A 57671-nucleotide genomic window follows, 5' to 3' on the forward strand; every position below is an offset into this window, starting at 1 on the left:
TGCCAGCGCGACTGGAAATGGCAGCAGAAAATAGATCTGATTCGTCAACTTGCGACGCTACTAAAAGCAGGATTGCCCCTTTCAGAAGGATTAATACTGCTTGCTGAAGGGCATCCGCATAAAGGCTGGCAAGCCTTGCTTGTAGCGCTTCAGCAACGTGTGTTATCGGGTGAACCTTTTTCGCAGGCATTACGTGACTGGCCGCAGATTTTCCCGCCACTTTTTCCTGCATTGATGGAGGTGGGAGAATTAACCGGCCAGCTGGATATATGTTGCGCGCAATTGGCACACCAGCAGGCTCGGCAGCAACATCTCTGGAGTAAAGTGATCAAGGCGCTACGTTATCCGCTGTTTATTTTAATGGTGGCTATCGCGGTTTCGTGTGGGATGCTGCTTTTCGTGCTGCCTGAATTTGTCTCCGTTTACGCATCCTTTGATGCTCCCCTTCCCGCATTTACCGCAGCAGTCATGCAACTTTCCACCGGCTTGCAGTCATGGGGCTTACCGCTGACATTCCTGTTCATGTTCATTTTGCTGGGTTGGCGAGAGTTACGGCGTCGTTCAAGCGTCTGGCAGCGTTACGAACAGCGTATGCTTTTACGCATTCCAATATTGGCAGGATTGTGGCGTGGCAGCCAACTGACTCAGGTGTACACGATTTTGCAGCTAACCCAACAAGCCGGGCTGACATTGCTGCAAGGGTTGGAGGCTGTGCAGGTTACGCTCTCCTCATTGCTCTGGCGCGAAGCCATTGAGAGGCTGCAACAGCATATTTCGCAAGGAAAGCCACTGCATCAGGCACTCGATAATCATCCCTTGTTTACCGCACTGTGTGGCCAATTGGTGCGTGTTGGCGAAGAGGCTGGTGCATTAGATGTCATGCTGGCGCGTCTGGCTGAATGGCATGAAGATCAAACATTGAGCCGCGCAGATAGCCTCGCAGCCTCACTGGAACCAATGATGATGGTCATTATTGGGGGAATTGTCGGCACGCTGGTCATTGCCATGTACTTACCGGTTTTTGGTCTGGGCGATGCTATGCATTAGGGCGCGCTGGAGAACGCGCGCCCCATTACATCAACGATTAAATACGCGGTTTTCTTGCTCAGCAACACGAATGAAGGTGGTGCGTTTAGTCAGCTCTTTCAACCGTTCGGCACCGACATAGGTGCAGGCTGAACGTAAACCTCCCAGAATATCGCGTGCGGTTTCTTCAACTGGCCCGCGCAGCGGTAGTTTCACGGTTTTACCTTCAGCGGCACGGTAACCCGCTACACCGCCATCATGACGTTTCATAGCAGATTCAGAACTCATGCCATAAAACAGCATGAATTTTTCACCGTTCTCTTCTATAACGCTGCCTTCACATTCATCATGCGCAGCAAGCATGCCGCCTAACATGACGAAGTCTGCTCCGCCGCCAAACGCTTTAGCAACGTCGCCCGGCACAGCGCAACCCCCGTCACTAACAATTTGTCCACTCAAGCCGTGCGCGGCGTCAGCACATTCAATCACTGCAGAAAGCTGCGGGTAGCCCACGCCAGTTTTCATACGAGTGGTACAAACAGAACCGGGGCCAATACCGACTTTAACGATATCAGCACCAGAAAGTATCAATTCTTCAACCATTTCACCTGTTACCACGTTCCCGGCACAGATCGTTTTGCCCGGAAAGGTTTCACGCGCACGTTTCAAGAATTCGACAAAGTGTTCCGAATAACCGTTCGCGACATCAATACAGATGAATTGCAGATCATCTGAAAGTGCCATGATCGCAACAAGCTTGTTGAGGTCGGCATCAGAGGTGCCGGTTGAAACCATGATGTGATTCAAAGTTGAGACTGGCACACGTTGAACGAAGGCACGCCAATCATCAACGCTATAGTGTTTATGAACGGCGGTAAGAATATTGAAACTGGCCAGTGCCTCTGCCATCAGGAAAGTCCCTACGGTATCCATATTGGCTGCGATAATCGGTACACCGCTCCAGCTCAAGCCTGAATGCTTGAAGGTGAAGTTGCGTTCCAGTTCAACCTGAGAACGACTCTTCAACGTAGAACGTTTGGGACGAATCAATACATCTTTAAAGCCCAGTTTCAAATCTTCTTCGATACGCATAAATAATGTCCTGGTTAGTGGCAACGAACCGCAGTTCGCGAAGCAAGCACGGCTCCAGTGAAATGATGATACGCGCTAATCATCCTGCTGCAAGACTGCGAATTTCACTTTATTTAAGCTACAATCCGATAAATTTAGCTGAAAAACATGAAAGTGATCTGCCGCGCATTTTTGCGTTTTAGAGAAAGAACTTAACGATGATTCAGCGTCTACCAGCGTGATTGAGAGAACCTTATGCCTTATACCGTAGCGCTGACCGGTGGTATCGGTAGCGGAAAAAGCACCATTGCTAATGGCTTTGCGGCGCTGGGCGTAACAATTATTGATGCCGATGTGATCGCCCGTGAGGTGGTTGAGCCAGGCTCACCTGCTTTGCAGGCCATTGTTGAACGCCATGGCAAATCGCTGCTAACTGAGCAAGGCACTCTTTTTCGCGCACATTTACGCGAAATCATTTTTCAGTCACCAGAAGAGAAGCATTGGCTTAACAGTCTCTTACACCCATTGATCAATGCCCGAACGCAGCAGCTTAAGGCTCAAGCCCGCTCGCCTTACGTTTTATGGGTGGTGCCGCTACTGGTAGAAAATCAGTTGCAGCATCAAGCTAACCGCATTTTAGTCGTTGATGTTGATGAAGCGACGCAGCTCCAACGCACCCAACTGCGCGATAATATTTCCTTAGAGCAGGCAAAAAATATTCTTGCAGCACAGGCCACGCGCCAACAGCGCCTCGCCTGTGCTGACGACATCATTGATAATAGCGGCGCACCGGAAGATGCGCTGCCGCAAGTTGCCGAACTCCATCAACGCTATCTGGCGTTAGCGGCAACGCAACAGGATTAACATCATGAGTACAGTCGTTCTTTTTGAACACCCACTGAATGAAAAAATGCGCACCTGGCTACGCGTTGAATTCCTTATTAATCAACTACTAGAAAGCGTGCCGCTCAGCAATACCACCAGCGCGCTAAATTTCTTTCGCCTGATTGGCGAACTGCTGGATATATTTGAACGCGGGGATATGCGTACAGAACTGTTGAAAGAGCTGGAGCGGCAGCAACTGAAATTACGTGCATGGGCTGATGTACCGGGCGTCGATATGACGCTGGTAGACTCGTTACGCGATACGCTGAAAATGCAATCAACTCAGCTTATGCATGCGCCACGCATGGGGCAACAGCTGCGTGAAAATCGTCTGATTGGACTGGTTCGCCAGCGCCTGAGTATTCCTGGCGGTTGTTGCAGCTTCGACCTGCCCAGCTTACATATCTGGTTGCATCAGCCGCAGGAAATACGCAATTCCCAGGTTGATGACTGGCTTGAAACGCTGGTGCCATTGCGTAGCAGCCTGGCGATGATCCTTGATTTGATTCGCCAGTCAGGTGCATTTCGCCATCAAACCAGCCTAAATGGTTTTTATCAGGATAATGCCGAAGGCGCAGATTTACTGCGTCTACAGCTGCTGCTGGAAGATTCGCTTTATCCGCAAGTTTCCGGCCATAAAAGCCGTTATGCCATCCGTTTTATGCCATTTGATGCCGAACGAGGTGAAGTGCCCGCTCGACTCGATTTTCAACTGGCCTGTTGTTAGAGGTGAACATGCAAGAAGAAATTATGACCGTGGGATGCCCACAATGTGGCAAAGATGTTATTTGGGACGAGCTGAGCCCGTGGCGGCCCTTTTGCAGTAAACGCTGCCAGCTCATTGATCTAGGGGAATGGGCCGCAGAAGAGAAACGCATTCCCAGTAACGGCGATTTGAACGACAGTGATAACTGGAGCGAAGAAGAGCATTAACGTTAAGTGGGGCATAATGCCCCACTTTTAGAATTCACCCGCAATCAGGCGTGCGATCAACTGATGATTGGCCGCTGGAAACTCATCAGCCACCAGCGCATGCTGTTCCACCCAGCGTTGCGGTTGCCCTTCTCGTCCCCACGGCTCACCTTTCCAGCCTTCCACTAAGAAAAAATGTAGCGTGACGCGAAGATCTTCATAGGTATGATCCGCTTCACCAATAGCTTGAGCTTCAGTCACTTCAATACCGGTTTCTTCTAGTAACTCACGGATCAATCCTTGTTCAGCACTCTCCCCAGCCTCAATTTTGCCACCGGGGAATTCCCACTTGTTGGCCATATATGAGGTCGCTGCACGCTGGGCCAGGAAAATTTGTTTGTCGGCGTTGCGAATAATACCTACCGCGACCTGCAGGTGTTTCATGAATGATATCCCAGAGTTTTAGCTGAATGAGCCGTGATTTTAAAACATGGCTTAAAGGAAGTTAAACGCTTTAGGCACTGTAATGAAATCAAACAAGACAGGTCGCAATGACGTTGCTCCAGATGTTTAGCAATACTCGCACTTACCTATTGTTTCACTAGACTGCGCAACGGTTAATCCCATGCTTACATACATTGCCCATAACACCGCCAGAGAGATACATTCCGCCCGGCAGGTGATTTTTCATGACATTCTGACCCTCGACAGTGTCCATAATCAGCTGACATGGCATCCCGGCAACATTGTCATCCCGTTAAACGATGCCCAAAAACGTTTCTTTAACTGCCTGCTTATGAAAGTCACTTCTAAACAACAAATCATCTCAATTGTCTGGAATGAGCGCGCTTACGGTATTAGCGATAATAATTATCACCAGTTATTGTTTCAAAGCCGCGCCCTGCTAAAACGCCACAAATTACCGGATGGCCTGCTGGTCACTATCCCTTATCATGGCGTCAGGCTTAATGAAGACCTGCTGTTATCCAGCGCCAAGGCATACGGTTAGTTGTAGAAATAGGGATAAAAAAAAGGAGCCATCGGCTCCTTTTTCTTTCAGTGCTTATTAGGCCAGACGCCCATGACACTGTTTGTATTTTTTGCCCGAGCCGCATGGACAGGGATCGTTACGTCCAACTTTGCGTTCACCGCTCTCTTGCGCCAGCTCTTCTTTCGCTAAGATTTCATCGTCAACATGGCTAAGCTGCTGCTGCTGTGCCAAACGTTCAGCTTCCTCACGACGCTGCTGCTCCATCGCTTCAACTTCTTCCGGCATGCGAACTTGCACCTTGCTCAGCGTGCTAATCACTTCATATTTCAGTGACTCCAGCATTGCTGCGAACATAGCAAAGGATTCGCGTTTATATTCTTGCTTAGGATCTTTCTGCGCGTAACCACGTAGATGAATACCTTGACGCAGATAATCCATGGCTGCCAGATGCTCTTTCCACAGTGAATCCAGCGTCTGTAACATTACTCCTTTTTCGAAGCTACGCATTGTCTCAGCGCCAACCACTTCTTCTTTCGCAGCGTAGTTTTCCATCGCATGCGTCATGATACGTTCGCGCAGCGTTTCTTCATGCAGATCGGGTTCTTTATCTAACCATTCAGCGATAGGAAGTTCCAGATCGAAATCAGTGCGTAAACGCTCTTCCAGACCAGGGACATCCCACATTTCTTCCAGCGACTGCGGTGGAATGTAGGTGTCGATGGTGGTTTTATACACATCCTGACGAATGCTGTTGATGGTTTCACTCACATCAGAAACATCAAGCAGTTCATTACGTTGGCTGTAAATTGCGCGGCGCTGATCGTTAGCAACATCATCATATTCCAACAGTTGCTTACGAATATCGAAGTTGCGGCTTTCTACTTTGCGCTGTGCATTAGCAATCGCTTTTGTTACCCATGGATGTTCAATCGCTTCGCCAGGCTTCATGCCTAATTTACGCATCATGTTTGACACGCGATCCGAGGCAAAAATACGCATCAGCGCATCTTCCATCGACAGATAGAAGCGTGATGAACCCGCATCACCCTGACGACCCGCACGCCCACGCAGCTGGTTGTCGATACGGCGAGATTCGTGACGCTCTGTACCTACGATGTGTAAACCGCCGGAGGTCAGCACTGCATCGTGGCGAATCTGCCATGCGGCTTTAATCTCTTCGATCTGCGCTTCTGTTGGATCCTGAAGCTCAGCGACTTCAGCATGCCAGCTACCACCCAGCATAATGTCTGTACCACGACCCGCCATGTTAGTGGCGATCGTTACCGCGCCTGGCTGGCCCGCTTGCGCCACGATTTCTGCTTCGCGGGCGTGGAATTTGGCGTTCAACACGTTGTGTTTAATGCCTGCGCGCGTCAGTTCATTAGAAACAACTTCTGATTTTTCAATGGAGATGGTACCCACCAATACAGGCTGTCCGTTTGCGGTACGCTCACGGATATCCTCAATGATTGCATCAATCTTCTCTTTCTCAGTCATGTAGACCAGATCAGCCAGATCTTTACGCACCATTGGGCGGTTGGTTGGTACGACAATGGTATCCAGTTTGTAAATTGAGCTAAATTCGAATGCTTCGGTATCTGCTGTACCGGTCATACCAGCCAGTTTTTCATAGATACGGAAGTAGTTCTGGAAAGTGATTGAGGCCAGCGTCTGGTTCTCGTTCTGAATATCAACACCTTCTTTCGCTTCGATAGCCTGATGCAGGCCGTCGGACCAGCGGCGTCCCTGCATGGTACGCCCGGTGTGCTCATCGACGATAACTACTTCGCCATCTTTCACAATGTAATCTACATCGCGGGTAAACAGCGCGTGGGCACGAAGCGCAGCGGTAACGTGGTGCATCAGCATGATATTGGTTGGCGAATACAGAGACTCGCCCTCATCCATGATGCCTTGGCTAACCAAAAGCTCTTCCACTTTGACCAAACCACGTTCAGACATGTGCGCCTGTCGCGCCTTTTCATCCACCCAGAAATCACCTTCGCCCTGGAAGTTTTCAGTGTCCTCTTTATCCTGACGAACCAGGTGCGGAATGATTTTATTAACTTTGGTGTAGAGCTCAGAGCTGTCTTCGGCAGGACCAGAAATAATTAAAGGCGTACGCGCTTCATCGATCAAGATGGAGTCCACTTCATCTACCAGCGCATAATTCAGTTTACGCTGTACGCGCTCTTCCGGGCTGAACGCCATGTTATCGCGCAGATAATCGAAGCCATATTCGTTGTTGGTGCCGTAAGTAATGTCAGCCGCATAAGCTTCGCGTTTAGCATGAGCCGGCAAGCCTGACATGTTAATACCGACGGACAAGCCGAGGAATTCGAACAGCGGACGGTTATTTTCGGCATCACGCTGCGCCAGATAGTCATTCACCGTGACCACGTGAACGCCTTTACCGGTTAACGCATTCAGATAAGCCGGCAAGGTTGCCGTCAACGTTTTACCTTCACCGGTACGCATTTCCGCGATACAGCGGTCATTCAACACCATGCCGCCAATCAGCTGGACATCAAAGTGACGCATACCGAATACGCGCTTACTCGCTTCACGTACTGTGGCAAAGGCTTCAGGAATTAAGCTTTCCAGCGTTTCGCCTTTTGCCAGACGCTCACGGAATAATACAGTTTTAGCTTTCAATTCATCATCAGAGAGCTTTTCAAAATCTGGCTCCATCTTGTTGATGACATCAACAGCCTTACGCATACGGCGTAAAGTACGATCATTGCTGCTACCAAAAACCTTGGTCAACATTTTGATTAACATAATAAATATTTTCTCAATTCAGCCGTGTAATCACGGGCTGCGAAATCTAAAAGTGTGAAACAACCAAAAAGATTAGCAGAACAATGAGGAGGGTCCGGCGCGAATGCCGTTTACTTTAGCGTGCCACTCAACATACGTATGAGACTGGGCAGCAGAGTGCGGTTTAGAACGGTTTATCTGCGGCGCGGTATGCAGCGCAGTTTGTGAAGTCAGTAACGCGTGAAGCGAATCCAGTAACGCCAGCTTTTGCGCTGCCAGCGGTAGCGCACCCTGCTCTTCAGCCTGCGTCTGCGGCGTCAACGTAAAAGAGAGATGGCGTATCACGGTGCGGATAGCATGTTGATGCCAATAATCCACAGTGAAGTTTGGGCGTCTCGCCGCTTCTTGTAGGCGAATAAGATGATCGAATCGGGCAGCATTGCCGATAAACAAACTGCTGGCAGGTGATTCTGATGATGCGTTGAGTTCTGAACTTTGTGCACACGCCGGCAAGCCAAGACTGGCCGCCACCATCCCCAACAGGAGATGAGGCCAGAAATAGCGTCTGCCTAATTGTCGCCAGCGTAAAAGAAGTTCGATCACAACCTTTCCATTGCACAAGAGTCGATTTGCGCATCAATTTTCTGATCACCAACCGCGTAATGCAGTGGCGTTAAGCCGATAAAAGCGCCTGAGATAGTATCACTAATGTGGGATGTCCACACCTGGGATTAAAGTCGCTCTGGGAGAAAACACGCTTGATTGTTCAGCAATTCAGCAACTAAGAGATTTACTTGCGAGCGGCATCGCATTCAGGAGAGAACAGCGAGACAATAAAAAACGGCTGACGCCGCTGACCGGAGAGGGTGTCAGCATTGCCAGCCGTTTTAGATGTTCTGAGGTAATTAAGCCAGAACCAAATTGGGTGCTTTGAATGCCAGCGGCAGTTCAGCTTCGTCTTCGAAAGTTGCCCATTCCCAGGCTTCTTGCTTAGCTAAAACGGCTTGCAGCAACTTGTTATTCAATGCGTGGCCTGATTTGAACGCGGTAAACGCGCCAATGATGTTGTGGCCGCACATAAACAAATCACCAATTGCATCAAGCATTTTGTGACGAACGAATTCATCTTCAAAGCGCAGACCGTCTTCATTCAAGACGCGGAAATCATCCAGACCTATCGCACAATCTAAACTACCGCCCAGGCACAGGCCTTTAGACTGCAGATATTCGATCTCACGCATAAAGCCAAATGTACGCGCGCGACTGATTTGGCGAACAAACGCTTCAGCAGAAAAGTTCATCTGATAACGCTGAGAGCTGGAGTCGATTGCCGGATGTTTAAAGTCGATGGTGAAGTCCAGCGAGAAGCCATTAAACGGCTTAATCTCGGCCCATTTGTCACCATCTTCAACACGCACGGTTTGCTTAACGCGCACGAATTTTTTCGCGCTGTTCAGCTGTTCGATACCTGCATCCATCAGCAAATAGATGAACGGTGCTGCGCTGCCGTCCATGATCGGGATTTCAGGCGCATCGACTTCAACAATAATGTTATCGATACCCAATCCCGCCAAGGCGGCGTTTAAATGTTCAACCGTCGAAATACGTACGCCTTCATCATTCACCAGGCATGTACTCAGCATGGTGTCGCGCACGTATTTTGCATCAGCCGGGAAATCAACCGGTGGATTCAAGTCAGTGCGACGATAGATGACCCCGGTATTAGCCGACGCAGGGCGCAATGTCAGTGTGACTTTCTTGCCGGTATGCAAACCGACACCAGTCGCCTGAACAATACGTTTTAATGTCCTTTGTTTGATCATCGTATTATCTCGCAATATTACCTTTCCAACCGCCAGTATACTTTACCAGCGGGCGGACACTTTAGCACAAAGAGCGGAGATTCCCAATTATAGGGATATTCTTAATCAGCCTGCTTACGTAAAAACGCAGGAATATCAAGGTAGTCAGGCTCTTTATTAGATTGCGCAGTCTGGTCATTAACCACTTTCGCAGCCGGTTTTTGCTCCTGCGGCAGCGGCGACATGCCGTGCTGCTGATAGCGATGATCCATAACCGGTTGGCTGGCAGGCTTATTCGTTACCAGCGTGATTTCAGGACGTTTGTCCATGCCGATACCGGTTGCTACCACGGTGACGCGCAGTTCGTCATTCATTTCTGGATCTAATGACGTACCAATCACGACGGTTGCGTTGTCAGAGGCGAAGGCGCGGATGGTGTTACCCACGGTTTCGAACTCATCCAGACGCAGGTCAAAGCCAGCGGTAATGTTAACCAGGACGCCACGAGCGCCAGAAAGGTCGATATCTTCCAGCAGAGGACTGGAAATCGCCATTTCAGCGGCTTCTTCAGCACGATCTTCGCCACACGCTACACCTGAGCCCATCATGGCATAACCCATTTCAGACATGACGGTGCGTACGTCAGCAAAGTCGACGTTCATCAGACCCGGACGTGTAATCAGTTCTGCAATACCCTGAACCGCGCCTTTCAACACATCGTTTGCTGCGCCAAAAGCATCCAGCAATGAAATGCCGCGACCTAATACTTTCAACAACTTGTCGTTAGGAATAGTAATCAGTGAGTCGACATGTTTTGAAAGCTCAGCAATACCCTGCTCGGCAAATGCCATGCGCTTTTTGCCTTCAAAATTGAAGGGTTTAGTCACCACAGCAACCGTCAGGATACCTAAATCTTTGGCCACTTCAGCCACAACTGGCGCAGCACCGGTACCGGTGCCGCCGCCCATACCGGCAGCGATAAACACCATGTCTGCCCCTTCCAGCGCAGCACGCAATGCTTCGCGATCTTCCTCTGCGGAGTTGCGGCCCACTTCCGGGTTCGCGCCCGCGCCCAGACCTTTGGTAATGTTATTACCGATCTGGATGGTCTGGCCGACTGCTGTTTTACGCAACGCTTGCGCGTCGGTGTTAACAGCGAAGAATTCTACACCTTCGATACGCTCGCGTACCATGTGTTCTACGGCGTTGCCGCCGCCACCGCCGACGCCGATGACTTTAATCACCGCGTCGTTGGTTAATTCCATAGGTTCAAACATGATTTCTCTCCGTTATGTGCCTGTCGCCTGGAGATCACTAAAAAAACCAGCATGATCTCCTTTATCAAAAATTAAAACTCTTTTTTCAACCAACTATTGATGCGCTTGAACCAATTTCCCACCGATGCACGTTTTTCTGTCTCTGCATCGCCATTCATGTGCGACTCTTTGCCGTAATGCAGCAGTCCCACTGCGGTTGAGTAATATGATTCCTGCGCATAGTCAGTCAAACCAGTGATATTCAGTGGCTGACCAATACGTACCTGCGTATGGAATACGCGTTGCGCACAGGCCGCCAGTCCTTCAATTTGCGCGGCACCACCTGTTAACACAATACCGGCTGCCAGATGATGTTTCACGCCCTGCTGACGTAATTGTTCCTGTAATTGCAGAATCTCGTCATTGACCAGATTCAAAAGCTCGGTGTAGCGCGGTTCAATCACCTCGGCCAGCGTTTGGCGCTGCAGGCTGCGAGGAGGACGACCACCCACACTGGGTACTTCAACATTCTCATCTTTACCTACGATAGAACCCAGCGCACAACCATGCCGGACTTTAATCGCCTCAGCGTCAGTTGGCGGAGTGCCAAAGGCATAGGCGATATCGCTGGTCACTACATTCCCTGCATAAGGGATGACTTTGGTATGACGCAACGCGCCACCGGTGTACACCGCGATATCCATTGTACCGCCACCGATATCGACAACACAGACCCCTAGCTCACGTTCGTCTTCAGTTAATACTGCAAAACTGGATGCCAATCCGGCAAAAATCAATTGGTCAACTTTCAGGCCACAACGTTCAACGGCTTTGACAATATTTTTTGCCATGTCGTTATGGCAGGTAATCAGGTGTACTTTTGCCTGCATACGTACACCAGAAAGTCCGACCGGATTTTTAATGCCTTCCTGATAATCGATAGCATATTCCTGAGGAATAACGTGCAGGATGCGATGCTCGTCGCGTACGCGAACCGATTTAGCGGTATGCACCACATTTTCTACATCATCCTGAGTCACTTCCTCTTCGGAAATCGGAACCATCCCGATTTCGTTCTGGCAGCTGATATGTTTGCCCGATAATGCAAGATAGACGGAGGAGATCTGGCAATCTGCCATCAACTCAGCCTGATCAATGGCGCGCTGAACGCATTTCACCACTGATTCAAGGTCGTTTACGCCACCTTTATCCATGCCGCGGGACGGGCAACTGCCGACCCCAATAATATTGACCATACCATCGGGCAGAATTTCTCCAACCAGGGCGGCAACCTTTGCGGTGCCAATTTCGAGTCCAACTACCAGTTTTCTGTCCGTTGCCTTGATCATTGTTGTTTAGCCTGTGCCTGGTTCTGTTGCTGATTACTGTCCTGTGGCTCCATCACTACCGGCGTCCATCCCACAGAAGCGCCAGAGTCGTATCGCAGATCGACATAGCTGATACGTTTGCTTTCATTCTGACCTTGCTGCAGTAGCACCGGGTAGAGCTCAATAAAGCGGTTCAGACGTTTCATGGTGTCGCTGCGTCCCAGTTCAATGCGCACATCATCACTGGTAACCAATTGCCACGAACGCCGCGCCGTCATCGACGCTACCTTCAGGGTAAACTTCCGGGCTTTCAGCACATCGTCCATGCTGTGGTAGCCCGCCAGCACCTCTTTTTCGCTGCCTTCTGGCCCGTACAACATCGGCATTGTTTCTTTTCCGATGTGATTCGCCGGTACGCTGAAGGAGACGCCATCCGCGTCTACCATATGTAAATCATTCCAGCGTGCTACCGGCGTGTACTCAGTCAAATGAATCTTCAGTTCATCTGGCCACTGTTTACGCACGCTTACCTGCTTAATCCACGGTAGTCGCTCGATTTGCTGCTGCAAGATGTCCACATCCTGCGACATAAACGTGCCGGGCGCGCCAAGTGATAAAATTGCCTGGCGAATATCATCGTGGGTGGTGTAATGCGTTTGACCGGTCACCACCAGCTTCGACAGCGGCAAGCGTGATGAATCATTCATCCACTTCAGTACCACTAGCCCACCAGAAACCATAATGCCCACAACGATTAGCAAAAATATGATGCCAAAAAGTCGGGCTCCGTTACTGCGTCCAGAGCGTACACGCTCTTGCGGTTCACGTTCACGGTTACGTGCATTCATCGCCGCCTGTGACATATCAGTCGGCCAACTCCACAATACGAGCAACCAGCTGCGAGAAGGTCATTCCTGCCTGCTTCGCTGCCATTGGCACGAGACTGTGGCTTGTCATACCTGGTGAGGTGTTAATTTCCAATAGATGGAAACGACCTTCACCATCAGCCATTACATCCACGCGTCCCCAGCCGCTACAGCCCAAAGCACGCCAGGCCGCTAACACTAATTGCTGCAGTTCTGCTTCACGATCAGCACTTAAACCACTCGGGCAGAAGTATTCAGTATCGTCAGAAATGTATTTAGCTTCATAGTCATAGAACTCGCTGGCAGCTTTTATTTGTATCGAAGGCAAAACGTGCTCGCCCACAATACCTACGGTGTATTCACCGCCGCTTAAAAAAGCCTCAACTAATACATCATTGTCATGTCGAAACGCTTCTTCTAACGCTGCTGGCAGCGCGCTTAATTCGTTTACGCGACTGATGCCGACGCTCGATCCTTCGCAGCTTGGTTTAACAAATACCGGCAAGCCCAACGCCGCGATCGCCGCATGGGTATCTGCGTCAAGACCTGCATCCATTTGCTGACGGGTCAGCCAGACGAAGCGGCCTGAAGGTAAACCTCGGCCCTGCCACAGCAGCTTGGTGCGCAATTTGTCCATGGTGATAGCAGATGCCATCACGCCGCTGCCGGTGTAAGGCAGGCCAATAAATTCCAGCACGGCTTGCAGCGTGCCGTCTTCACCACCACGACCATGTAGCGCAATAAACGCTTTGGCGAAGCCCTGATCTTTCAGGTTTAATACCGACACATCACGCGTATCAACAGCGTGCGCATCAATGCCCGCTTCACGTAGCCCGGCTAAAACGGCATTGCCTGACATCAGCGAGACTTCACGCTCTGCTGAAGTCCCCCCCATTAATACAGCAACTTTCTCAGCCATGACGGTCCTCCGCTTTGCGTTCCGGTTGCAGTTTGCAGTCCGCTAATTTACGTGCGACTTTGCCCACATTACCTGCGCCTTGTACCAAGATCAGATCGTTACCTGAAAGCAACGGTGCCAGCATTTCCGGCAGTACATCGTGATCCGGCACTAAAATCGGATCCACTTTGCCACGACCGCGAATGGTCCGACACAGCGCACGGCTGTCAGCGCCGGGAATCGGCGTTTCGCCTGCTGCATAAACGTCCAGCATGAGCAAAACATCCACTTGTGACAATACGTTAGCGAAATCGTCGAACAAGTCGCGAGTACGCGTGTAACGATGTGGCTGAAAAATCATGACCAATTTTTTATCTGGCCAGCCTGCACGCGCAGCCTTGATCGTGGCATCAACTTCAGTGGGATGATGACCATAATCGTCCACCAGCATGGCGCTGCCCGCGTGTCCGTTGACCGGCTCAGTGGAGTACTCGCCTAATAAATCAAAGCGACGACCGGTACCCTGAAAACTTTCCAGCGCAGCCAGAATAGCGTTGTCTTCAACGCCCTCTTCACTTGCAACCGCCACAGCTGCGGCTGCGTTGAGCGCATTATGACGACCCGGTGCATTCAACGTGATTTGCAAGCGCGGCTTGTCCTGGCGTACTAAGGTGAAATGCCCTTGTGCTCCACGTTGTTCATAATTCTCAATGCGAAAATCAGCATCATCACTGAACCCGTAGGTCGTAATTTGACGTCCTACACGGGGTAACAGGTCACGAATAACGACGTCATCAATACACATCACCGCACGACCGTAAAACGGCAGGTTATGCAGAAAATTAATAAAAGTTTGTTTCAAATTCTCGAAGTCGCCCTGATAGGTATCCATATGATCGGCTTCGATATTGGTCACAATGGCAACCATGGGTTGCAGATGTAAAAACGACGCATCGCTTTCGTCTGCTTCTGCAATCAAGTAACGGCTGCTACCCAAACGCGCATGCGTTCCTGCTGCTTTAACTAATCCGCCATTGACGAAAGTAGGATCTAATCCGCCTTCGGCATAAATGCTTGATACCATTGCTGTGGTTGTGGTTTTGCCGTGCGTACCCGCTACAGCAATGCCATGACGAAAACGCATCAGTTCAGCCAGCATTTCAGCACGGCGAATCACGGGGATGCGCTGTTCACGGGCAGCAATCAGCTCTGGATTATCCTGAGATACCGCGCTGGAGACCACGACGACGCTGGCATCAGTCACGTTTTCCGGGCGATGATTAAAATAGATGGTTGCACCCAGCGCAGCCAGATTCTGCGTAACCGGGTTCGGCGCCAGATCAGAACCGCTGATATGGTAGCCTTCATTTGCTAACACTTCGGCAATACCGCCCATGCCAGCACCGCCGATGCCGACAAAATGGATGTGCCGGACACGACGCATCTCGGGCACTATAGAACGCAGTTTTGCCAATTGTTGTGTATTCATCGCTCTCAATTACCTGCTATTTCAGTTTGTGCTCAGCATGAGCACAGGTCAGCCGGGCTGACCGGATTCATTACTTTGCGGCGCTAGCCACTTCACGCGCGACCCGATCGGTCGCATCGGGAATCGCCACCTGACGCGCTTTTTCAGCCATCGTCAGCAATGTTTGGCGATCCCAGTGGCGCAGCGTGTCCGCTACAGCATCCGCAGTAAATTGCGGCTGCTCAAAAATTTTCGCCGCGCCCGCTTTTTCTAGCGGTAACGCGTTCCAGTATTGCTGGCGATCTTTATGCTGAAACGGCACAAAGATGGCGGGCAATCCTGCCGCTGCTATTTCGCTAACGGTTAAAGCACCAGAACGACAGACCACCACATCAGCCCACGCATAGGCGGCAGCCATATCATCAATAAACTCGGTGACCTTGTGCTGCGTTTGCCCCACTTTTACGTAGGCTTGTTGTACGTCAGGCAAACCACCTTTACCGGTTTGATGCCAAATTGTAATCTGCTCGCCCAGTTCGGCAGCCACTTCTGGCATTGTCTGGTTCAAAATACGTGCGCCCTGACTGCCACCAATCACTAAAACGCGAATCGGGCCGTTACGATTGGCTAAACGTGCAATCGGTAAAGGCAAAGCCAATACATCGGTGCGCACCGGATTCCCCACCACGTCCGCTTTAGGGAATGCACCCGGAAAAGCCTGCATCACTTTGGTGGCGATTTTTGCCAACCATTTATTGGTCAATCCAGCGATGCCATTTTGCTCATGCAATACCACCGGGATTCCGCAACTCCACGCCGCTAAACCGCCAGGCCCAGAGACGTAACCGCCCATCCCGAGTACCACATCCGGCTGCCAGGCTTTAATAATGGCCCGCGCCTGGCGCCATGCATTGAAAATACGCATGGGTGCCAGCAACTGAGCTTTAATGCCCTTACCACGCAATCCGCTAATCTGGATAAAATCAATTTCGATGCCATGCTTCGGCACTAAATCGGCTTCCATGCGATCCGCAGTACCTAACCAACGCACCTGCCAACCCTGCTCCATCAGATGATGGGCGACAGCCAGACCGGGGAATACATGCCCGCCAGTCCCGCCTGCCATAACCATCAATCGTTTACCACTCATCGACCACCTCGGGTAAACGCCTGCGCTTTCGCCAGACGCGTTTCATAATCTATGCGCAACAAGAAGACGATGGCCGTTGACATGATGATCAAACTGGAGCCGCCGTAACTGATCAGCGGTAAGGTCAAGCCTTTGGTAGGCAACATGCCCGCTGCAGCACCGACATTTACCAAAGCCTGAAAGCTAAACCACACGCCAATTGAACAGGCTAAAAAGCCGGAAAAGCGTTGATCAAGCTCCAGAGCGCGGCGTCCAATCGACATTGCGCGAAAAGCGACGAAGAATACCATTAACAATGCTAAAACCACACCGATGTAGCCGAGTTCTTCACCGATAATCGAGAAAATAAAGTCGGTATGGGCTTCGGGCAAATACTCCAGTTTTTGCACTGAATTTCCCAAGCCTTGCCCCCAGAACTCACCGCGACCAAATGCCATCAGCGACTGGGTTAACTGGTATCCGCTACCGAACGGATCTTCCCACGGATCCCAGAAAGAGGTCACACGCCGCATACGGTAAGGTTCGGCAATGACCAACAGCACCACGGCGAAAATGCCGGAACCGATAATCGCCAGGAACTGCCACAGTTTGGCTCCCGCCAGAAACAGCATTGCCAGCGTCGTTACAAACAATACAACCACCGTTCCGAGGTCAGGCTGCGCCAAAAGCAAGACGGCCAAAATCACCATCACGCCCATCGGCTTACAGAAACCCCAAAAGTTGTTACGTACTTCTTCAACTTTTCGCACCAGATAGCTGGCGAGGTAGCAGAACAGCGTCAACTTAGATAACTCAGCTGGCTGAATACGCAGCGGGCCTAACGCAATCCAGCGCGATGCACCGTTTACCGAGCTACCGACGACTAATACGATCAACAGCATCGCTACTGATGTCATTAACATGATGTTGCTGTAGCGCTGCCAAAAATCCATCGGCACGCGCAACGTCACCAAGGCGATACCCAAAGCCAATAAGATGTAAAAGGCGTCGCGCTTTGCGAAGTAAAACGGGTCTTCATTGAGGCGCTGGCCCACCGGCATTGATGCCGATGTCACCATGACAAAGCCGATAACCGCCAAACCAAAAGTCAGCCACAGCAAGGTACGGTCATACAACACCAGCGAAGTGTCGTCGCTTTCGCGCGATCCCATCACCCAATCTTTCAAGCGGCTTGAGAAGTAACTGGCCAAACCTGCGCCTGGAATATTCATCAGCTCAGCTCCTTCGCCAGTTGTGCAAACGCGTCACCGCGTTGCTCAAAGTTGCGAAACTGATCGAGGCTGGCGCATGCTGGCGATAGCAGCACCATGTCACCAGGCTGAACCTGCGCAGCAATTTGCGTCATCGCCTGCTGCATGGTTTCAGTGCGTACCGACACGTCAGGGCGCAACGCGGCTAACGCATCGCCATCGCGACCAAAGCAGAACAGCCGCAAATTGTCGCCTTGTAGATAATGTGCCAGCGGCGTGAAATCTGCCGACTTGCCATCACCGCCCAGCAACAGCCACAAGCGCCCGGTCACTATCAACCCTTTCAACGCCGCTTCGGTGCTACCAACGTTGGTGGCTTTAGAATCGTTAATCCAGCGTACGCCGTTATGTTCATGCACTAGCTGGAAGCGATGCGCTAACCCGCTATAAGCGGTCAGAGCCGCCAGGCTGGTGGCGCGTGGTAGACCTACGGCATCCGCCAGCGCCAGTGCAGCCAGCGCGTTGGTGTAGTTATGCTGACCCACCAGTTTCATTTCATCGGTATTCAGTACTTTTTCGCCTTTCACCCGCAACCAGATGCTGCCCTGCTGCTTGTTCAGGTGATAATCCCCAATATCGATACCAAAACTGACGCAGCGTGTATCTGCACCGCGCACCGGCATGGTTAATCCATCATCTGCATTCACCACACATACCTGCGCATTCTCATAGATACGCAGCTTGGCGGCGCGGTATTGCTGCATGCCCAACGGATAACGATCCATATGATCTTCCGTCACGTTGAGAATGGTTGCGGCTGCCGCTTTCAGGCTGTGCGTGGTTTCCAGCTGGAAGCTGGAGAGTTCCAGCACATAAAGTTGTGCAGGTGATTTCAACAAACTCAGCGCAGGCAAACCGATATTGCCGCCAACGCCAACCTGCCAACCAGCGGCTTTCGCCATTTCACCGACCAGCGTAGTGACGGTACTTTTGCCGTTAGAACCGGTGATCGCCACAATAGGTGCCTGCGCTTCTCGGCAGAACAGTTCAATGTCACCCACGATTTCGATACCCGCATCAGCAGCTTCGCTTAAAGCAGGATGCGCCAATGCAATACCGGGGCTGGCAACAATCAGATCGGCCGCGAGCAGCCAATCAATATTGATGCCGCCGACATAGCGCTCGACCTGTGCTGGAAGCTGGTTGAGGCCGGGCGGCGATATACGGGTATCCATCACGCGCGGTGTAACGCCCTGCGTTAAAAAGAAATCAACACAAGAAAGCCCGGTCAGGCCTAACCCGATAATGACGACTTTCCTGCCCCGATAGTCAGCCATAATTAACGTACCTTCAGCGTGGCCAGGCCAATCAGCACCAGCATCAGCGAAATAATCCAGAAGCGCACGATAACGCGCGGCTCCGGCCACCCTTTCAATTCATAGTGATGATGGATCGGCGCCATGCGAAAAATACGCTGGCCGCGCAGCTTGAACGATCCCACCTGCAGAATTACCGACAGCGTTTCAACCACAAACACGCCGCCCATGATCACCAGCAAGAACTCCTGACGCAGCAGCACCGCAATCGTGCCCAGCGCACCGCCCAAAGCCAGTGAACCGACATCGCCCATAAAGACCTGTGCCGGATAAGTGTTGAACCATAAAAAGCCCAACCCAGCGCCGACAATCGCAGTGCAGACAATCACCAGTTCGCCTGCGTGGCGAAGATAAGGAATATGCAAATACTCAGCAAACTTCACGTTACCGGTCGCCCAGGCTACCAACGCGAAACCGGCAGCAACAAAGACGGTTGGCATAATCGCCAGGCCATCCAGACCATCGGTTAAATTCACTGCATTGCCGGTTCCGACAATCACGAAATACGCCAGCAGGATATAAAACAAGCCCAACTGCGGCATGATGTCTTTGAAGAACGGCACCACTAGTTGCGTCGCTGGCGTATCTTTACCCGCCAAAAACAGGGCGAAGGCGACGCCCAGTGAGATCACCGACATCCAAAAATACTTCCAGCGAGCAATCAGGCCTTTAGTATCTTTGCGTACCACTTTGCGGTAATCATCAACAAAGCCGATGACGCCGAACCCTACCAGCACCACCAATACGCACCAGACATAAGGATTGGATGGATACGCCCACATCAACACTGAAATAGTGATGGACGTAAGGATCATGATCCCGCCCATGGTGGGCGTGCCGCGCTTGCTGAAATGCGACTCAGGACCATCGTTGCGAACGACCTGACCAATCTGCAATTTTTGTAGCCAGGCAATCAGACGCGGCCCCATATAAAGAGAGATAAACAAGGCGGTCAGCAGGCTGACAATGGCGCGAAACGTCAAGTACGAAAAGACGTTAAAGCCGGAATAAAATGCGACCAAATGCTCGGCCAGCCAAACTAACATGTTCCTTTCTCCTGTAAGCTCTGTACTACCTGCTCCATGGCGGCACTACGCGAACCTTTAATCAAGACCGTAATTTCTGTGTGTTCGGACAACAGCGAGCGTAAACGTTCAGTCAACGCGGCTTTATCGCTGAAATGTTCGCCAACTTCGCTGCTTTCACTAATGAGGTGACTGATTTTTCCGGTGCTTAATACACGGTCAATTCCGGCAGCTTTAGCCGCATGTCCGACTTCACGGTGGCACTGTTCTGCTTCATGACCCAGTTCCGCCATATCACCCACCACCATCACGCGATAACCCGGCATTTCACCCAGTACCTGCGCAGCAGCAGTCATTGAGCCGACGTTCGCGTTGTAGCTGTCATCCAGCAATAACTTGCTTGGTGATAAGCGGATCGGGAACAGGCGTCCAGGAACAGACTGAAGTGTTTTAAGGCCGAGCTGAATTGCGCTTAGCGGCGCATCGACTGAAAGAGTCAGCGCAGCGGCTGCCAGCGCGTTAGCAATATTGTGGCGGCCAGGCAGCGGCAGCGTGATGGCGATATTGCCACGCGGCGTATGCATAGTGAAGTGCGTGCCATCTTGCCCTACAGTGATATCGCTGGCAGAGAAATCACACTCTTTGGCTTGAGGCGAAAAACGCCAAACCGTTTTACCGTGCAGGTGTTGTTGCCAGTGCGGCCAGTCGTTGCTGTCGGCATTGAGAATGGCGGTACCGTGGGCAGGTAAGCCTAAGAAAATTTCACCTTTGGCTTTAGCGACCCCATCCAAAGATCCAAAGCCTTCGAGATGCGCAGCGGCAAGGTTATTGACCAAAGCCGTTTCAGGGCGAACCAGCTCGGTAGTGTAAGCAATCTCACCCTGATGGTTAGCACCTAATTCAATCACCGCATATTGATGTTCAGCGGTCAGGCGCAGCAGCGTCATCGGCACGCCGAAATCATTATTCAGATTGCCTGCGGTATAAAGTGTTTCACCGCACTGACGCAAAATAGCCGCGGTCATCTCTTTGACTGAGGTTTTACCGGAAGAGCCGGTTAACGCGACAACGCGCGCTTTCGCCTGTTGACGCACCCACGCGGCTAACTTGCCAAACGCCAAACGTGTGTCATCAACCACCACTTGCGGTACAGCGACGGGTAAATGTTTGCTCACCAATAAAGCCAGCGCGCCGCTAGCAATTGCCTCACCGACAAAATCATGCGCATCAAAGCGTTCGCCGACGATGGCAATAAACAGACAGCCTGCCGTGACTTTGCGGGTATCGGTGGTCACCTCATTCAGCGTTAAATCGCTGCCATAGAGCGTACCACCCGTGATCTCTGCCAAAGTGCTTAAGGAAACCGGGATCATGCCGCGCCTCCTAATAAAGCCGCAACAGTCGCGCGATCAGAGTAATCAAGGCGGCGATTGCCAACGATTTGATAATCTTCATGCCCTTTACCCGCCACCAACACGATGTCGTCTGGCTGAGCCTGCATGATGGTATTGGTCACGGCTTGTGCACGACCTGCAACCACGCGTGCACGCGTTGGATCCAGCAGGCCGGCTAAAATATCCTTCACAATGGCTTGTGGATCTTCGCTACGAGGATTGTCATCAGTGATCACCACGACATCCGCATATTGCTCAGCAATCGCGCCCATCAGTGGGCGTTTGCCTTTGTCGCGATCGCCACCACAGCCAAACAGGCACCAAAGCTGACCTTTGCAGTGCAGACGCGCCGCTTCCAGCGCTTTTTCCAGCGCGTCTGGCGTGTGGGCATAATCGACGACGACAGTCGGCTTGCCTGCGGCGCTAAAGACTTCCATACGACCATTTACCGGCTGCAGTTGCGGCGCAACGCGCACTAACTCATCCAGTGAATAATCGAGCGCCAACAATGTCGCCAGCGCCAGCAATAGGTTGCTGACGTTGAAGGCACCCATCAGGCGGCTATTGATTTCACCTTCGCCCCAACTCGAGCTGAAGCGGATATGCGCACCATCATCGTGATAGGTCACATTGTCAGCCTTCAACCAACGGCCATGGCAGCCTGGCAGCAGGTTATTTTCCATGGTGACCGCTACGGCATCAGGAAGGTTGGCCAACCAACGGCGGCCTACCTCATCATCAGCGTTCAGAATCGCTTCGCCTACCTGATGCTCAGAGAACAAAAGCCATTTCGCAGATTCGTAGCTCTGCATATCGCCATGATAATCGAGGTGGTCACGGCTGAGATTGGTGAATACTGCAGCGGCAAAAGGCAAAGCCGCCACGCGGTGCTGCACCAAGCCGTGTGAGGAAATTTCCATCGCCGTCAGGGTGGCACCCTTCGCGGTAAGATCATGCAGGATATGTTGTACATCGACTGCAGATCCGGTGGTATTTTCAGTGGGCACGAGTTGACCGAAAAGGCCGTTGCCGACCGTGCCCATTACCGCACTGGTTTCACCTAAGAGTTTCGCCCACTGCGCTAAAAGCTGCGTGGTAGTGGTTTTACCGTTGGTGCCAGTAACACCAACCAACTGCTGTTTTTCACCGGGCTGTTGATAGAAGCGCCCGGCTAAAGCAGATAAACGTTGATGCAGTTGCGCCAGATAAATCACCGGTACGCCGTGCATTTCACGAATTTCGCCGTCAATGGCCTCGCCTTCTGCTTCAGCAATCACAGCCGAAACGCCTTGAGCAATAGCCTGCGGAATAAAACGCCGTCCATCGGCGTGGTGGCCTGCAACAGCCACAAACAGATCGCCCGATGCCGCAATGCGGCTATCCAGCGTCATGTCACGAAGCTGACGTGCCGGCGCGTCTGGCACCCATGGGCCAAGTAAGTCGCGCAGGTTACGATCTGTCACTTGATTCCTCACTTCTGTTAGTCACTAACTCGTTCTTGTCATTGACCGGCAACGCATCCGGCTCGATGTTCATGGTGCGTAAAACGCCGCCCATGATGGCACCAAACACCGGCGCGGAAACCGCACCGCCATAATATTTGCCGGCCTGGGGATCGTTGATCACCACCACCAGCGCAAAACGAGGGTGACTGGCAGGCGCAACGCCTGCAGTGTAAGCAATGTATTTATTGACGTAGCGCCCATCCGGTCCGACTTTTTTTGCCGTACCCGTTTTGATCGCGATGCGGTATCCCTTGATGGCGGCTTTAACACCACCTCCACCCGGCAGCGCGACGCTTTCCATCATATGCACCACGGTTTTCACCAGTGACTCATCGAAAACGCGTTCACCGGCAACCGGTGGATCAACCTTGGTGATCGACAGCGGGCGATTAATGCCGTAGCTGCCAATCGTTGCATAGACTCGCGCTAACTGTAACGGCGTTACCATTAGCCCGTAGCCGAAAGAGAAGGTGGCCCTCTCTATGTCAGACCACCGTTGTTTTTGAGGGTATAAGCCACTACTTTCCCCGACCAGCCCCAAATTGGTCGGTTTACCCAGTCCAAAGCGTGCGTAAGTATCTACGAGCGCTGAGGAGGGCATCGCTAACGCCAAACGTGAAACACCGACGTTACTCGACTTCTGCAAAACCCCTGTCAGGGTCAATTCGTTATAACGCGCCACATCTTTGATCTCATGACCATTTACACGATAAGGCACGGTATTCAATACGCTGTTTTCTTTGACCACGTTGCGTTGCAGCGCCGTCATTACCACCATCGGTTTCACCGTGGAGCCTGGCTCAAAAATGTCTGTGATAGCGCGGTTACGCATCATCTCTTTGGGCGTATTGCTGAGATTATTCGGGTTGTAAGCTGGGCTGTTTGCCATCGCTAACACTTCACCGGTGCTGACATCAACCAGCACGGCGGTTCCAGACTCCGCTTTGTTGAAGGCAACCGCGTTATTCAATTCACGGTAAACCAGCGCTTGTAAACGCTCATCAATGCTTAGTGTCAGGTTATGTGCGGCACGGCTGTCTACTGAAGAGATATCTTCAATTACGCGGCCAAAGCGATCTTTACGTACCGTACGTTCGCCTGGCGCACCGGTAAGCCATTTATCAAAGCTCTTCTCGACCCCTTCAATGCCTTGACCATCAATGTTGGTGAAGCCGATTAGATGGGATGTCACCTGCCCTGCCGGGTAATAACGACGAGACTCTTCGCGGAGATGAATACCGGGAAGCTTAAGTTTTTTAACGTATTCACCAATAGCCGGATTGACCTGGCGCGCCAGATAGACAAAACGTCCTTTTGGATTGGCGTTGACGCGAGCGGCGAGCTGATCAAGAGGAATGGAGAGCGCATCAGACAGCGCTTTCCAGCGGCTGTCTAATGTCACGCCACCGCCATCGTGCAGCTCTTTAGGATCGGCCCAAATAGCATTGACCGGTACACTAACCGCCAATGGGCGTCCTGCGCGATCGCTGATCATGCCACGTGCCGTCGGCACCGCCTGCACGCGCAGCGAGCGCAAATCGCCCTCTTTAACCAGTTTGTCTGGGTTAATAACCTGTAACCAGGCGACACGGGAGAGAAGGCCGCCTAATGCCAGCAAAATACAGCCGCACAGCAACGCAAAACGCCAGCTTACAAAGCTGGCTTTATCTTCCGGTTTCTTCAACTTCAGCGTTCTGCCTGCGCCGCTCATTCGCTGTTTGAGGTCCTTATTTCTGCACCACAATATTTTCTTGTGAAGGATCAACATGCTGCAGCTGCAGCTTCTCGGTCGCGATCCGCTCTACCCTGCTGTGATCGCCCAAGGCGTTTTCTTCCAAAATCAGGTTGCGCCATTCAATATCAAGCGCATCACGTTCCAGTACTAACTGTTCACGCTGTGCCGTTAACAAACGCGTTTTATGCGTTGTGGTGACAACGAATACCGCTGAAACCATCACGGCGATTAACAGCAATACCGGAACTTTGCCCTTACGCAGCAGATCGCCGCCAATGACGCCGGGCAGGCTGTGGCGCTCATTGCCGATCATGCTTACGTTCTCTCCGCAATACGCAACACCGAACTGCGCGCGCGTGGGTTTTCTGATACTTCACGATCGCCCGGCACCAACTTGCCGTGCAGTTTCAGTTCTCGTCCACCTAACTCTCTTAACTGGTACTCAGTCATCGGGATTCCAGGTGGAACTTGCGGACCACGACTTTGATCGCGCATAAAACGTTTAACCAAGCGATCTTCTAACGAGTGAAAACTGATAACGGATAAGCGACCTTCAGTTGCCAGCACCTCAACGGCCCCTTTCAACGCGATGTCGATCTCTTCCAGTTCACTGTTAATCCAGATACGAATCGCCTGGAAACTGCGTGTCGCAGGATGTTTAAACTTGTCTTTTATCGGCGTTGCCGCTGCGATAACGTCAGCCAATTCTTTTGTACGCGTCATTGGCTGTTCACGATTGCGCTCGACAATGGCACGTGCAATGCGCTTAGCAAAACGTTCTTCACCGTAAGTTTTCAGCACAAAAGCGATATCAGCTTCATCAGCATGGAGCAGCCAATCCGCGGCAGAATGTCCTCGCGTGGGATCCATACGCATATCGAGCGGCCCATCACGCATGAAAGAGAAGCCACGCTCAGCGTCATCTAACTGCGGAGAAGAGACGCCAAGATCCAGCAAAATGCCGTCGATCTTGCCAACCAGATCACGCTCGTTGACATATTCTGCCAGCGCAGAAAAAGGGCCATGAATAATTGTAAAACGTGGATCATCAATCTCAGCGGCCGCGGCAATAGCTTGCGGGTCACGATCGATGGCGATGAGCTTCCCGTTCGCACCAAGTTGCGAAAGAATTAAGCGTGAATGACCGCCACGACCAAAAGTGCCGTCGATGTAGATCCCGTCTTCCTTGATGTTGAGGCCGTTAACAGCCTCATCCAACAGCACGGTGGTATGTTTAAAATTTTCCTGCATAGCTATAGCGACAAGTCCTGCAATCGATCAGATAAAGGTTCCTGAGCCGACTGTTCTGCGTCAATATCGTCCTTAACTTGTTGATACCAGGTCTGTTCATCCCACAGCTCAAACTTATTGAACTGTCCAACCAGCATCACTTCTTTTGATAATTTGGCATGCTGACGAAGCGTGTTCGCCAGCAGCAAGCGGCCTGCATTGTCCATCTGACACTCACTGGCATGCCCCAACAGCAAGCGCTGCACGCGGCGCTCAAGCGGGTTCATACTGGATAAGCGAGCAAGCTTCTTTTCAATGATTTCCCATTCAGGCAAGGTATAAAGCAACAGGCAGGGCTGATGAAGATCGATGGTGCAAACCATTTGACCTTGAGACTCACTGTTCAACAAATCGCGATAGCGCATTGGTACGGCCAGTCGTCCTTTGCTGTCAAGATTGACTAACGTTGCTCCACGGAACATGCCAGCCTTTCTCCTCAGTTACCCATTTCCGCCACTTTATCCCACTTTTTACCACGAAACGAGTTTAAGGACCCGATGAAATCCTTGTCAAGCCGGAGCGGTAAGTGAATATCACTATTTCATGCTGACTAAAATTGAATTACAGAGCATCAACTCTGCTAAAAAAATCAAAATGGAAATTAACTTGATGAATAACTGAATAAAATTGAAGCACGTAAAAAAAGCGGTGGAAAATAGAACAATTATTAAGACGGCATATTTATCGTGGATTCTGAGACAGCGGCGGCATTTTAGGGGATTTCCTAAAGGATGAGTTAGCGCATCAGGCGGGGCGTGGCTTGGCTGAATGATGAAGATCTAAACAAATAAAGAAATACCTCTCCAATAATGTGTTAGTTAACGTGTGCAGAATTTACTCTTTTTTACGCCTTGGCGATTTTTTAAGCTGAATTAATTACCACGGTAATTATTGGGGGCAGCATAATTGCCGCCCCGCGTTTATTTTGATTTGCGGCTTAATTGTCCGCGTCGGAATAAATTACGGCGAATACGCGTAAGTCCTGGTTTGGGCTTTCTTGGCTCATCCAGTGAGGCAAGAACCAGTTCAAGTACTCGCTCCGCAACATCACGATGTCGCTGACCTACCGCTAAAACCGGACACTCTAAAAAGTCCAGTAATTCGTGGTCGCCAAAAGTCGCAATAGCCAGCTCAGTTGGTAAACGTCCGTCACGTTTCAGCACCACATCCATCACACCTTGCAGTAAACCAAATGAGGTGGTGAAAAGTGCTTCTGGCATCGCATGGTCTTCGAGATATTTTTCAAACATTGCCGCGGCAGCGGTACGTTCAAAGCTGTTGCAATAAAGGTAATCGATGGGTCGATCATCCTCTTTCCATGCATCACGGAAACCCGTTTCTCGCAGAAAACTCACTGAAAGCTCTGGCAAAGCGCCCAAGAACAGCACGTTTTTTACTTCAAGCTGACGCAATTCAGCCGCCAGCATAAAGGCATCGTCCTGATCTGCACCCACCACGCTGGTAAAATGCTCACGATCAAGCGCACGGTCCAATGCAATAATCGGCAGCGAATCGTGGATCCAGCGTTGATAAAAAGGATGCTCGGGTGGCAAAGAGGTTGAAACGATGATGGCATCAACCTGGCGTTGCAGCAGATGCTCAATGCAGCGCATTTCATTATCGGGCTGATCTTCCGAACAGGCGATCAACAGCTGATATCCACGCTGACGTGCTTGCCGTTCAAGATAATTAGCGATACGCGTATAACTGGTGTTTTCCAAATCAGGAATAACTAAACCAATCGAACGCGTGCGCCCCGCACGTAGCCCTGCGGCCACCGCATTGGGGTGATAATTATGTTCACGCACCACCGCCATGACTTTCTCGACGGTTTTGTCGCTGACACGATACTGCCGCGCTTTGCCATTAATGACGTAACTGGCCGTGGTGCGCGACACGCCTGCCAGGCGCGCAATTTCATCCAGTTTCACGATAACCCCACAATCAAGCACGCTTCTGCAGCGTAAATAGCCGCAGTTACGCTAAGGACAACTCATTTATCACATCTAACAGCAGAAAAGTGTGTGGGGCAACCGCTTTTATGACGGTAGGCGGCATAGCGCATAAAAAATAAAAAAACCCGGCATTTCGCCGGGTTAGCACACAGTTGTTTGATTCCGCTACGTTATTACCGCATGATGCGATCGCCACGTGAGACACCAACGATGCCCGAACGTGCAACTTCAACAATTTCCGCTACATCACGCACGGTATTCAAAAAAGCATCCAGCTTGTCGCTGGTGCCTGCAAGCTGAACCGTGTAAAGCGTTGGCGTCACATCGATAATCTGACCACGGAAGATTTCGGCATTACGTTTAACTTCTTCACGTCCATATCCGCTGGCTTGGATCTTCACCAACATGATTTCACGTTCAACGTAGGCACCCTGCCCCAATTCGGTTACGCGCAATACATCAACCAGTTTGTGCAGTTGCTTCTCGATCTGCTCCAATACTTTTTGATCGCCAACCGTTTGGATCGTCATACGCGAGAGTGTCGGATCATCGGTTGGCGCAACGGTAAGGCTTTCAATGTTGTAGCCGCGTTGTGAAAACAAGCCGACAACGCGAGACAATGCGCCGGATTCGTTTTCCAGCAAAACTGATAAAATGCGACGCATAATTAAGTCCTCTCCGTTTTGCTCAACCACATCTCGTCCATACTGCCACCGCGAATATGCATCGGGTAAACGTGCTCGCTGCCATCAACCGTAACATCAACAAATACCAGACGACCTTTCGCTAGCGTATCCAGCGCCAAGGCTAACTTCTCTTCCAGCTCGGCAGGGTGTTGAATCGCAATTCCAACGTGTCCATATGCTTCTGCCAGACGAACAAAATCAGGCAGCGATTCCATATAGGATTGTGAATGGCGCCCTGAATAGATCATGTCCTGCCACTGCTTCACCATGCCGAGAACGCGGTTGTTTAGGTTTAGCACCAGCACCGGCAAGTCATATTGCAGTGCAGTTGAAAGCTCCTGAATGTTCATCTGGATGCTGCCATCACCGGTTACGCAAATCACCGTCTCATCTGGCAGCGCCATTTTCACACCCAGCGCTGCTGGCAGACCAAAGCCCATCGTTCCCAGTCCGCCGGAGTTAATCCAGCGACGCGGCTTATCAAACTGATAATAAAGCGCGGCAAACATCTGGTGCTGGCCGACATCAGAGGTGACGTAAGCATCACCCTGAGTCAGGCGATAAATAGTTTCAATGACCGCCTGCGGTTTGATCTTGTCGCTGGTGCGATCAAATTCAAGACACTTGCGGCTACGCCAGCCATCAATCGTTTGCCACCAATCGCGCAGACTATCGAGCTGCTGCTTGCTTTCGTTTTGCGCCAGCAGTTCCAGCATCTGCTGCAGAACCTGTTTAGCATCGCCGACAATAGGAATGTCTGCGGCAACGGTTTTAGAAATCGAGGTAGGATCGATATCAATGTGCATCACCGTGGCATTAGGACAATATTTTGCCAGGTTATTGGTGGTGCGATCGTCAAAACGTACGCCAATACCAAAGATCAAATCGGCATTGTGCATCGTCATGTTCGCTTCGTAAGTCCCGTGCATGCCTAACATGCCAAGGCATTGGCGATGCGTACCAGGGAAAGCGCCTAATCCCATTAATGAGTTTGTGACCGGGATATTTAGGCTTTCAGCCAACTGAAGCACTTCAGCTTCACATGCAGAGGTAATCGCGCCGCCACCGACATACATTACAGGCTTATGCGCTGCTAACAGCGTTTGCAAAGCGCGCTTGATCTGGCCTTTATGTCCTTGAACGGTTGGATTGTATGAGCGCATGCTCACCGAATCCGGCCACATATAAGGCAACTTGTGGGCAGGATTTAGAATATCTTTCGGCAAATCAATGACGACCGGACCGGGACGGCCACTTGCTGCCAGCCAAAAGGCTTTTTTCAAAACGCCAGGAATTTCTTCGGTGCTTTTCACTAAGAAGCTGTGTTTCACCACCGGGCGGGAAATCCCCACCATGTCGCACTCCTGGAAAGCATCGTAACCAATCAGTGAAGACGGTACTTGCCCCGATAGAATAACGAGCGGAATGGAATCCATGTATGCCGTAGCAATACCGGTAATTGCGTTGGTTGCACCGGGACCCGAAGTCACCAGCACCACACCCACTTCGCCAGTGGCGCGCGCAAGACCATCAGCCATATGCACTGCGCCCTGTTCATGGCGAACTAATATGTGATCAATACCACCCACCGTTTGCAGAGCGTCATAGATATCAAGCACCGCTCCGCCCGGATAACCGAATACCTGCTTTACGCCCTGATCGATTAACGAACGGACGACCATTTCGGCTCCTGACAACATCTCCATTTTCTGCCTCCAGGCTAAAGGAACTGAATTCACTGACGAATGCTTTCCAGCATGTCACTTGCATCCTGCTCCCTGTTCGCCAATTAAGATCAAAACCTTATGTTTATGCGTAGACAGCGGAAATCATTTCCGCTGTCCAGATACAGAGAAATCTGCTGATTTAATTCTTTTGATAGTAGGTCGATTACCATAACCGTAGAAAACCTGGCAGGCAAACTTCAAACTTGAGTTAGGCAATCGATTAGGCTTTAAAGGCTCTGCTCGATAAGATTTGGCTACGATGATTAAACTAATTACGTGAGCTAACAGCAGACGAAAATGCTAGTCATGATATTAATTGCAGCGTGATCTAAGAAATAGCAAAAAGTTATTGGAGGAAGCGTTAGCCCACAATTTCCTGAGACAATTCATTTCTGGCGTTATTAACCTTAAAACAGTGCATTCACATGAGATTCTGCTGCATCAAACGCTCACCAACCGTAATCATTACGGCAAAATAATAAAAATTAAACATTATAATTCAATGGGATATAATAATTTATTTTATTGAATCCTTATGTTTTCATCCTCAGGTGATATCTCTGCTTTTATGCTGCTGCGCATAACTCTGCAACGACGTAAAACCACAGAATATTTTTCTTAGCGACCTAATAAAATAACCCTTCACCTATGGTTGACATCCCTTAGGGATTCCAGTACCAATATGTGCAGCAAAAAAATTTACGAGGTTTGAATCCATGTTTCGTTCTACTCGCCTACTAGGTCTACTACTAAACGCAGCCAATTTGCGCGGTAGACTTGTGGGCGGAATCAAACACTGATTCAAACCTGCTGAAAGTTAAAAACCCGCGCCGATGCGCGGGTTTTTTTATGCTCGTTGCAAAGCGAAGTTAATGCATAAGGATGAATACGATGAGCCAACAAGTCATTATTTTCGATACCACTCTGCGCGACGGTGAGCAGGCATTACAGGCCAGCCTGAGTGTGAAAGAAAAACTGCAGATTGCTTTAGCGCTGGAGCGCATGGGCGTCGATGTAATGGAAGTCGGTTTCCCGGTTTCCTCACCCGGTGATTTTGAATCGGTACAAACCATTGCGCGCACTATTAAAAACAGCCGCGTCTGTGGTCTGGCGCGTTGTGTAGAGAAAGATATCGACGCCGCATACGAAGCACTGCGCGTTGCCGAAGCGTTTCGCATTCACACTTTTATCGCCACCTCGCCGATGCACATCGCTACTAAGCTGCGCAGCACCTTGCCAGAAGTGATTGAGCGTGCCGTTCACATGGTGAAACGCGCCCGTAATTACACCAATGATGTTGAATTTTCTTGTGAAGATGGCGGTCGTACGCCGATTGATGATCTGTGCCGCATGGTTGAAGCCGCGATTAACGCAGGTGCGACAACCATTAACATTCCCGACACCGTGGGTTATACCTTGCCGGGTGAATACGCAGACATCATCAGTCAGTTAGTCAACCGCGTACCTAACATCGATAAAGCCATTCTGTCCGTTCATACCCACGACGACTTAGGTATGGCTACCGGCAACGCGATTGCTGCGGTTCAGGCGGGTGCGCGCCAGGTCGAAGGCACAATGAATGGTCTGGGTGAACGTGCAGGTAACTGTGCGCTGGAAGAAGTGATCATGGCGATTAAAACCCGTCAGCAAATCATGAACGTCCATACCAATATTCAGCATCAGGAAATTTACCGCACCAGCCAAATGGTCAGCCAGATCTGCAACATGCCGATTCCCGCTAACAAAGCGGTGGTCGGTTCTAACGCCTTTGCTCACTCTTCCGGCATCCATCAGGATGGCGTGCTGAAAAATCGTGAAAACTACGAAATATTAACGCCAGAATCGATCGGCCTGCACAAAATCCAGCTGAATCTGACGTCACGCTCAGGCCGTGCCGCGGTAAAACATCGCATGGAAGAGATGGGCTACAAAGAGAGCGATTACAACCTGGACAAACTGTATGACGCTTTCCTGAAACTGGCCGACAAAAAAGGTCAGGTATTCGATTATGACCTGGAAGCGCTGGCGTTCATTAACAAGCAAAACGAAGAGCCGGAATATTTCCAGCTGAACGATTTTAATGTGCAGTCGGGTTCAAGCATCAACGCAACCGCATCGGTGAATCTGGGTTGTGGTGAAGAAACAAAATCTGAAGCGGCAACCGGTAACGGCCCGGTCGATGCGGTCTATCAAGCGATCAATCGCATCACCCAGTTTGATGCCGAGCTGGTGAACTACAAGCTGACGGCAAAAGGCCACGGCGAAAACGCCTTGGGTCAGGTTGATATTGTGGTGAGCTACAACGGCCGTAAATTTCATGGTGTCGGCCTGGCGACGGATATCGTCGAGTCTTCCGCCAAAGCGATGGTCAACGCCCTGAACAATATCTGGCGTGCCAAACAGGTTGAAAAAGAATTGCAGCGCAAATTTAAAGATCAGAAGGAAACGGTGTAACTATGTCTACGTCTTCACATATCGCAGTTTTACCGGGCGACGGTATTGGTCCAGAAGTCATGGCGCAGGCCATCAAAGTGTTAGATGCGATTCGTCAACGCTTCGATATGCGTATCACCACCAGCGAATATGATGTTGGCGGCATCGCGATTGATCGTCACGGTGAACCTCTTCCACCGGCAACAGTAGCCGGTTGTGAACAAGCCGATGCAATTCTGTTTGGTTCGGTAGGCGGCCCAAAATGGGAGCATTTGCCTCCCGCTTCCCAACCTGAGCGTGGCGCGCTGTTGCCGCTGCGTAAGCACTTCAAACTGTTTAGCAACTTGCGCCCTGCTGCGCTCTACAGCGGCCTGGAAGCATTTTGTCCGCTGCGTAGCGACATCGCTGCAAAAGGCTTCGATATTCTTTGCGTGCGTGAGTTAACTGGTGGCATCTACTTCGGTCAGCCAAAAGGCCGCGAAGGCAGCGGCCCACATGAGCGTGCGTTTGATACCGAGGTCTATCACCGTTTCGAGATTGAACGTATTGCGCGCATTGCTTTTGAATCTGCTCGTAAACGCCGTAATAAAGTTACGTCAGTAGATAAAGCCAACGTGCTGCAAACCTCCGTAATGTGGCGCGAAATCGTTAACGAGATCGCTAAAGAATATCCTGACGTGCAGTTGAGCCACATCTATATCGACAACGCCACCATGCAGTTGATCAAAGATCCTTCACAGTTTGATGTGCTGCTGTGTTCTAACCTGTTTGGTGACATTCTTTCTGACGAATGCGCCATGATCACTGGTTCAATGGGCATGCTGCCTTCCGCCAGCCTGAATGAAGAAGGGTTTGGTCTTTACGAACCGGCAGGCGGTTCTGCGCCTGACATCGCGGGGCAAAATATCGCTAACCCCGTTGCGCAGATCCTCTCCTTATCTCTGCTGCTGCGCTACAGCCTGAATGCTGATGACGCTGCAGACAGCATTGAGCGCGCGATCGGTCGTGCGCTGGAAGAAGGTTATCGTACCAAAGATTTAGCCGGTGATGGCCCAGCAGTCAGCACAGATGAGATAGGCAGTATCATTGCCCGCTTTATCGCCGAGGAAAAATAAAATAATGAAAACCTTATACCAGAAGTTATTTGATGCACATGTCGTTAATGAAACGCCAAATGAAACCCCATTGCTCTATATCGATCGCCATCTGATCCATGAAGTGACATCACCGCAGGCCTTTGATGGCCTGCGTGCTCACGGTCGTAAAGTCCGTCAGCCGTCTAAAACCTTCGCGACCATGGATCATAACGTCTCCACGCAGACCAAAGACATCAATGCGTCGGGCGAGATGGCACGTATCCAGATGCAAGAATTGATGAAGAACTGTGCCGAGTTTGGCGTGCAGTTGTATGACCTGAATCACCCGTTTCAAGGCATCGTGCACGTAATTGGTCCAGAGCAAGGTATGACTTTGCCCGGCATGACCATTGTTTGCGGTGATTCACATACTGCAACGCACGGCGCTTTTGGTTCGCTGGCATTTGGTATCGGTACTTCAGAAGTTGAGCATGTGTTTGCCACGCAAACCCTGAAACAGGGCCGTGCCAAAACCATGAAAATCGAAGTGCTGGGTGAAGCGGCTACCGGCATCACTGCCAAAGATATTGTGCTGGCGATCATCGGTAAAACCGGTAGCGCAGGCGGCACCGGCCATGTAGTCGAATTCTGTGGCCCAGCCATTGAAGCGCTGAGCATGGAAGGTCGTATGACGCTGTGCAACATGGCCATTGAGATGGGTGCCAAAGCGGGTTTAGTGGCACCGGATGACACCACCTTTACTTACCTGAAAGGTCGCCAGTTTTCACCCGACGGTGAGAAATGGGAACAAGCCGTCGAGTATTGGCGCACCCTGAAGTCAGATGAAGGCGCAAAATTTGATGCGGTTGTTACCCTGCATGCCGAAGAGATCGCACCTCAGGTAACCTGGGGAACAAATCCAGGCCAGGTCATTGCCGTTGATCAAGCGATCCCGAATCCAGCCTCTTTTGCCGATCCCGTTGAACGCGCCTCCGCAGAGAAAGCGCTGGCGTATATGGATCTGCAGCCAGGCATCAAGCTGACTGACGTTAGCATCGACAAAGTCTTTATCGGTTCTTGTACTAACTCACGTATTGAAGATTTACGCGCTGCTGCTGCGATTGCCAAAGGCCGCAAAGTCGCGCCAGGCGTAATGGCGATGGTGGTGCCAGGCTCGGGTCCGGTAAAAGCGCAGGCGGAAGCGGAAGGTCTGGATAAGATTTTCCTCGAAGCGGGTTTTGAATGGCGCTTGCCGGGTTGCTCAATGTGCCTGGCCATGAACAACGATCGCCTGAATCCGGGTGAGCGTTGCGCCTCTACCAGCAACCGTAACTTTGAAGGACGTCAAGGACGTGGCGGCCGTACGCATCTGGTTAGCCCGGCCATGGCAGCTGCGGCTGCGGTAACTGGTCATTTTGCTGACATCCGTGAACTGACGACAGGAGCATAAGTCATGGCGAATAAATTTACCCAACACACCGGGATTGTTGCGCCGCTGGATGCGGCAAACGTCGATACCGACGCGATCATCCCTAAGCAGTTTTTGCAGAAAGTTACGCGTACCGGTTTTGGTCAGCACCTGTTTCACGATTGGCGCTTTGAAGATGATGCCGGCACCGTACCGACTGCCAGCTTTGTGTTGAACAAGCCCGAATTCAAAGGCACCAGTATTTTACTGGCGCGTGAAAACTTTGGCTGTGGATCGTCACGTGAGCACGCACCTTGGGCGCTAACAGATTTCGGTTTTCACGTGGTGATTGCACCCAGTTTTGCCGATATCTTTTACGGCAATAGCTTCAACAATCAGCTGCTGCCGGTAAAGCTCAGCGATGAAGAAGTCGATGAGATGTTTAAACTGGTCGCTGCACAGCCAGGCATCCGTTTCACCGTTGATCTTGAAGCGCAAACCGTGACCGCTGGCGATAAAACGTATCCGTTTGAGCTCGACAGTTTCCGTCGTCACTGCATGATCAATGGTCTCGACAGCATTGGCCTGACGCTTCAGCATGAAGCCTCGATCTCTGATTATGAGCAGAAGCAGCCCGCTTTCCTGCGTTAATCATTAAGGGCGACGATTTAGTCGCCCTTTTCTTATACGTTGCGTACCCGCGCCGACATGGCAAAAGAGGCAATAGCCAGCCCTAACGCCAGCCAATATATTGAGATATGTCCAAAGCGTTCGCTCAAGGTTCCCTGAATCAATCCCGCCAAAATCATGCCGGTGGAAATAGAATTAGTGAACATAGTGGTGGCTGCGCCCGGTCGTCCTGGCATTAAATCCTGAAACCACAGCATGCCTATTCCGGCAATGATGCCGATAAATACTGCATTAAACAGCTGCAAAATCAGCAACGCATGGCGCGAACTAAACAATACCAGTCCGAGATAGAACAGAATACCTGCCGCTACCGCGATCAGCATCAGGTTGCGTTTACCGACGCGTTTAGCGCAATAGCCAGCCAGTAACATCACTGGAATCTCCAGTGCTGCCGCCATTCCCATCAATAACCCCGCCAGCTTTTCCGGTAAGCCCAGCGTGCTGCTGATATAGAGCGGCATATCGATAATGTACATGGTATTGCAAGTCCACATTGTCACGGAGGCGATAAACAGCAGCCTGACATCGCGGTTGCGCCAACCGCTGATCGGCATGCCGCCGCTGTGCATCAGCGAATCAGCGCGTGGCACCGAAGGCAAGGTAAACCAAATAAGGAGGATGCAGATAAAGAACAGCGCTGCCGCCACCATGAATAGCGTGACAAAGCCATAGTTGAGCGCCAGTGCAAACGACAGCGGCGGCCCAATCACCCAAGCCAGCGATATCTGCGCACGCATTACCGAACTGAACATCGCTGCTTCGCGCGCGGAATGGTCAATATATTCTCGCGCCAGCGCAAAAATCTGTGGCATGGAGACGCTGGCCAGCGCTGACAGCAGCACGCCCAGCGTAATCAGTGTGAAATAATGACGCGTGAAGGCAAATAAAATGGCATTACACAGCGCCATTAGACAACAAAACAGAATGATGTGACGGCGATCACCGACGCTGTCTGAGCGCTTGGCTACCAGCATGCTCACCACAATCCCGGCCACGGCATTAATGGTAAAAAACAGCCCAACCCAAAACGGCCGCGCCTGCACTTCACGCGTCAAAAACAAGCTGAGCGTGGGTGCTTGTAATGCACCGGCTACGCCAATCATGAACGATGCCACCATAAACGCGAGATAAACCGGATTGATGCGACGCTGCGACTTCATGCCGAAATCCCTAACAGAATGAAAAAACCGAGGAAAAAAACAAGGGTAGACGATACAGCGCAACATGAAAAAAGCCAGCAGATAAAATCCTGCTGGCGGTGTAATTGCACCCTACTCAGAAAGGATCCCGCATCGCTGCGCGATCATGGTTGAGCGCCATTCATTGCTGAATGCCTCCCGCTCTTCCAATGAGGTTCAGTTTGCCTCTAATATGAGGCAGGAAAAACAGAGCGCTTTTTACAGGGAGTTCCTCTTTTATGTCCTCATCACGCCTTAAGCAGCAATTCATTCGCCTGTGGCAAAGTTGCCAGGGCCAGACGCAAGAAACCACGCTGAGTGAACTGGCGGATTTACTGCATTGCTCTCGCCGTCATATGCGTAATTTACTTAACGCTATGCAAGATGCTGGATGGCTGACCTGGCAAGCTGAAGCCGGGCGCGGCAAGCGTTCACAGCTGACTTTTTGTTATACCGGACTCGCGCTACAGCAGCAGCGGGCAGAAGATTTGCTGGAGCAGGATCGTATCGATCAACTGGTGCAACTGGTCGGCGATAAAAATCAGGTGCGACAGATGATCAGCGCGCATCTGGGCCGCAGTTTCCGCCAGGGCAAACATATTCTTCGCGTGCTTTATTACCGCCCGTTACTCAACCTGCTGCCTGGATCGCCGCTGCGCCGCTCAGAGACGCATCTGGCACGACAAATCTTTAGTGGGCTGACGCGAATAAATGAGGAAAACGGGGAAATCGAGGCGGATATTGCGCACCACTGGCAGCAAACATCGCCGCTGCACTGGCGCTTTTTTTTACGCCCGGCTATCCGCTTTCACCACGGTCGTGAATTAGAAATGGCTGATGTCATCGGCAGTCTTGAACGCCTGCGTGATCAGCCGCTGTTTTCACATTTCCAACTCATCACCTCGCCCGCCCCCTGGACGCTGGATATCACGCTAAGCCAGCCCGACGACTGGTTACCTTGGTTACTTGGCAGCGTGAGCGCCATGATTCTGCCGCGTGAATGGCCCGAGCAGCGTGATTTCGCTCGCCAGCCTAAGGGGACTGGCCCTTACAGCGTGGTGCGCAATCAGCAAAGCCAGCTGAAAATCGAAGCGTTTGATGACTACTTTGGCTTTCGCGCCCTGATCGATGACGTCTCAATTTGGGTATTGCCTGAGATCAGCGACGAACTGGTTTATTCAGGCGTACGTTTGCAGGGCGACACCGTTGATGAAAAGCAGGAAGAGAGTCGGCTCGAAGAGGGATGTTATTATTTGCTATTTGATCAGCGATCAGAAAAAGGTCGCAACGAGGCGATTCGCCGCTGGGTCAGCTATTTATTTAATCCTATTGCCCTGCTCAATCATGCGAGCGCTGGCTATCAGCGCTACTGGTTTCCCGCTTACGGTTTGCTGCCGCGCTGGCACCATCGCCGTGACTTAACGCCCGTTGAGAAACCCGCTGGGCTGAAAAGCCTGACGCTCACCTGGTATAGCCAACACGTTGAGCACGAAGGCATCGCTAATGCGCTACGCCCTTTATTAGCGCAACATGGCGTAACGCTTGAAACGCGTGAAGTCAGCTATGAAAGCTGGCATCAGGGCGAGGCTGAAAGCGATATCTGGCTGGGCAGCGTCAATTTCACCCTGCCGCTGGAATATTCACTGTTTGCTCAGCTCTATGAGGTGCCGTTGCTGCATCATTGCCTGCCCATTGACTGGCACAGCGATGCCGCACGCTGGCGTGAAAAAGCGCTGCCGCTTGCCGAATGGAGCAAGCGTTTGGTCGAGGAAGGTGGGTTGCATCCGCTGTTTCATCACTGGCTGTTGCTGGAAGGAGAACGCAGTATGCGTGGCGTGCGCATGAATACGCTGGGCTGGTTTGATTTTAAATCCGCCTGGTTCGCGCCGCCGGAGCTGTGATCCTTTCGCCCCGGCGACGAAATGACTAGAATGACTCGTTCTCAACGGGGTGCCGCTTGCGATTGTCGCAATGAGCTGAGATATACCCGTCGAACCTGATTCGGTTAATACCGACGTAGGGATTTGAGAGGCCAACGTGCTCAGATCCTTTGCGACTCATATAACAATTCTCCTTAAGGAGCGCAAAGTGTTAAAAAAATGCCTGTCTCTGCTGCTGCTGCTGTCAGCGCCCGTCTTTGCTGCCAAACCGACCTTAACCGTTTATACCTACGATTCATTCTCAGCCGATTGGGGCCCTGGCCCAGCGGTGAAAAAAGCCTTTGAAGCGCAGTGCAATTGCGAACTGAAATTCGTCGCCCTGGAAGATGGCGTGTCGCTGCTGAATCGCGTGCGCATGGAAGGCAAGAACAGCAAAGCCGACGTGGTATTAGGGCTGGATAACAATTTGGTGCAGGCGGCACAAAAAACGGGTCTGTTTGCGCCCAGCGACGTTGACACCAGCGAGCTACAGTTACCCGATGGCTGGCAAGATAAAACCTTTGTGCCCTTCGATTACGGCTACTTCGCCTTTGTCTATGACAAAAATAAACTCAAAAATCCGCCTAAAAGCCTGAAAGAACTTGTTGATAGTCCAGAGAAGTGGCGCGTCATTTATGAAGACCCGCGTACCAGCACGCCGGGTTTAGGCTTGCTGCTGTGGATGCAAAAAGTGTATGGCGATCAGGCACCGCAGGCCTGGCAGAAGCTGGCGCAGAAAACCGTTACTGTCACCAAAGGTTGGAGCGAAGCTTACGGTCTGTTCCTGAAAGGTGAAGGTGATCTGGTGTTGAGTTACACCACCTCGCCTGCTTACCACATCATCGAAGAGAAAAAAGAGAATTACGCCGCTGCGTCGTTTGCCGAAGGCCATTATTTGCAGGTTGAAGTTGCGGCTCAGCTTGCCAGCAGCAAACAACCCAAACTGGCGCAACAGTTCATGCAGTTCATGGTGTCGCCTGCCTTCCAGAACGCGATTCCAACCGGTAACTGGATGTATCCCGTAATCAAAACTGATTTGCCGGCAGGATTTTCATCGTTGAGCGTGCCAAATACTGCGCTGCAATTCTCATCGCAAGATGTCGCCGATCACCGCTCAGAATGGATTAATGCATGGCAACGCGCCGTCAGCCGTTAATTCCGCTCTGGTTGATTCCCGGTTCGCTCGCCACGCTGCTGCTGTGCAGTGTGGCGCTGCTGGCGTTTTCCTCGCTGTGGATCGCTGCGCCTGATACGGACTGGCGCAGCGTATTGCAGGACGACTATCTCCATCACGTTATCGGCTTCTCCTTTGGTCAGGCGCTGCTTTCTGCGCTGTTGTCGCTCCTGCCTGCGATTGCGCTCGCGCGCGCACTTTACCGGCGGCGCTTTCCTGGTCGCCAATTGTTGCTGCGGCTGTGCGCCATGACGCTGGTTCTGCCGGTTTTGGTCGCGGTATTTGGCTTGCTTACGGTCTATGGTCGCGTCGGCTGGTTGGCGCAGCTGTGCCAGTTTTTCAATATCGATTACGCTTTTTCACCGTACGGCCTGCAAGGTATTCTGCTGGCACATGTGTTTTTCAATTTGCCGCTGGCAACGCGTTTGATGTTGCAGGCGTTAGAAAGCATTCCGGCCGAGCAGCGACAACTGGCCGCGCAGCTTAATTTGCGCGGCTGGCACCATTTTCGCCTGCTGGAATGGCCGTGGCTGCGCCGTCAGTTGCTGCCGACCGGCGCGCTGATATTTATGCTCTGCTTTGCCAGCTTTGCTACCGTGTTGTCGCTGGGCGGCGGGCCGCAAGCCACCACCATTGAACTCGCCATTTTTCAGGCGCTGAGTTATGACTACGATCCGGGGCGCGCAGCATTGCTGGCACTGATACAGCTCACCTGCTGCCTGACTTTAGTTTTGCTCAGCCAGCGTTTTAGCAAGGCCATTCCCGCTGGCATCAGTCAACTGCGGGGCTGGCGCGATCCGCAAGATTCCCTGCTTGCTCGCGTGAGTGATTTTGCCTTGATTGTGTTGGCGCTGCTGCTGCTGTTACCACCGCTGCTGGCAGTCATCGTGGATGGATTGCATGGCGGCCTGCGCGGGGCGTTGGCACAACCGGCGCTGTGGCAGGCCACATTCACTTCGCTGCGTATCGCGCTGGGTGCTGGCCTGCTTTGCGTGCTGCTGACTATGATGCTGCTGTGGAGCAGCCGCGAATTACGTATTCGCCAACGCAACGTGGCTGCACAGATCATAGATACCAGCGGTATGTTGATTCTGGCGATGCCCGGTATCGTGCTGGCGACCGGCTTTTTCCTGCTGTTCAACGCCACCATTGGCTTGCCCACTTCCGCTGACGGTTTAGTGATATTCACTAACGCACTGATTTCCATTCCCTACGCCCTGAAAGTGTTGGAAAACCCCATGCGCGATATCGCTGAGCGCTACGCAAACCTGTGCAATTCGTTGGGTATCCAGGGCTGGAATCGACTACGTCTGATTGAACTGCGCGCCCTGAAGCGACCTTTAGCTCAGGCACTGGCCTTTGCCTGCGTATTATCGATCGGAGATTTTGGCGTGGTTGCGCTGTTTGGTAGCGCAGATTTCCGCACCTTACCGTTCTACCTGTATCAACAAATTGGTTCTTATCGTGGCGCAGACGGAGCAGTTACCGCCCTGCTGCTGCTGTTACTTTGCCTGTTGCTGTTCACTCTGATGGAAAAATTACCGGGCCACCATGCTGACTCTGAATAACCTCACTTACCTGTATCACCACTTGCCGATGCGTTTCAGCCTGACTGCGCAACGTGGCGAACGTCTGGCGATTCTTGGCCCCAGCGGCGCAGGTAAAAGTACGTTGCTGAGCCTGATTGCCGGATTTTTACCGGTCAGTCAGGGAATGCTGGAGATTGATGGCAAAGATCACACGCGCAGCGTGCCCGCAAAGCGTCCGGTTTCGATGCTGTTTCAGGAGAACAACCTGTTTCCACACCTCAACGTACAGCAGAACATGGCGCTGGGGCTGAATCCAGGCTTGAAGCTGAATGCCACCCAACAACAACAACTGGCGGCTATTGCAACACAGGTTGGGTTAAGCGATCTGCTTACGCGCTTGCCGGGCCAGCTTTCCGGTGGGCAACGTCAGCGCGTTGCGCTGGCACGTTGCTTACTGCGCGATCGCCCGGTTCTGCTGCTGGATGAGCCCTTTTCAGCCCTCGATCCCGCCTTGCGCGGAGAGATGCTGCAACTGGTGAGTTCAGTGTGTGAGACACGCAACATTACCTTACTTATGGTGTCGCACAGCCTGGAAGATGCGCAGCAAATTGCGCCGCGCAGCGTGGTCATTGTGGATGGTCGGGTTTACTGGGATGGCGCAACGCAGCAGTTGCTGTCGGGAGAAACGCGGGAAGCCGATGTACTCGGCATCCCGCGCCGTTAATTAAAGAAAACTTGTCCTAACAAGTGCAGGAAAATCGGCATCATGGGGTGGAACTGAATCGCCACCAATGCGCCTACCGCGATAACAAATCCAAGCGGTGCTAACCAACGCAAGCGTTGTGGCGGCAGATACGCTGTTGCCCAATCCTGACTTTTACCGCTGCGCCACCAGCGCCAGCAGAGCCAAAATCCCAGCCACGCGACAATCGCCACTAACAGCAGCAGCCACTTAAAGTTACCGCCCTGCGCCGCTTTCGGCACGTCAATGGCCACGCCTGCTAAAATACCTGGCAGCAAGTACAGCGGCGGCCACAAAATACAGCCAATGAGATTGGGCGGCAGGAACTTGCGCACCGGCAACTCCAACATGCCTGCGGCAAGCGGAATCAGCGGACGCGTTGGCCCAACAAAGCGCCCCACCAGAATGGTGAACATACTGTGCTGATGCAGCGCATGCTCGGTTTTATCCAGCAATCCTTTGTATTTTTGAATATATTTCCAGCGATGCAGCGGCCCCTGAAATTTCCAGCCAATGCCATAGGAAACCCAGTCACCAATCAAGCATCCAGCAAAACCCGCCGCCCAGGCAGGATAGAGACCAATTTGTCCGCTACCCACCAACGCGCCGAGGCTGGCCATCAAAACCGTACCCGGCAGTAATAATCCCACAAACGCCAGTGATTCAAGAAACGTCACCATTGCAACGGCAAACAGCGCCCATTCCAGCGACTGTGTAAAAAGGTGTTGAACCCAGGCTTCCATAACCTTCCTTAAAAAAAGCACAAGGCTGGATTGTCCTGAGCCTGCATCAAAGCGTCAAGGCAAGAATTGTACGCTGATATTGACAAAAGCCAGCCGCGAGAACTGTATAAATATCCATGTTATACTTTGCTCACTGCCCATCCCGAATTCGGCTTTCTGGAGAGAGTGTGAATATGCCACGCGCAGGTTTCCTGCTCACCCGACACTGGCGCGACAGCGCACAAGGCACCGAAATCATTTTCTGGCTGGCAACCGATGACGGTCCACAGCGCGTTGTACTGCCGGTGCAAGAGTCGGTCGCCTTTATCCCTTGCGATTATCAGGCGCAGGTTGAAGCGCTGATAAAGGATGAACGACACGTACGCATTCAGCCGCTGGAATTGAAAGACTTCCGCCGTCGCCCAGTGTTTGGCCTCTATTGTCGGCAGAATCGCCAGTTACAGTGGATTGAGAAAAAGCTGCGGGAAAACGGCATTCCAATTTACGAAGCGGATATTCGCCCGCCAGAGCGCTTTCTGATGGAGCGCTTTATCACCGCGCCCGTCTGGTTCAGCGGTGATCAGCAAGGTGAAAGCGTCGTGAACACGCGCCTGAAGCCGCATCCCGATTATCGTCCTCCGCTGAAATGGGTCTCGCTGGATATTGAAACCACTCAGCATGGCGAACTTTACTGCATTGGACTCGAAGGTTGCGGACAGCGTCAGGTTTACATGCTTGGGCCGCCCAACGGCGATGCCAGCCAACTCGACTTTGAGCTGATCTATCTGGAAAGCCGCCCACAACTGCTGGAAGCGCTTAATCATTGGTTTGCACAACATGATCCCGATGTGATTATTGGTTGGAACGTGGTGCAATTTGACCTGCGTATGCTGCAAAAACATGCCGATCGTTACGGCATTCCGCTGCGCCTTGGGCGTCAACAAGCCCCGCTGGAATGGCGCGAACATGGCTTTAAGCCTGGCGTTTTTTTCGCTCAGGCAACTGGCCGCCTGATTATTGATGGCATCGACGCGCTGAAATCCGCCTTCTGGGATTTTCCCTCATTTAGCCTGGAATCTGTCTCACAACAGCTATTGGGCGAAGGGAAAGCGATCAACAACCCCTGGCAGCGCATGGAAGAGATTAACTGGCGTTTTGCCAACGATAAACCGGCGCTGGCGCGTTACAACCTGAAAGATTGTGAACTGGTGACACGCATCTTCCACAAAACAGAGATCATGCCGTTTCTGCTGGAACGAGCGGCGGTAAACGGTTTGGCGGTGGATCGTCACGGCGGATCGGTGGCAGCATTTGGTCATCTTTATATTCCGCGCATGCACCGTGCGGGCTTTGTCGCGCCAAACTTAGGCGACGTAGCCCCCGAAGCCAGCCCTGGCGGCTACGTGATGGATTCGCGTCCCGGCTTGTATGACTCAGTATTGGTGCTCGACTATAAAAGCCTTTATCCCTCGATTATTCGCACCTTCCTGATCGATCCGGTCGGGTTGGTGGAAGGATTAGCGCATCCAAACGATACCGATTCGGTTGCGGGTTTCCGCGAAGCACGTTTTTCACGCCAGACGCACTGTTTACCGGCAATCGTTGAGCAGATCTGGCAAGGACGCGAAGCGGCTAAAAAACAGGGCAACAAGCCGCTGTCGCAGGCGCTGAAAATCATCATGAATGCGTTCTACGGCGTACTCGGCACCAGCGCCTGCCGCTTCTTTGATCCTCGTCTGGCCTCATCGATTACGCTACGCGGGCACGCCATCATGCAGCAAACGCGTGAATTGATTGAGGCTGAAGGTTACGACGTTATTTACGGCGATACTGATTCCACCTTCGTCTGGTTGAAGACAGCGCACAGCGAAGAGCAGGCGGCCGCGATTGGCCGACAGCTGACAGAAAAGGTTAATATCTGGTGGCGCGAGCATCTGCAAAGCGAATATGGGCTTAACAGCGCATTAGAGCTGGAGTACGAGAGTCATTTTTGCCGCTTTTTGATGCCCACCATTCGCGGTGCCGAGCAAGGCAGTAAAAAACGCTACGCGGGATTGATCCGCGAAGGCGCTAGCGAGCGCATGGTATTTAAAGGTCTGGAATCGGTGCGCACCGACTGGACGCCGCTGGCGCAGCAGTTTCAGCAAGCGTTATACAGCCGCATCTTTCGTCGCGAACCCTGGCAGGATTATATTCGTGAAACAGTGGCGCAACTGCTGGCGGGCGAGCTGGACGATCAGCTGATTTACAAAAAACGCCTGCGTCGTCCGTTAAAAGAGTATGAACGTAACGTGCCGCCGCATGTACGCGCTGCGCGCATCGCTGATGAAGAGAATCGCAAGCTGGGACGACCTTTACAGTACCAAAATGGCGGGCGCATTCGCTACGTGATTGCCACTGCAGGCCCGGAGCCGCTGGAGGCGCGGATTACGCCACTCGACTACGATCATTACGTTAGCAAGCAGTTACAACCGGTGGCCGATGGCATTTTACCTTTCGTCGACGGCGACTTTGCTACACTTATAAACGGTCAGTTGGGACTTTTTTGACAGGTGACGAATGCCCTGCCATCCAGTACCATAGCGCCCTTCCCAAAACTCACCGCTCTGACACGTTCACCAGACCTTATCGTTTGGATGACATGCTATTGCCCTGGAGTTGGGAACACCTTCAAAAACGTTAAAAAATTCGAGCTAAAAAATATATGGTTTTTACATTAGGTCAGCGCTGGATCAGTGATACGGAAAGTGAACTGGGTTTGGGAACGATCGTCGCGATCGATACGCGCATGATTACGCTGCTTTTCCCGGCCACAGGCGAAAACCGCCTCTACGCCCGCAACGATTCGCCGGTTACTCGCGTCATCTTTAATCCGGGCGATACCATCACCAGCCATGAAGGCTGGCAGATGCGAGTGGATGAAGTCCGCAACGAAAATGACCTGATGACCTATATCGGCATGCGCCTCGATACTGAAGAGGCCGACGTGATGCTGCGTGAAGTGTTTCTCGACAGCAAGCTGGTGTTCAGTAAACCCCAGGATCGCCTGTTCGCCGGACAGCTCGATCGCATGGATCGCTTTGCCCTGCGCTTCCGCGCCCGTAAATACCACAGCGAGCAATATCGCCTGCCGACCAGCGGACTGCGCGGTATGCGTACTAACCTGATTCCGCATCAGCTGCACATTGCTCACGATGTCGGTCGTCGTCATGCACCGCGCGTGCTGCTGGCTGATGAAGTTGGCTTGGGTAAAACCATTGAAGCCGGGATGATCATTCAGCAGCAACTGCTGGCTGGTCGCGCTGAACGCGTGTTGATTGTGGTACCGGAAACCCTGCAACACCAATGGCTGGTTGAGATGCTGCGCCGCTTTAACCTGCGTTTTGCGCTGTTTGATGATGATCGCTACACCGAAGCGCAGCATGACAGCGATAATGCTTTTGAAACCGAGCAGCTCATTATCTGCTCACTCGACTTTGTTCGCCGCAATAAACAGCGTCTTGAGCTGCTGTCTGAGGCTGAGTGGGATCTGCTGGTAGTGGACGAAGCGCACCATCTGGCGTGGTCCGAAGGTGAGCCAAGCCGTGAATATCAGGTGATTGAGCAGTTAGCCGAAAAAACGCCGGGCGTGTTGCTGTTAACCGCGACGCCAGAGCAGTTGGGAATGGAAAGCCACTTTGCGCGCCTTCGCCTGCTCGATCCGGATCGCTTCCATGACTTCGCTCTGTTTGTTGAAGAGCAACAGCATTTCCGCCCGGTGGCCGATGCGGTTTCCTCATTGCTGGCAGATCAGTCCATTTCTCAAGAGCAGATGAACAGCATCAGCGATCTGGTCGGCGAGCAGGATATCGAACCGCTGCTGCAGGTAGCTAACAGCGACCGCGACGGCAAACAAGATGCACGCAAAGAATTGATTTCAATGTTGATGGATCGCCACGGCACCAGCCGCGTGCTGTTCCGTAACACGCGTAATGGCGTAAAAGGCTTCCCGAAACGCGAACTGCATCAAATTCGCCTGCCGCTGCCTGCGCAGTATCAAACAGCGATCAAAGTTTCCAGCATCATGGGAACCCGTAAAAGTGCCGAAGAGCGCGCCCGTGACCTGCTTTATCCTGAACAGATTTATCAGGAGTTTGAAGGCGACAGCGGTACCTGGTGGAACTTCGACCCCCGCGTAGAATGGCTGATGGGTTATCTCACCAGCAACCGCAAAGAAAAAGTGCTGGTGATTTGTGCTAAAGCCGCCACCGCGCTGCAACTGGAGCAGGTTCTGCGTGAACGCGAAGGCATCCGCGCTGCGGTATTCCACGAAGGTTTGTCAATCATTGAACGTGACCGCGCAGCGGCCTGGTTCGCCTCTGAAGAGAATGGTGCGCAGGTGCTACTGTGTTCGGAAATCGGTTCTGAAGGCCGTAACTTCCAGTTCGCCAACCGTTTAGTGATGTTCGATCTGCCCTCAAATCCCGATTTGCTGGAGCAGCGTATTGGTCGTCTGGATCGTATTGGTCAGATGCATGACATCCAGATTCTGGTGCCATGGCTGGAAAAAACCGCGCAGGCGGTGTTATTGCGCTGGTATCACGAAGGGCTGGATGCGTTTGAGCACACTTGCCCCACCGGTCGTACCATTTACGATAGCGTGCATTCGCAGCTGGTTAACTACCTTGCGGCACCAGAGAACAACGAAGGATTCGACGAATTTATCGTTGAATGCCGCAAGCAGCATGACGCCTTGAAATCACAGCTGGAACAGGGTCGCGACCGCTTGCTGGAGCTGAATTCCAACGGTGGTGAATCTGCGCAGGCGCTGGCGAATGCGATTGCTGAACAGGACAACGACACCGATCTGGTGAGCTTTGCGCTTAACCTGTTTGATATCGTCGGTATTAATCAGGAAGATCGCAGCGACAACCTGATCGTGCTGACACCATCCGATCACATGCTGGTGCCCGATTTCCCAGGCTTGCCAGAAGATGGCTGCACCATCACCTTTAACCGCGACCAGGCGTTGTCCCGCGAAGATACGCAGTTCATTACCTGGGAACATCCACTGATCCGCAACGGCCTTGATTTGATTCTTTCCGGTGATACCGGCAGCAGCGCAATCTCTTTACTGAAGAACAAAGCGCTGCCGGTCGGCACTTTGCTGGTTGAGATGATTTATGTGGTCGAAGCGCAGGCGCCCAAAAACCTCCAGCTGACTCGCTTCCTGCCGCCAACGCCACTCCGTTTGCTGCTGGATCGCAACGGCACCAACCTGGCGGGCAAAGTTGAGTTTGAAAGCTTTAACCGTCAGCTAAATGCCGTTAATCGTCATACCGGCAGCAAGCTGGTGAACGCGGTACAGCAGGATGTACACGAAATTCTGACGCAGGCCGAAGAGAAAGTAGTGAGTGAAGCGCGCGCGGTAATTGATGCTGCCCGTCGTGAAGCTGACGAAAAACTGGGCTCAGAGTTGTCACGTCTTGAAGCACTGAAAGCGGTTAACCCCAATATTCGTGAAGATGAGATTGAGGCGCTGGAAAGCAACCGTCAGCAAGTGCTGGAGCATCTTGATCAGGCCAACTGGCGCCTGGATGCGCTGCGCTTAATTGTCGTTACCCACCAATAAAATTCAGGGGCCGCGCGGCCCCTTTTTTTGGAAAATAGCATGGAACCTTACAATCCACCGCTTGAGCCGTGGCTGCACATCCTTTATCAGGATGATCACATTATGGTGGTGAATAAACCCAGCGGCCTGCTTTCCGTGCCCGGTCGGCTGGAAGAGCACAAAGACAGCGTAATGACGCGCATTCAGCGTGACTTCCCGCAGGCAGAATCGGTACATCGTCTCGACATGGCCACCAGCGGCGTGATTGTGGTGGCCTTGACCAAAGCGGCTGAACGCGAATTGAAGCGTCAGTTTCGCGAACGCGAGCCGTCGAAAACCTATGTAGCTTGCGTGTGGGGACATCCAACGGAAGAGAAAGGTTTAGTGGATTTGCCGCTGATTTGCGACTGGCCTAATCGTCCGATGCAGAAGGTCTGTTTTGAAACCGGCAAATCTGCGCAAACCGAATATCAGGTGGTGGAGTATTTCGCTAATAACAGCGCGCGCGTTTCGCTGAAGCCGATTACCGGACGTTCGCACCAGCTGCGTGTACATATGCTGGCGCTGGGACATCCGATTCTGGGGGATAACTTCTATGCGCACCCGGAAGCCAAAGCGATGGCACCAAGACTGCTGCTGCATGCGGAATCACTGACCATTACGCATCCAAAATTTGGTAACGCAATGACGTTTCGCCAGCCGGCGGATTTTTAACCTTTTGCGGATTCGCTGACTTCTGCGCGCTGTGTTGGCCTCTGCGCGCTGTCCCCCATCCCAACCTTCCCCCGCTTGCGGGGGAAGGAGATGCTGCCACATGCAACTTTAATACTCACATAAAGCAGCATCTTCCTCCCCCACGTGTGGGGGAGGATTGAGGTGGGGGACAAATTACCTCGCACTTAAGAGAATTAAGGCGAGAACACAACGACTACTTAAAACCCTTTTCCTTACGAATCAAATCATAAGCCGCCTGGATTTCCTGCGCTTTCTGCTTCGCCATCTCCATCATTTCTGGCGGTAAACCTTTCGCCACCAGTTTGTCAGGATGGTGTTCACTCATTAACTTGCGATAGGCACGCTTGATGATGGTGATATCATCACTGCTCTTAACGCCTAACACACTGCACGCATCTTCCAGAGTCGGACCGCGCTGCTGCTGAAAACCGCCGTAAGAAGAGCCTTGCCCACCACCAAATTGCTGACCGCCTTCCATCATACGAAGGAACTGATCAAACTGAGTGCGGGAAATACCCAGTTCTTCTGCAATGACATACAGCACCTGGCGCTCGTTGGGATGCAGCGATCCATCAGCAAACGCCGCCTGAATTTGTATTTCCAGAAACATCCGAATCAGATCGAAGCGGCCAAAACAGGCGCTGCGGAACTCACGCAGCTTACTGCGCAGCGGATAGTCGCCCTGCTTGCCTTCGCGAAAGGCGCGTTGCGCAGCGGTACGCGATTCGCCATGAAGCTGCATGCGCTCCATTAATAAAGAAGCAATCTGAATATCGGCTTCGGTCACGCGCCCTTTTGACTTGGTTAAATGGCCCATTACCTGAAAAGTGGTACTGAAGAACAGCGTTTGACGCGTTTGATTATTTGAGAAGTAAGCCTTGCCCTGAGCACCGCGAACTTTATCTATCATGTGGCCAATGATCAAACCGATCACAATGCCCCAAAAGCCTGCACCGGAAATCAATCCTAATAGCAGACCCACAACTTTTCCCCAGTAGCGCATAAACTCCTCAATTCGCCATGCTTGCGGCTGAAAATTGCATTATCATACCTGTCATTTATCTCAGCGCCTAACGGCAACGCGGGCAGACACGGATTAACACTGGCGCAACGCCGGGCAGTAAGTTAGTCTCTGACCGGATTGTCGGCATGATGCCAGTTTTCATGGAATTCTCGATACCGCGTATGAAAAAACGTATACCTACCCTGCTGGCCACCTTGATTGGTGCAGCCCTTACCAGTCAGCATGCCCTCGCCGACGATTTGATGTCGCAGTGTATGTTAGGCGTGCCGAGCTATAACCGTCCTTTGGTGACAGGCACCACCAATGAGCTGCCTGTGACCATCAAGTCGGATTCTGCCAAGGGTAATTATCCTGACGACGCGGTATTCACTGGCAATGTGAACATTGAACAAGGCAATGGCCGACTGCAATCGGATGAAGTGCAACTTCATCAACGCCAGCAAGATGGACAAACCACACCGGTGCGTACCGTCGATGCCTTGGGTAATGTGCACTACGACGATAATCAGGTCATCCTGAAAGGTCCGAAAGCTTGGTCGAATCTGAACAGCAAAGACACCAATGTCTGGAATGGCGACTACCAAATGGTGGGACGTCAGGGCCGCGGCACCGCCGATCAAATGAAACTGCGCGGTAATAACCGTTACACCATTTTAGAAAATGGCAGCTTTACCTCTTGCTTGCCTGGCTCAAACAGCTGGAGCGTGGTCGGTTCTGAAGTGATTCAGGACCGTGAAGAAGAAGTGGCTGAGATTTGGAATGCCCGCTTTAAGCTGGGTTCCGTGCCGGTTTTCTACAGCCCTTATTTGCAATTGCCGATTGGCGATCGTCGCCGCTCCGGCTTCCTGATCCCTAACGCAAAATACGGCAGCAGCAACGGCTTTGAATTTATTCTGCCTTATTACTGGAACATCGCGCCGCAAGCGGATGCCACCATCACGCCGCACTATATGAGCAAGCGCGGCCTGCAATTGCAGAACGAATTCCGTTATTTGACGCAGGCGGGCGCAGGCTTGGTTGAGTTTGATTATCTGGCTTCAGACGATCAATACAATAACGACAAAGCGGTACGCGGCATCGCGCAAAATGACAGTTCAGACCGCTGGCTGTTCTACTGGCGTCATTCTGGTGTTTACGATCAGCATTGGCGCTTCAATGCCAACTACACCAAAGTCAGCGATCAGTACTACTTCAACGATCTCGACTCGACGTACTACAGCTCAACCGACGGTTACGCCACGCAAAAATTCAGTGCGGGTTATGCGGATACCAACTGGGATGCGACGCTGTCGACCAAAGACTTCCAGGTCTTCGGTAACACCAACAGCAACAACGTCTACCGCGCAATGCCGCAGTTGGATCTCAATTTCTATCAAAATGATATGGGTCCGTTTGATGGGCGTATTTATGCGCAAGCGGTGAAGTTTACCAACGTCAGCGATCGCTATCCCGAAGCTACGCGCCTGCATATTGAGCCGACGCTGGATCTGCCGCTGTCTAATGGTTGGGCAAGTCTTGATACTGAAGCGAAATTCCTTGCGACGCACTATCAGCAGAAAGATGTCGATTACTACAACAACTCGATTGATACCACTCGCGTCAATCAGTTGAAAGAATCCGTCAACCGCACCATGCCACAATTGAAAGTCGATGGTCGTCTGGTGTTTGACCGCGATATGAATTGGGCGGAAGGCTATACCCAAACGCTGGAACCGCGCGTTCAGTACCTTTATATCCCTTACCGCGACCAAAGCGATATCTATCCGTACGACTCCACGCTGCTACAAACCGACTATACCGGTTTGTTCCGCGACCGCACTTACAGCGGCTTGGATCGCATCGCTTCAGCCAATGAAGTAGCAACCGGTGTGACGACGCGTATTTATGATAACGATCTGGTTGAACGTTTTAACGCTTCCGTAGGTCAAATCTACTCGTTTACCCCTTCACGCACTGGCGTTAATCAAACCAGTGAAGAAGATGACACCGGCAGCCTGATTTGGGCAGGTGATACATACTGGAAGGTTAGCGATCGTTGGGGCGTTCGCGGCGGGGTGCAATATGATACTCGCCTGGATAACGTCTCTCAGGGGAATGCGGTGCTGGAATATCGCCGTGATGCCGATCGTATGGTGCAGCTGAGCTACCGCTACAGCAGCCCGGAATACGTCGCAAGCGCGTTGAACAATGCCAACCTGATTACCAACCCGATCTACAAAAACGGGATTTCTCAGGTCGGTGCAACCGGCAGTTGGCCGATTGCTGATGCATGGTCTGTGGTAGGTGCTTATTACTATGACACGCGCAACAGTAAACCGGCATCACAGCTGGTTGGCCTGCAATACAGCTCATGCTGTTATGCTATTCGCCTGGGTTACGAGCGCAAAATCAACGGTTGGGAAAACAACGACAGCAAGTACGACAACCAAATCTCATTCAACATAGAGCTGCGTGGTTTGAGTTCCAACTATGGCTTAGGAACCAACCAAATGTTGCGTCAGGGCATCATCCCTTACCAGCGCGCTTTTTGATGTTGTGATGTTTGACAGGCAATCCCGCAGTGCGGAAACAACAATGGATAAAGTATGAAGAACTGGAGAATGCTGATTCTTGGTGTGGCGATAACTGCCAACACCGCGTTCGCAGCACCACAAGTGGTTGATAAAGTTGCAGCCGTGGTCAATAACGGCGTAGTTCTTGAGAGTGACGTGGATAGCATGATGAGCACGGTCAAATCTCAGGCGCAGCAGGCGAGTCAGCAATTGCCAGACGATAAAACGTTGCGCCATCAGATTCTTGAGCGTCAGATCATGGACAACATTCTGCTGCAAATGGGTGAAAAAGCTGGCCTGCAGATCACCGATCAGCAGTTGGATCAGGCGATTCAAAATATTGCCAGTCAGAACAAGATGAGTGTCGATCAGCTGCGTAGCCGCCTGGCTTATGATGGTATGAACTACAACACTTACCGTGCGCAAATCCGCAAAGAGATGCTGATCACCGAAGTGCGTAACAATGAAGTGCGCCGTCGCGTAACGATTTTGCCTCAGGAAGTGGACACGCTGTCGACGCAAATCGCCTCGCAAAATACCCAAGGCACCGAGCTGAACGTCAGCCATATTCTGCTGCCATTATCAGAAAACCCGACGCAGCAGCAGGTTGATGATCAAGAAACGCTGGCGAAACAGCTGGTGGGCGAGCTGAAAAGCGGTGCTGACTTCGGCAAAATGGCAGTAACCTACTCCGCAGATTCACAGGCGCTGAAAGGCGGCAACATGGGTTGGGGTAAAATTGAAGAGTTACCGACCCTGTTTGCTCAGGCGCTGGCTACCGCCAAGAAAGGCGATATCGTGGGTCCGATTCGTTCCGGTGTGGGCTTCCATATCCTGAAAGTGAATGACCTGCGTGGCGAGAGCAAAAATATCTCTGTGACGGAAGTGCATGCACGCCACATCCTGCTAAAACCGTCTCCGATCCTCACAGAGGATCAAGCACGCGCCAAGCTGCAACAGATTGCTTCCGATATCAGCAGTGGTAAAACCACTTTTGCTGCTGCAGCGAAACAGTTCTCTGACGATCCGGGTTCTGCGAACCAGGGCGGCGACTTGGGCTGGAGTTCGCCAGAAGCGTTCGATCCTGCGTTCCGCGATGCGTTGCTGCGCCTGCAAAAAGGCCAGACCAGCCAACCGGTTCACTCCTCGTTCGGCTGGCACTTGATTCAGTTGCTGGACACGCGACAGGTTGATAAAACCGATGCGGCCCAGAAAGAGCGTGCTTACCGTCTGCTGTTCAACCGTAAATTTGCTGAAGAAGCACAAACCTGGATGCAGGAACAACGCGCCGGTGCTTACGTGAAGATTTTGGACAACAATGCTCAGTAATTTCCGTGTAGCGATTACTCCCGGCGAACCCGCCGGGATTGGTCCTGACCTCACCATTCAACTGGCCCAGCAAAACTGGCCGGTTGAATTGGTGGTGTGCGCCTCGCCCGATTTACTGCGTCAGCGTGCCGCCCAGCTTGGGCTGCCGCTGACCTTGCGTGATTACCAGCCTGGCGTTGCGGCACAACCGCAGCAGGCCGGCACGCTAACCGTGCTACCGATTGAAACGCCACAGCCGGTTAAACCCGGCGAGTTATGTGTTGCCAATAGCGAATATGTACTGGCTACGCTGGCGCGCGCTTGCGATGGGTGTCTGAAGGGTGAGTTTGCCGCGTTGATCACTGGCCCGGTGCACAAAGGTGTGATTAACGACGCTGGTATTGCTTTTACCGGTCACACCGAATTCTTCGCCGATCGCGCGGGGAGTCATCGCGTTGTAATGATGTTAGCGACGGAAGAGTTGCGCGTTGCCTTAGCCACCACGCATTTGCCGCTAAAAGATGTCTCAGCTGCCATTACCCGTGACAGCCTGCACGAAGTCATCACCATTTTGCATCACGATTTGCAGCAAAAATTTGCGATTGCCCAGCCGCATATTTTCGTCTGTGGCCTAAACCCGCATGCGGGCGAAGGAGGCCATATGGGACGGGAAGAGATCGATACGATCATTCCTGCTCTCAACGAATTACGCCAGCGGGGCATGCAGCTTACCGGTCCTCTGCCCGCAGATACCTTGTTCCAGCCAAAATATCTGCAAAATGCGGATGCGGTGCTGGCGATGTATCACGATCAAGGTCTACCGGTGCTAAAATTTCAGGGGTTTGGTCGTGCGGTGAATATCACTCTCGGTTTGCCCTTTATCCGGACTTCAGTCGATCACGGCACCGCGCTAGAGTTAGCCGGGCTGGGACAGGCAGAACCGGGCAGCTTCATCACGGCGCTTAACCTCGCCATCACTATGATCAAGAGCAGTAATGAATAATCGCGTCCATCAGGGGCACTTCGCCCGTAAACGTTTCGGGCAGAACTTCCTGAACGATCAGTACATTATCGAGAGCATTGTCTCCGCTATTCATCCGCAGCGCGATCAGGCGCTGGTGGAAATCGGGCCCGGCTTGGGTGCATTAACCGAGCCAGTAGGCGAACGTCTCGATAGCTTGACGGTTGTGGAGTTGGATCGCGATCTGGCTGCACGTCTGCAGACTCATCCCTTTCTTGGGCCGAAGCTGACCATTTTTCAGCAAGATGCCATGAAATTCGACTTTGCCGCGCTGGCAGAAGAAAGAGGTCAGCCGCTGCGCGTGTTTGGCAACTTGCCGTACAATATTTCGACTCCGCTGATGTTTCACCTTTTCAGCTATACTGGTTCGATTAAAGACATGCACTTCATGTTGCAAAAAGAAGTGGTGAACCGTTTAGTCGCGGGTCCGGGCAGTAAAGCGTATGGTCGCCTGAGCGTTATGGCGCAATATTATTGCCAGATCATTCCAGTACTTGAAGTGCCGCCAGAATCGTTTACGCCGGCGCCTAAAGTGGATTCTGCCGTCGTGCGTTTAGTTCCGTATACTGAGCCGCAGCATCCGGTTAGTGACGTGCGTTTACTGAGCCGCATTACTACCGAAGCGTTTGGTAAGCGCCGTAAGACGCTGCGTAATAGCCTCAATCATATGGTGGCGGCGGGTGCACTAGAAGAACTCTCTATCGACCCGACATTGCGTGCTGAAAACGTTTCGGTCGCGCAGTATTGCCAGTTAGCAAACTGGCTGGCGAAACATCAGGATGAAGCGCAGGAGTAGTCATGAGTGAAACGGCCCGCGTGCATGTCCATGTGCAAAGCCTGTATGTGGAATCACAATCTTCCCCGGATGATGAGCGTTACGTCTTTGCTTACACGGTTACCATCCGCAATATGGGCCGTTCTTCCGTACAATTGCTGGGTCGTTATTGGTTAATCACCAATGGTAATGGTCGTGAAACCGAAGTTCAGGGTGAAGGCGTGATTGGTGAACAGCCACACATTGCACCGGGTGGTGAATATCAATACACCAGCGGCGCGGTGCTGGAAACGTCGATGGGCACCATGCAGGGCCATTACGTGATGGTCGACGAACAGGGCGATGCGTTTCACGTTGACATCCCGGTATTCCGCCTCGCGATTCAAACTCACATTCATTGATATGCTTTCACTTCGCCCGGTTCTGCCGGGCGAATGATTTTATTTCGGATAAAACTCTATGAGCACTTACCTGATTGGCGACGTCCACGGTTGTTACGACGAGTTACGTGCACTGCTGAAGCAGGTCGATTTCAATCCTGAGCAAGATACCTTGTGGTTGACCGGTGATTTAGTTGCGCGCGGCCCTGGCTCACTCGATGTCCTCCGTTACGTCAAGTCGCTGGGTGATTGCGTACGGTTAGTGTTGGGTAATCACGATCTCCATCTGTTGGCGGTCTATGCGGGAATCAGCCGCAATAAGCCTAAAGATCGCCTCACTCCCCTGCTTGAAGCTGACGACGCTGATATCTTGATCAACTGGTTGCGCCGCCAGCCAATGCTGCAAGTTGATGAAGAAAAAAAGTTGGTCATGGGCCATGCAGGCATCACGCCGCAATGGGACATCGAAACCGCAAAGAAATGCGCGCGTGAAGTGGAAGCGGTGCTCGCCAGCGACAGTTATCCGCTGTTTCTGGACGCGATGTATGGCGACATGCCTAACAACTGGAGCGAAGAGCTTACTGGACTGGCGAGACTACGTTTTAGCACCAATGCACTAACCCGTATGCGCTACTGTTTTCCGAATGGTCAGCTGGATATGATCTGCAAAGATTCGCCAGAATCTGCCCTACCGCCGCTGAAGCCGTGGTTTAACATTCAAGGCCCGGTTGCCCGTGATTACACCATTGTGTTCGGCCATTGGGCATCGCTGGAAGGTAAAGGCACACCCGAAGGGGTTATTGGATTAGATACAGGCTGCTGCTGGGGTGGCAATCTCACTCTGCTGCACTGGGAAGAACAGCGTTATTACGTTCAAGCCTCGAATCGAAAGGATGCGCTACCTGAAACGGCTTCTTCACAACAGTCAGCAAGCTAACTTTCTGCCGTTAAAACGGACATAAAAAAACGCCTTGTCTTCACCGCCAAGGCGTTTTTTTCAAGAGAAATTAACGACGACGGTCAAGAATCTCAAAGCAGTAGCTGTGTGAGTTCTGCTCGTCAGCATCATGGAATTCGCTGAACGTAGATTGCCATTCGTCCGGCTCGTAATCCGGGAAC

Annotated in this window: 49 protein-coding genes and 1 riboswitch (2 of these 50 running past the window's edge); of the genes, 22 read left to right on the forward strand and 27 right to left on the reverse strand. The window is 51.9% G+C overall.

Annotation, left to right across the window (positions count from 1 at the left end):
• Window positions 1–1047 carry the 3' portion of a protein transport protein HofC gene (hofC, locus tag MUG06_RS10715; RefSeq protein WP_243078592.1) on the forward strand. Its footprint begins 153 nt before the window's first position, so only the last 1047 of its 1200 coding nucleotides appear in the window; its start codon lies beyond the left edge, outside the window; the stop codon is at window positions 1045–1047.
• Between the two features lie 30 nt (window positions 1048–1077).
• On the opposite strand, the gene MUG06_RS10720 is transcribed toward hofC, so the two are convergent.
• Window positions 1078–2118 carry a GMP reductase gene (locus MUG06_RS10720; protein WP_243078593.1) on the reverse strand — a complete coding sequence of 347 codons (1041 nt, stop codon included), beginning with the start codon at window positions 2116–2118 and terminating at the stop codon, window positions 1078–1080.
• Window positions 2119–2352: 234 nt separating this feature from the next.
• Between MUG06_RS10720 and coaE the strand changes: the two genes are divergently transcribed.
• The 3 genes from coaE to yacG are packed head-to-tail and all read left to right on the forward strand — an operon-like array spanning window position 2353 to window position 3915.
• On the forward strand, window positions 2353–2961 hold the full coding sequence (gene coaE, locus MUG06_RS10725) for a dephospho-CoA kinase (protein WP_243078594.1): 609 nt from the start codon (window positions 2353–2355) through the stop codon (window positions 2959–2961).
• A gap of 4 nt (window positions 2962–2965) precedes the next feature.
• A complete protein-coding gene (gene zapD, locus MUG06_RS10730) occupies window positions 2966–3709 on the forward strand; it encodes a cell division protein ZapD (protein WP_215847626.1) in 744 nt (247 codons plus the stop codon).
• An 8-nt stretch (window positions 3710–3717) separates the two neighbouring features.
• Window positions 3718–3915: a DNA gyrase inhibitor YacG gene (gene yacG / locus MUG06_RS10735; RefSeq protein ID WP_243078595.1), complete on the forward strand. Its 198-nt coding sequence runs from the start codon at window positions 3718–3720 to the stop codon at window positions 3913–3915.
• A gap of 27 nt (window positions 3916–3942) precedes the next feature.
• Here yacG and mutT read toward each other — a convergent pair whose 3' ends face one another.
• Window positions 3943–4338: an 8-oxo-dGTP diphosphatase MutT gene (gene mutT / locus MUG06_RS10740; RefSeq protein ID WP_215847628.1), complete on the reverse strand. Its 396-nt coding sequence runs from the start codon at window positions 4336–4338 to the stop codon at window positions 3943–3945.
• Window positions 4339–4519: 181 nt separating this feature from the next.
• Here mutT and MUG06_RS10745 point away from each other — a divergent pair, with 181 nt between their 5' ends.
• Window positions 4520–4903 (forward strand): response regulator, encoded by a 384-nt coding sequence (locus MUG06_RS10745; protein ID WP_243078596.1) that lies wholly within the window; start codon window positions 4520–4522, stop codon window positions 4901–4903.
• Between the two features lie 57 nt (window positions 4904–4960).
• Here MUG06_RS10745 and secA read toward each other — a convergent pair whose 3' ends face one another.
• The 21 genes from secA to ilvI all read right to left on the reverse strand — a co-directional run bounded on the left by secA (window position 4961) and on the right by ilvI (window position 30275).
• Window positions 4961–7666, reverse strand: coding sequence for a preprotein translocase subunit SecA (gene secA / locus MUG06_RS10750; protein ID WP_215847630.1), 2706 nt, complete (start codon window positions 7664–7666; stop codon window positions 4961–4963).
• Window positions 7667–7738: 72 nt separating this feature from the next.
• Complete coding sequence (secM, locus tag MUG06_RS10755) at window positions 7739–8248, reverse strand: secA translation cis-regulator SecM (RefSeq protein ID WP_243078597.1); 510 nt, start codon at window positions 8246–8248, stop codon at window positions 7739–7741.
• Between the two features lie 302 nt (window positions 8249–8550).
• Entirely contained in the window at window positions 8551–9468 is a 918-nt protein-coding gene (lpxC, locus tag MUG06_RS10760) for a UDP-3-O-acyl-N-acetylglucosamine deacetylase (protein WP_215847632.1), read from the reverse strand.
• A 101-nt stretch (window positions 9469–9569) separates the two neighbouring features.
• Window positions 9570–10724 carry a cell division protein FtsZ gene (gene ftsZ, locus MUG06_RS10765; RefSeq protein WP_215847633.1) on the reverse strand — a complete coding sequence of 385 codons (1155 nt, stop codon included), beginning with the start codon at window positions 10722–10724 and terminating at the stop codon, window positions 9570–9572.
• 71 nt (window positions 10725–10795) lie between these two features.
• Window positions 10796–12052 carry a cell division protein FtsA gene (gene ftsA / locus MUG06_RS10770; RefSeq protein ID WP_215847634.1) on the reverse strand — a complete coding sequence of 419 codons (1257 nt, stop codon included), beginning with the start codon at window positions 12050–12052 and terminating at the stop codon, window positions 10796–10798.
• Window positions 12049–12894, reverse strand: coding sequence for a cell division protein FtsQ (ftsQ, locus tag MUG06_RS10775; protein WP_215847635.1), 846 nt, complete (start codon window positions 12892–12894; stop codon window positions 12049–12051). The genes ftsA and ftsQ overlap by 4 nt, the downstream gene beginning before the upstream one ends.
• Before the next feature lies 1 nt (window position 12895).
• Entirely contained in the window at window positions 12896–13816 is a 921-nt protein-coding gene (locus MUG06_RS10780) for a D-alanine--D-alanine ligase (RefSeq protein WP_243078598.1), read from the reverse strand.
• Window positions 13809–15284 (reverse strand): UDP-N-acetylmuramate--L-alanine ligase, encoded by a 1476-nt coding sequence (murC, locus tag MUG06_RS10785; RefSeq protein ID WP_215847637.1) that lies wholly within the window; start codon window positions 15282–15284, stop codon window positions 13809–13811. The genes MUG06_RS10780 and murC overlap by 8 nt, the downstream gene beginning before the upstream one ends.
• A 70-nt stretch (window positions 15285–15354) precedes the next feature.
• Window positions 15355–16413, reverse strand: a complete 1059-nt coding sequence (gene murG / locus MUG06_RS10790; protein WP_243078599.1) for an undecaprenyldiphospho-muramoylpentapeptide beta-N-acetylglucosaminyltransferase — start codon at window positions 16411–16413, stop codon at window positions 15355–15357.
• Window positions 16410–17624 (reverse strand): cell division protein FtsW, encoded by a 1215-nt coding sequence (gene ftsW, locus MUG06_RS10795; RefSeq protein WP_215847639.1) that lies wholly within the window; start codon window positions 17622–17624, stop codon window positions 16410–16412. The genes murG and ftsW overlap by 4 nt, the downstream gene beginning before the upstream one ends.
• Entirely contained in the window at window positions 17624–18940 is a 1317-nt protein-coding gene (murD, locus tag MUG06_RS10800; RefSeq protein WP_243078600.1) for a UDP-N-acetylmuramoyl-L-alanine--D-glutamate ligase, read from the reverse strand. The genes ftsW and murD overlap by 1 nt, the downstream gene beginning before the upstream one ends.
• 2 nt (window positions 18941–18942) lie before the next feature.
• A complete protein-coding gene (mraY, locus tag MUG06_RS10805) occupies window positions 18943–20025 on the reverse strand; it encodes a phospho-N-acetylmuramoyl-pentapeptide-transferase (RefSeq protein ID WP_215847641.1) in 1083 nt (360 codons plus the stop codon).
• Entirely contained in the window at window positions 20019–21377 is a 1359-nt protein-coding gene (murF, locus tag MUG06_RS10810; protein WP_243078601.1) for a UDP-N-acetylmuramoyl-tripeptide--D-alanyl-D-alanine ligase, read from the reverse strand. Before murF ends, mraY begins: the two co-directional genes overlap by 7 nt.
• Window positions 21374–22861 carry a UDP-N-acetylmuramoyl-L-alanyl-D-glutamate--2,6-diaminopimelate ligase gene (gene murE / locus MUG06_RS10815; protein ID WP_243078602.1) on the reverse strand — a complete coding sequence of 496 codons (1488 nt, stop codon included), beginning with the start codon at window positions 22859–22861 and terminating at the stop codon, window positions 21374–21376. The genes murF and murE overlap by 4 nt, the downstream gene beginning before the upstream one ends.
• The gene (locus MUG06_RS10820; protein WP_243078603.1) at window positions 22848–24614 is read right to left on the reverse strand and encodes a peptidoglycan glycosyltransferase FtsI; all 1767 of its coding nucleotides are present in this window, start codon (window positions 24612–24614) and stop codon (window positions 22848–22850) included. The genes murE and MUG06_RS10820 overlap by 14 nt, the downstream gene beginning before the upstream one ends.
• A 16-nt stretch (window positions 24615–24630) precedes the next feature.
• A complete protein-coding gene (gene ftsL / locus MUG06_RS10825) occupies window positions 24631–24951 on the reverse strand; it encodes a cell division protein FtsL (protein ID WP_215847643.1) in 321 nt (106 codons plus the stop codon).
• 2 nt (window positions 24952–24953) lie between these two features.
• A complete protein-coding gene (rsmH, locus tag MUG06_RS10830; protein ID WP_243078604.1) occupies window positions 24954–25889 on the reverse strand; it encodes a 16S rRNA (cytosine(1402)-N(4))-methyltransferase RsmH in 936 nt (311 codons plus the stop codon).
• Between the two features lie 2 nt (window positions 25890–25891).
• Window positions 25892–26350, reverse strand: a complete 459-nt coding sequence (gene mraZ, locus MUG06_RS10835; RefSeq protein ID WP_215847645.1) for a division/cell wall cluster transcriptional repressor MraZ — start codon at window positions 26348–26350, stop codon at window positions 25892–25894.
• 498 nt (window positions 26351–26848) lie between these two features.
• Window positions 26849–27859 carry a catabolite repressor/activator gene (cra, locus tag MUG06_RS10840; protein ID WP_243078605.1) on the reverse strand — a complete coding sequence of 337 codons (1011 nt, stop codon included), beginning with the start codon at window positions 27857–27859 and terminating at the stop codon, window positions 26849–26851.
• A 197-nt stretch (window positions 27860–28056) separates the two neighbouring features.
• Window positions 28057–28548, reverse strand: coding sequence for an acetolactate synthase small subunit (gene ilvN / locus MUG06_RS10845; RefSeq protein ID WP_010253849.1), 492 nt, complete (start codon window positions 28546–28548; stop codon window positions 28057–28059).
• Window positions 28549–28550: 2 nt separating this feature from the next.
• On the reverse strand, window positions 28551–30275 hold the full coding sequence (gene ilvI, locus MUG06_RS10850; RefSeq protein WP_243078606.1) for an acetolactate synthase 3 large subunit: 1725 nt from the start codon (window positions 30273–30275) through the stop codon (window positions 28551–28553).
• A gap of 912 nt (window positions 30276–31187) precedes the next feature.
• Between ilvI and leuA the strand changes: the two genes are divergently transcribed.
• The 4 genes from leuA to leuD are packed head-to-tail and all read left to right on the forward strand — an operon-like array spanning window position 31188 to window position 35864.
• Window positions 31188–32750 (forward strand): 2-isopropylmalate synthase, encoded by a 1563-nt coding sequence (leuA, locus tag MUG06_RS10855; protein WP_243078607.1) that lies wholly within the window; start codon window positions 31188–31190, stop codon window positions 32748–32750.
• A gap of 2 nt (window positions 32751–32752) precedes the next feature.
• Window positions 32753–33844, forward strand: a complete 1092-nt coding sequence (gene leuB / locus MUG06_RS10860) for a 3-isopropylmalate dehydrogenase (protein WP_243078608.1) — start codon at window positions 32753–32755, stop codon at window positions 33842–33844.
• A gap of 4 nt (window positions 33845–33848) precedes the next feature.
• Complete coding sequence (gene leuC / locus MUG06_RS10865) at window positions 33849–35255, forward strand: 3-isopropylmalate dehydratase large subunit (RefSeq protein WP_215847649.1); 1407 nt, start codon at window positions 33849–33851, stop codon at window positions 35253–35255.
• A 3-nt stretch (window positions 35256–35258) separates the two neighbouring features.
• Complete coding sequence (leuD, locus tag MUG06_RS10870) at window positions 35259–35864, forward strand: 3-isopropylmalate dehydratase small subunit (RefSeq protein WP_215847650.1); 606 nt, start codon at window positions 35259–35261, stop codon at window positions 35862–35864.
• Window positions 35865–35896: 32 nt separating this feature from the next.
• Here the strand turns inward: leuD and MUG06_RS10875 are convergent, their stop codons facing one another.
• Window positions 35897–37063, reverse strand: a complete 1167-nt coding sequence (locus MUG06_RS10875; RefSeq protein WP_215847651.1) for an MFS transporter — start codon at window positions 37061–37063, stop codon at window positions 35897–35899.
• A 257-nt stretch (window positions 37064–37320) separates the two neighbouring features.
• Here MUG06_RS10875 and sgrR point away from each other — a divergent pair, with 257 nt between their 5' ends.
• The 4 genes from sgrR (at window position 37321) to thiQ (ending at window position 42427) form a co-directional block, all read left to right on the forward strand.
• Window positions 37321–38982: an HTH-type transcriptional regulator SgrR gene (gene sgrR / locus MUG06_RS10880; RefSeq protein WP_243078609.1), complete on the forward strand. Its 1662-nt coding sequence runs from the start codon at window positions 37321–37323 to the stop codon at window positions 38980–38982.
• Between the two features lie 35 nt (window positions 38983–39017).
• Window positions 39018–39122: riboswitch (TPP riboswitch) on the forward strand.
• A gap of 47 nt (window positions 39123–39169) precedes the next feature.
• Window positions 39170–40156, forward strand: coding sequence for a thiamine ABC transporter substrate binding subunit (thiB, locus tag MUG06_RS10885; RefSeq protein ID WP_243078610.1), 987 nt, complete (start codon window positions 39170–39172; stop codon window positions 40154–40156).
• Window positions 40132–41742 carry a thiamine/thiamine pyrophosphate ABC transporter permease ThiP gene (thiP, locus tag MUG06_RS10890; RefSeq protein WP_243078611.1) on the forward strand — a complete coding sequence of 537 codons (1611 nt, stop codon included), beginning with the start codon at window positions 40132–40134 and terminating at the stop codon, window positions 41740–41742. The genes thiB and thiP overlap by 25 nt, the downstream gene beginning before the upstream one ends.
• The gene (gene thiQ, locus MUG06_RS10895) at window positions 41726–42427 is read left to right on the forward strand and encodes a thiamine ABC transporter ATP-binding protein ThiQ (protein ID WP_215847653.1); all 702 of its coding nucleotides are present in this window, start codon (window positions 41726–41728) and stop codon (window positions 42425–42427) included. Before thiP ends, thiQ begins: the two co-directional genes overlap by 17 nt.
• Here thiQ and MUG06_RS10900 read toward each other — a convergent pair.
• Window positions 42424–43188 carry a DedA family protein gene (locus MUG06_RS10900; RefSeq protein ID WP_243078612.1) on the reverse strand — a complete coding sequence of 255 codons (765 nt, stop codon included), beginning with the start codon at window positions 43186–43188 and terminating at the stop codon, window positions 42424–42426. The genes thiQ and MUG06_RS10900 overlap by 4 nt on opposite strands.
• A gap of 167 nt (window positions 43189–43355) precedes the next feature.
• Between MUG06_RS10900 and polB the strand changes: the two genes are divergently transcribed.
• From polB to rluA, 3 genes are all read left to right on the forward strand, one after another.
• Entirely contained in the window at window positions 43356–45716 is a 2361-nt protein-coding gene (polB, locus tag MUG06_RS10905) for a DNA polymerase II (RefSeq protein ID WP_243078613.1), read from the forward strand.
• A gap of 155 nt (window positions 45717–45871) precedes the next feature.
• Window positions 45872–48778, forward strand: a complete 2907-nt coding sequence (rapA, locus tag MUG06_RS10910) for an RNA polymerase-associated protein RapA (protein ID WP_243078614.1) — start codon at window positions 45872–45874, stop codon at window positions 48776–48778.
• A gap of 39 nt (window positions 48779–48817) precedes the next feature.
• The gene (gene rluA / locus MUG06_RS10915; protein WP_243078615.1) at window positions 48818–49471 is read left to right on the forward strand and encodes a bifunctional tRNA pseudouridine(32) synthase/23S rRNA pseudouridine(746) synthase RluA; all 654 of its coding nucleotides are present in this window, start codon (window positions 48818–48820) and stop codon (window positions 49469–49471) included.
• Between the two features lie 214 nt (window positions 49472–49685).
• Here the strand turns inward: rluA and djlA are convergent, their stop codons facing one another.
• On the reverse strand, window positions 49686–50495 hold the full coding sequence (gene djlA / locus MUG06_RS10920) for a co-chaperone DjlA (protein ID WP_215847655.1): 810 nt from the start codon (window positions 50493–50495) through the stop codon (window positions 49686–49688).
• A 146-nt stretch (window positions 50496–50641) separates the two neighbouring features.
• Here djlA and lptD point away from each other — a divergent pair, with 146 nt between their 5' ends.
• The 6 genes from lptD to apaH are packed head-to-tail and all read left to right on the forward strand — an operon-like array spanning window position 50642 to window position 57489.
• Window positions 50642–53047, forward strand: coding sequence for an LPS assembly protein LptD (gene lptD / locus MUG06_RS10925; protein WP_215847656.1), 2406 nt, complete (start codon window positions 50642–50644; stop codon window positions 53045–53047).
• Between the two features lie 54 nt (window positions 53048–53101).
• On the forward strand, window positions 53102–54397 hold the full coding sequence (surA, locus tag MUG06_RS10930; RefSeq protein WP_243078616.1) for a peptidylprolyl isomerase SurA: 1296 nt from the start codon (window positions 53102–53104) through the stop codon (window positions 54395–54397).
• Complete coding sequence (gene pdxA, locus MUG06_RS10935; RefSeq protein WP_215847658.1) at window positions 54387–55379, forward strand: 4-hydroxythreonine-4-phosphate dehydrogenase PdxA; 993 nt, start codon at window positions 54387–54389, stop codon at window positions 55377–55379. Before surA ends, pdxA begins: the two co-directional genes overlap by 11 nt.
• Entirely contained in the window at window positions 55372–56193 is an 822-nt protein-coding gene (rsmA, locus tag MUG06_RS10940; protein WP_243078617.1) for a 16S rRNA (adenine(1518)-N(6)/adenine(1519)-N(6))-dimethyltransferase RsmA, read from the forward strand. Before pdxA ends, rsmA begins: the two co-directional genes overlap by 8 nt.
• 2 nt (window positions 56194–56195) lie before the next feature.
• A complete protein-coding gene (apaG, locus tag MUG06_RS10945) occupies window positions 56196–56573 on the forward strand; it encodes a Co2+/Mg2+ efflux protein ApaG (RefSeq protein WP_215847660.1) in 378 nt (125 codons plus the stop codon).
• 58 nt (window positions 56574–56631) lie between these two features.
• Window positions 56632–57489 (forward strand): bis(5'-nucleosyl)-tetraphosphatase (symmetrical) ApaH, encoded by an 858-nt coding sequence (apaH, locus tag MUG06_RS10950; protein ID WP_243078618.1) that lies wholly within the window; start codon window positions 56632–56634, stop codon window positions 57487–57489.
• A gap of 70 nt (window positions 57490–57559) precedes the next feature.
• Here the strand turns inward: apaH and folA are convergent, their stop codons facing one another.
• Window positions 57560–57671: the end of a type 3 dihydrofolate reductase gene (gene folA / locus MUG06_RS10955; RefSeq protein ID WP_215847661.1), read on the reverse strand. 371 nt of this gene lie beyond the right edge of the window; the window shows 112 of its 483 coding nt (coding positions 372–483); its start codon lies off the right edge, out of view; its stop codon occupies window positions 57560–57562.

This window comes from Pantoea sp. MQR6 (genome assembly GCF_022761075.1).
Taxonomy (GTDB): Bacteria; Pseudomonadota; Gammaproteobacteria; order Enterobacterales; family Enterobacteriaceae; genus Pantoea; species Pantoea phytostimulans.

Bases quoted from the DNA above. Each gene is read 5' to 3' on its own strand.
- MUG06_RS10720 (WP_243078593.1), bottom strand. From the start codon at position 2,118: ATGCGTATCGAAGAAGATTTGAAACTGGGCTTTAAAGATGTATTGATT.
- coaE (WP_243078594.1), top strand. From the start codon at position 2,353: ATGCCTTATACCGTAGCGCTGACCGGTGGTATCGGTAGCGGAAAAAGC.
- zapD (WP_215847626.1), top strand. From the start codon at position 2,966: ATGAGTACAGTCGTTCTTTTTGAACACCCACTGAATGAAAAAATGCGC.
- yacG (WP_243078595.1), top strand. From the start codon at position 3,718: ATGCAAGAAGAAATTATGACCGTGGGATGCCCACAATGTGGCAAAGAT.
- mutT (WP_215847628.1), bottom strand. From the start codon at position 4,338: ATGAAACACCTGCAGGTCGCGGTAGGTATTATTCGCAACGCCGACAAA.
- MUG06_RS10745 (WP_243078596.1), top strand. From the start codon at position 4,520: ATGCTTACATACATTGCCCATAACACCGCCAGAGAGATACATTCCGCC.
- secA (WP_215847630.1), bottom strand. From the start codon at position 7,666: ATGTTAATCAAAATGTTGACCAAGGTTTTTGGTAGCAGCAATGATCGT.
- lpxC (WP_215847632.1), bottom strand. From the start codon at position 9,468: ATGATCAAACAAAGGACATTAAAACGTATTGTTCAGGCGACTGGTGTC.
- ftsZ (WP_215847633.1), bottom strand. From the start codon at position 10,724: ATGTTTGAACCTATGGAATTAACCAACGACGCGGTGATTAAAGTCATC.
- ftsA (WP_215847634.1), bottom strand. From the start codon at position 12,052: ATGATCAAGGCAACGGACAGAAAACTGGTAGTTGGACTCGAAATTGGC.
- ftsQ (WP_215847635.1), bottom strand. From the start codon at position 12,894: ATGTCACAGGCGGCGATGAATGCACGTAACCGTGAACGTGAACCGCAA.
- MUG06_RS10780 (WP_243078598.1), bottom strand. From the start codon at position 13,816: ATGGCTGAGAAAGTTGCTGTATTAATGGGGGGGACTTCAGCAGAGCGT.
- murC (WP_215847637.1), bottom strand. From the start codon at position 15,284: ATGAATACACAACAATTGGCAAAACTGCGTTCTATAGTGCCCGAGATG.
- murG (WP_243078599.1), bottom strand. From the start codon at position 16,413: ATGAGTGGTAAACGATTGATGGTTATGGCAGGCGGGACTGGCGGGCAT.
- ftsW (WP_215847639.1), bottom strand. From the start codon at position 17,624: ATGAATATTCCAGGCGCAGGTTTGGCCAGTTACTTCTCAAGCCGCTTG.
- murD (WP_243078600.1), bottom strand. From the start codon at position 18,940: ATGGCTGACTATCGGGGCAGGAAAGTCGTCATTATCGGGTTAGGCCTG.
- mraY (WP_215847641.1), bottom strand. From the start codon at position 20,025: ATGTTAGTTTGGCTGGCCGAGCATTTGGTCGCATTTTATTCCGGCTTT.
- murF (WP_243078601.1), bottom strand. From the start codon at position 21,377: ATGATCCCGGTTTCCTTAAGCACTTTGGCAGAGATCACGGGTGGTACG.
- MUG06_RS10820 (WP_243078603.1), bottom strand. From the start codon at position 24,614: ATGAGCGGCGCAGGCAGAACGCTGAAGTTGAAGAAACCGGAAGATAAA.
- ftsL (WP_215847643.1), bottom strand. From the start codon at position 24,951: ATGATCGGCAATGAGCGCCACAGCCTGCCCGGCGTCATTGGCGGCGAT.
- rsmH (WP_243078604.1), bottom strand. From the start codon at position 25,889: ATGCAGGAAAATTTTAAACATACCACCGTGCTGTTGGATGAGGCTGTT.
- mraZ (WP_215847645.1), bottom strand. From the start codon at position 26,350: ATGTTCCGTGGAGCAACGTTAGTCAATCTTGACAGCAAAGGACGACTG.
- ilvN (WP_010253849.1), bottom strand. From the start codon at position 28,548: ATGCGTCGCATTTTATCAGTTTTGCTGGAAAACGAATCCGGCGCATTG.
- ilvI (WP_243078606.1), bottom strand. From the start codon at position 30,275: ATGGAGATGTTGTCAGGAGCCGAAATGGTCGTCCGTTCGTTAATCGAT.
- leuA (WP_243078607.1), top strand. From the start codon at position 31,188: ATGAGCCAACAAGTCATTATTTTCGATACCACTCTGCGCGACGGTGAG.
- leuB (WP_243078608.1), top strand. From the start codon at position 32,753: ATGTCTACGTCTTCACATATCGCAGTTTTACCGGGCGACGGTATTGGT.
- leuC (WP_215847649.1), top strand. From the start codon at position 33,849: ATGAAAACCTTATACCAGAAGTTATTTGATGCACATGTCGTTAATGAA.
- leuD (WP_215847650.1), top strand. From the start codon at position 35,259: ATGGCGAATAAATTTACCCAACACACCGGGATTGTTGCGCCGCTGGAT.
- MUG06_RS10875 (WP_215847651.1), bottom strand. From the start codon at position 37,063: ATGAAGTCGCAGCGTCGCATCAATCCGGTTTATCTCGCGTTTATGGTG.
- sgrR (WP_243078609.1), top strand. From the start codon at position 37,321: ATGTCCTCATCACGCCTTAAGCAGCAATTCATTCGCCTGTGGCAAAGT.
- thiP (WP_243078611.1), top strand. From the start codon at position 40,132: ATGGCAACGCGCCGTCAGCCGTTAATTCCGCTCTGGTTGATTCCCGGT.
- thiQ (WP_215847653.1), top strand. From the start codon at position 41,726: ATGCTGACTCTGAATAACCTCACTTACCTGTATCACCACTTGCCGATG.
- MUG06_RS10900 (WP_243078612.1), bottom strand. From the start codon at position 43,188: ATGGAAGCCTGGGTTCAACACCTTTTTACACAGTCGCTGGAATGGGCG.
- rapA (WP_243078614.1), top strand. From the start codon at position 45,872: ATGGTTTTTACATTAGGTCAGCGCTGGATCAGTGATACGGAAAGTGAA.
- rluA (WP_243078615.1), top strand. From the start codon at position 48,818: ATGGAACCTTACAATCCACCGCTTGAGCCGTGGCTGCACATCCTTTAT.
- djlA (WP_215847655.1), bottom strand. From the start codon at position 50,495: ATGCGCTACTGGGGAAAAGTTGTGGGTCTGCTATTAGGATTGATTTCC.
- lptD (WP_215847656.1), top strand. From the start codon at position 50,642: ATGATGCCAGTTTTCATGGAATTCTCGATACCGCGTATGAAAAAACGT.
- surA (WP_243078616.1), top strand. From the start codon at position 53,102: ATGAAGAACTGGAGAATGCTGATTCTTGGTGTGGCGATAACTGCCAAC.
- pdxA (WP_215847658.1), top strand. From the start codon at position 54,387: ATGCTCAGTAATTTCCGTGTAGCGATTACTCCCGGCGAACCCGCCGGG.
- rsmA (WP_243078617.1), top strand. From the start codon at position 55,372: ATGAATAATCGCGTCCATCAGGGGCACTTCGCCCGTAAACGTTTCGGG.
- apaG (WP_215847660.1), top strand. From the start codon at position 56,196: ATGAGTGAAACGGCCCGCGTGCATGTCCATGTGCAAAGCCTGTATGTG.
- apaH (WP_243078618.1), top strand. From the start codon at position 56,632: ATGAGCACTTACCTGATTGGCGACGTCCACGGTTGTTACGACGAGTTA.